Source organism: Rossellomorea sp. FS2 (genome assembly GCF_047915635.1).
Lineage (GTDB): Bacteria > Bacillota > Bacilli > Bacillales > Bacillaceae_B > Rossellomorea > Rossellomorea marisflavi_A.
The window spans coordinates 630716-684560 of the sequence record NZ_JBLRVS010000004.1; the positions used below are offsets into that span (position 1 = coordinate 630716).

A 53845-nucleotide genomic window follows, 5' to 3' on the forward strand; every position below is an offset into this window, starting at 1 on the left:
GCTTCGCATTCGGATCGGTTGGGATATGAGGGTTATTGTTGTTTCTCCTGCGCCTCCAGTCAATGAATAACGCGAACAATAAAACCCCTACAATCAGTATGACAAACCACCACATATCGGTTTCCTCCTTCGTCGAGTGGAATCCATCTTTACTATATATACGAACGTGCTCGAGAATGGTTTCAAATTTCTACCATTCCATTCATATATGGAGGACGCATATCAATCTTATTCTCTATCCAACGCCTCCAAATCAACAAGCAGATCCGACAAAAGCATTCCGTTTTTATCCATTTTGTAATAAAGGACTTTCGTATCTTTCGGTATTTCAAAGCTCTTTAGAAAGATGATGTGACCATCAGGCTTAATATTCGCATTGTTCCACCGTTCCTTTTTAACAAATGTCGTTTGGACGGCTTCGTATTCTTCTCCGTTTTCATCGATTACAATCTGACCTCTGAGGGCAAATGGTGTATCTGTATTCGATCCCTCTTCTGTGTTTTCATTGGGGAGCATTTTCACTTCCCCCTGAAGCGTAATGATCTCATTGTCGGGGTTCTCCGGAGCAATCTTCTCTACAGGTTCTGCCTGGTCCACTACAATAGAATATTCAAAGGATTCTTTTGCTTCACCCAATGTTACTTTATTCGCCCCGTTTTCCAAGGCAGCCAATGCTTCTTGCGATTCGTTCCCTTCTTTCTCTTTGCTCTTTTCTTCCTGTTTGCCTGTCGTTTTTTCATCCGTACCCGAACCGGACATCCCCACAACTAGATAGCTGATTCCTGCAATGACAATGAGTGCCCCGACCAATGAAAGGATGAGTTTCTTCATAAGGCCTCACCTGCCTTCCCTGTAATCATCCGGATATCCTTCTCATTTACTTTGAATTCTCTTATCAACAGTTCTACCACATTCATGATCCTCACACATACTCCCCCTTTTTTATGTTCCACCTTTACTCCCATCACTCTGTTGCTTCCTCACTCATCCCCTTCAAATCAATCAATAAGTAAGGTCGCGGCTTCCCGCTTGTGGCCCTCCTCATGTAGAGTGGCGTTGCGTCTTTTGGCACTTCAAAGCTTAGTTGAAGAATGACATGGCCACCTTTTAGAAGTTTGATATTATTCCATTTCTCCCTTTCAAGGACGCTTGTTTGAACAGGCGTGTAGACATTGTTCTTATCATCCATAAGATCAAGTCCTTCCAGGGTGAACTCTGTGTCATCAATTGAATATTCATCATCCTTACGTGCATCCAGATAAAACTCCCCCTGCAATGTAATGATTTGGTTATCGGGGTTCTCAGGGCTAATGGGCTCCTCTGCTTCAGCTTCTTTAAATAAAATCCTTAAGGACTGATCCTCCGTCACTTCATCACCGAGCTCTGCGACCATCCAAGCTTTATTCTCGATTGACTGCGAATCACGGTCTTCCTCACTGTCTTTGTCCTCAGGTTTTTCTTTTTTCTCCTCTTGCTTGAACACACTTTGTGTCTCTCCATCCGTCCCCTTTACCGTAGAAGGATCCTCTTTTTCCGATGCTGACTCTTTGACCTGAGGTACGGCATTGGCGAGCACCGCGATCATGCCGGCAAACAGGATGATGCCTCCTGTCACAAGGACGACTTTGAACCCTTTTTCCGTTTTCTCTGAAGTATCGGCACTTCCCCCCAGCGCCTGGTATGGCATGACCTTGACTGCCGCTGCTGCCGGAAATAAGGCCCCGAGCATACCCGTTGCGATCGGGATGAGTATGCAGGCCAGAATGAACGGTAGATGCTCCATCGGGAATTCTCCGTAAATCCTCCAGATGGCCGTAATGGCGATCACCAGGCCGAGGATGCCGGCTGCAAGGCCGCTGAGGAGTCCTTCATACAGGACAAGCCTGCGTACCTTCCCGTTCTGCCACCCGACGGATTTCAGTAGGGCAATCTCGGGCTTCCTCTCAGACACGTTCTGCCAGATGATCTCCGTCGTCGTCAGAATGGCAATGAGAAGGGCGACTCCCATGGCGATATAATGCATGGCTCCGACTTCCATGGCGACGTATTCCCCGAGCCATGTGGCAAACATGACCCCCTTCAACCTGAAGGTGATGAACAGGAAGAGGATGAAGAGACCCGTCGGAAGGGCGATGGAGACGATGGACAACACGCTTCGTTTCCACATCCCCATAAAGTGGTTCACACTCATCGTGAAGATGGACGCTGAAGGCAGTAAACGGCGGCCCACTGCTGTGATTTCACCGCTCCTCATGGCCTCATATGGTTTGATCTTCCGCACCAAGATGGCCGGTATGACCGTACCTAAAAGGTAGATCAAGAGACCGAAGAAGCCGATCAGAATAAATCGCATGAGCGAGGTGGATACGCTCGAGCTTATATAGAAATAACCAAGGATGACCCAGCTCACGAGCGAGACGAAGCTTCCGAGAAGTATGGCTTCCATGAACAGGAGCTTCGATAGCTGACTCGGTCTCCACCCCACGGAAAGGAGAACGGCGAATTCCTTCTTCCTCGTGAACATCATGATCAGATTAGACGAGAAGACATAGACGATGGCGACTAGGATCACACTGGCAATGATGGCGCTCAGTCCGACCTTCGCTTCCTTGAAGATCGTCATGGAGGATCCGATCTTGATCCACGGCTGTTCCACCCATCCGATTCCTTCCTTCCCTTTCAAACCGGGGACATGGGTCAGAGCCGGTTGAGGGGAGGAACCGAGGGTGATGTCAGTGATCAGACCCGTTTCCTTCTCGATTTGATCGGCCACGGCTTGAAGGCGTTTCTCGCTCTCATCATTCATGGTTTCGACGCCTTTCACTTTGACCCGGATCGAGGAAACGGGCTCTTCCCCCAGCACCTTCTCCGCGGCCTCCAGGGTCGTCAGCATCATCGGCGGCTTTGTGAGGAATCCATATGGGTTGTTCGTCGGCATCATCTCAACTGGCGGATTGACTGGATTCTGATCCTCATCCATCACTAAGTTTGATTTTGCCGGGAAATACGTTTCCATCGGAAGCTCTGTTAATGGATCTTTCGAAATTTCAAGCTTGGTAGGGTCATAGACACCTTTAATATCGAGCCTTAGGCGTTTCCCATCTTGCAATCTTTCTCCAAAGAGATTGACTTGACGGTACGCTTCCCGCTCCAACAATTGCACGTCATCGGGGATCAGATAAGGCTTTACCTCATAAGCAAACGGCCATCTTTCCGGGAACGGGCTGGACACCGGACGATACTCGACCGGTGACGCTTTGAATAGGACAATCGGGTCCAGGGCTAATCGCGAACCATTGGCCGAAGGATCCACAATATTTTTGATGTATTTTTCATGTGCTTCCTTGGAGGTGAACGAGTAGGATTCGATTTCTTCTCCTTCTTGCTTATCCAGATACTGTTCTCCACCTTTTTCCTTAATGCTTTCCATCGTCTTATCTCGTTCTTCTACAGGAAATGGAATGTCCAGTTTGGTAATGTTATAAAACTGCTTACTTTCGACAAAGTCCACATTGCTCAATAGGACCGGGATATTGGTTTCAACCATCTCTTCGAATTGGGACTGGGTCGCTTTATCGTTTTCCTCAAAGTATCGGCTGTTGTACCCTTCGACCACAGCTCCCTCAAGACCCACAAGGGCATTCTCAGCCTCAGGGTCGACCCCGGCCAGCATGACCTCCGAAATGACTGAAAGGGGAACATCACCTTCATAATTAAATGTCCCATGTTCCCCCATTCCTTCATCTGCCCAGCCGACCGAATAGTAACTATTGAATCCATTTTTTTGAGTCTCGTTGCCGTTCGTCAGCTCCTCCATATACTCTACGCGATAGATCCCGGGATCCTGAAAGGTCACTCTTTCTAAAGTCGTTTCATTATCCACAAACCCGATCATGGCAATCGGTGCCGCCACCTCGACATCGCCGATCCCTTTCACTGTCTCCAGCTGTTCCATGGTGATCCCGCCGGATAAGCCGCTCTGATAGTTCGGTTCGAGAAGATTCAACTCTTCTGTCACGCTGCGGGAATCGGCGGGTCGGACGACGATATGGTATGAGGACTTCCAGCGCTGCTGCAGTTCATCCACGACCGTTCCCGAATTGGACTGGGTCACCCCGACCAGATAGCTGAGCCCCGTGCTGACGATGAGCGCCCCGACCAACAGCAGGATGAATCGCCCCTTATTCCGCCACCAGCTGTTCCAGATGAACCTCATCATAGAGCCATGCCTGCCCTGTCCGAAATCACCCGGGCATCCTTCATCTCGATGATGCGATCCGCTTTCGCCGCAAGGGCGGGATCATGTGTGACGAAGATGACGCCGCAGCCCGTTTCCCGGTTAAGGGCTGAGAGGGTTTCGAAAATCACCTCTCCCGTTTCCGAATCGAGATTCCCCGTCGGCTCATCGGCAAGGAGCCACTTCGGTTCATGAATTAGTGCCCTGGCAATGGCAACGCGCTGCTGCTGACCACCCGAGAGCTGGGATGGGAGGGAATTCACCTTATCTTTCAGCCCTACTTTTTCAAGGACCGCCATCGCCTTTTCTTTTTTATTGTAAGAGACCTTCCGGGCAAACAATGGGGCCATGACATTTTCGAGTGATGTAAGGGTCGGGAGGAGATGGAACTGCTGAAAGATGAAACCGATCGTTTCAAAACGGAAATCGGCAAGCTCATTTTTCTTCATCTTCCGGACATCTTTCTCCCCGATCATGACGGTTCCTGAAGTCGGTGCATCCAGCGTCCCGATCAGGCTGAGAAGGGTAGATTTCCCGGAACCCGAGGTACCGACAATCGATACGAACTCTCCATCATGAAACGTCAAATTCACCCCGTCCAACGCCTTGGTCCCGATTCCATCCCCCTTGAATTCCTTCGTCACCGATTCACATACAATCCCATTTCCCACAAATAATCCCCCTTATGTATTTATCTGTAAATTTAGTATATTCTAACTATAGCAAATTAGGAGAGATATGTGGGAGTTTTTTGGAAAATACAAAAAAACCCTCTTAGATTCCTAAGAGAGCACGGAAGGTACCCAACCAATTAAAATGCAGGAGGCGTTACAGAGAAAAGGATACTTACCTCCTCTTGAGAGGTATTTCGGTACATATGCTCGGCAAAAGGAGGGATTTTCACGCTGTCCCCTGCCTGAAGGATATGCGTGGTTCCTTCCAGCGTCAGCTCGATCGGTCCATGCATGACAAACGCAACTTCTTCTCCCCTATGGGAAAGCGGTGAGTCGGAAGATGCTGCCCCTGCGGATAGCCTCATGATGGCCGTGACCAATGTGCTGGTGAAGTCCGGCGACACCAGTTCGTAGTGGATCCCGTCGATCATCATCTGCTTCCGTTCTTCCTTCCTGACAATCAGCTCGCTTGCATCGTGTTGCTCCATGAGGAAGGTGAAAACCGGTGTATCGAGGGCTTTTGCGATGGACTTCAGCGACTGGATGGAAGGCGTCGCCTTCCCCTTTTCAATCTGATTCAGCATGGATGTCGTGAGCCCTGCATCCTGAGCGAGCTGAGTTTGCGTCCTGCCCGCTTCTTTTCTGAGCTGGGTGATCTTCTTCGCTAATTCGTCTTGTTCCATGTTGACACCTCTTTAAATTAAATTTAATTATTTTAAATTATAATTGTCTATTTATGCATTACGTGTTAAATTTAATTTAACATTTTTTAACTAAAGTAGCCACTAAGGAGGGAGAACCATGATCACATTCCTATTGATGACCCTGTTCGTCGTCATCAGTCCAGGCGTCGACACGGCCCTGATCACGAAAAGGACCATTGCCGGAAGTAAAAAAGACGGCATCTGGATGGCCGTCGGTATTTCACTCGGTTCCCTCGGTCATACGATCGCCGTCACTTGCGGATTATCGGCCCTCCTCTTCCAATCAGCCTGGGCGTTCCAGATGTTGAAATGGGTGGGCGCCCTCTATTTGATCTACTTGGGGATCCAATCCCTATGGGTGAGGAAGCATACGGAGGAAGGGGCACAGGTGGAAGCAAAGCGCTCTCCCCTTATTCAAGGGCTACTCTCCAATCTCCTGAACCCGAAAGTCCTGATCTTCTTTCTCACGTTCCTGCCCCAATTCGTGACAGACACCGACCGAGCGATGGCATCGTTTCTCCTTATGGGGCTCACCTATACACTGCTCTCCTTGATCTGGTTCATCCTTTACGTCATCTGCCTTCATTACATCCGTGAATGGCTCCTTTCCCCAATCGTCCAAAGGTGGATGGAGGGTGCGACCGGTGTGGTGCTGATCCTGTTCGGCATCAAGCTGTTATTTACCCAGGGAGGATGAGCCCACTCATCGCACTTCAAGTTTCAGCACCTGGATCTTGGCCGCTCGTCCTTTTCTCCGCCTTGCCGACTTCCGGAAACTCTCCTATAATGAATATACTAAAAATTTACAATCGGAGGTCCTCATGAAGATTCGTTTACTGGAAGAGAAAGACAACAAGGCGATGGCAGCGATCATCCGCGACATCCTCGAAGCCAATCATCTCGACATCCCTGGAACAGCTTACTTCGATCCTTATCTGGACGACCTATCAAGCTACTATAGTGAACAGCCCGATGCCTGTTACTGGGTCGCGGTGAACGAGCAGGACCAGATCCTGGGAGGGGTCGGCATCGCCCCGTTTGATAGGGAACAGCGAATCTGTGAGCTGCAGAAACTTTATGTGTCACCGGAAGCCAGGGGACTCGGGGTTGCCAAATCGCTCATGAACACAGCCCTTGAATTCGCCTCAGACCACTATGATCACTGCTATCTCGAAACAATGGAACAGCTGAAGGCAGCCAACTCCCTGTACGATCGATTGGGCTTCACCAAGCGGACAAAACCCTTGGATGGATCCGAGCATGGAACCATGGATACGTGGTACATCAAACAGCTCTGACTTATTTGTAGAAAATGACCGATCGAACAATCTCAAAAAAGTACTCTTTCCACGATTTCTTTGGCAATCCGATCCTCTCCTTTATCGTTAATAGGAATAGTATAAAGGTGTGCCTGGGACAATCCCATTAAGATTGGAACGCATTTCTCTAAAAGACGTTAAGCAACGAATAAAATATCAATGGAAACATTCAGATCACGACCATCCCAACAGCGATTGGCTCTCTCCCATCGAACATGATCGTCTGTCACGGCACTTGAATCCATTAGCATCAAGGAGTTTTTATGAAACAGATCCTCAGTATCGCCATCATCCTATGTTGCTTCCTACCTCTTCACACGGAAGCAGCCGGACCATCCACTTTGTTCGTCTCTCCTGATGGAGATGACAGCGATCCCGGCACAAAGGAACAGCCCTTCAAGACGTTGAAAAAAGCAAGCGAACTGGCCGTTCCGGGTACCACAGTCTACCTGAGGGAAGGCACGTATCCGGAACGGCTGGACATCAAGCACTCCGGGACAAAGCAAGAACCGATCCGCTTCACCCACTATGAAGATGAGGTCCCGGTAATCAGCGGGGAGACTGCATCTGCAGATGGCGGCCTCATCACCATCCGCGATAAAAGCTATATCACGATCCAGGGACTCGATGTGGGTGGCCTCTCCACCGATCAAGAGGAGCCCACCCTGTCAGGTATTTTAGTAGAAGGAAACGGGACAGGCATCCGGATCCTTGATAATCGGATCCACGACATCACCACCACCCATCCGAACGGCAACGCCCATGGCATCGCCTTCTATGGCACAAAGGCACCTGAACCGCTCCAGGATATCGAGATCTCCGGCAATACCCTCGAAGACCTGACCCTCGGATTCAGTGAAGCGATGACGTTGAACGGCAATGTGACGGATTTCCTCATCAATGGGAATACGATCCGGAATGTAGATAACATCGGCATCGATGTCATCGGCTTTGAAGGGATCGCCCCGGTTGAGGAATACGATCAGGCGCGCGAAGGCATCATCCGTGACAATCATGTGTATAACGTCAGCAGTCATTCCAACCCTGCCTACCATGAAGAATACTCCGCCGGAGGCATCTATGTGGACGGAGGGAGGGATGTGGTCATCGAGCACAACATCTCCCATCATAACGACCTCGGAATCGAGATTGCCAGTGAGCATCCCGGCAAACAAACGACGCGGGTCCAGATTGCCTGGAACCAAGTTTACAGGAACCGCTACACGGGTATTTCAATCGGGGGTTACGATTTGAAACGGGGCGGCACCACGCACACCCGCATTTCCCATAATCTCCTTTACGGGAATGACACCATGGGCATGGACGGGGGACAGCTGCTCATGCAGTATCATGCCACTCAGAATCTGGTGGAAAACAACATCATGATCCCCACCGATACCGGCTTGTTCCTGGTTAGCCTCCACCCGTCCAACCGGGACAACCAGCTGATCGGGAATGTGTACGGGAACGACAGCAGTGAGTCCGACCGCTGGATCTGGAATGGACAAGACATCACCCATCCGCCCTTCATCCCCGGTGTGATCCACAACTAAAATCGAAAGGGGCCATTGCCCATGAAAACCGAAAAAGAAAAGATGCTTGCAGGAGAGAACTACAATCCCGCCGATCCCGAGCTCGTGGCAGGAAGAACCCATGCCCGTGAAAAGATCCATGACTTCAATCATTCACCGGTCGCAGACCTCGACAAGCGCACATCCATCATCCGCGAACTATTCGGTGAAACCGGAGACCAGTTCTTCATCGAACCTAGCTTCCGCTGTGACTATGGCTCCAATATTTACGTCGGGGAGAACTTCTACGCGAACTTTGACTGCGTCCTCCTTGATGTATGCGATATCCGCATAGGTGACAACTGCTTCATTGCCCCTGGCGTACACATCTACACCGCCACCCACCCGATTGACCCCCATGAGCGGAACAGCGGCATCGAGTCAGGCAAACCCGTCACCATTGGTGACAACGTCTGGATCGGCGGCCGTGCCATAATCAACCCCGGTGTCACGATCGGCGACAATGTTGTCATCGGATCAGGGACAGTGGTGACAAAGGATATCCCTGATAACGTCGTAGTCGGTGGGAATCCTGCCAAGGTCATCAAGTGGGTCAACAATAAAGGGTGACCTCCCCCATGGACCAACCAATCTCTAATGAAGGAAAAAGACCAAAAGACACCCCGATGCCTTTTGGTCTTTTTGTTAGATCAAGTGCTTAGCGCAATTGTATAGGGAACAGTCCCACCGATCCTCGTGATGATGCAACACCGTGATGGATGTATTCTCCATATTCGTCTGTTGGAATGCATCGGGCATCAATCGCTTGAGCGTCAAACCAATCAAGGCCCCGTGGCTCACCACCAACACCCTCTTGCCTTCATGTTTCTGCACCACTTCTTCCAAAAACCTTACGCCCCTGCCCGCTACGTCTTCATGCTTCTCCATCCCAAGAGCCCTGGTGCGCCATTCCTTTCCCCACTTTTCGAGGCGCTCTTCTTCCTTCATGCCTTCCGCTTCCCCGCAGTTCACTTCCCTGATCATTTCATCCGTATGATGAAGGGACAGCCCGATTTTACTTCCTATGATTTCGGCTGTTTCAGTTGCCCGGCATAGATCACTCGCGATGATGAGATCCCACGGCTCCTCGCCGGCTAGCCTCTCACCCAATTTATCCGCCTGTTCCCTGCCTGTTTCATTCAGAGGTATGTCGCTGATTCCCTGAGCCTTCCCCAATAGGTTCCACTCTGTGATGCCATGTCTGATGAGTCCGACTGTTGTCATGATGGTCTCCTCCCACGCAAGAAATTCGTTCTATCTAACCTACTTCTACTCCAAACGTGGATTCACCTTCATTTCTCCCCACTCCACCATCCAATTCATGGTAAAATAGGAAACACTACATCTTAAAGGAGCGACCCATGCAAACATCACTGATCATACTACTCATCAATCTCGTCACCTTGATGATTGTGACATCCAAACAAAAGAAAGGCCGGATCACCCTGACCGCAAAAAAAAACATCATCGGACTCGGCATGACGGTTCTTGTAATCAATGTCATGCTGACGTGGATGATGTAATAGAAGGAAGGAGCAACCATGAACCCAACCGATGATCTATACAAACTGGACCTCTCCTACCTCGGGGCCTTCTCGACCCGCCTCGACACTACGTGGGGAGCTCTCTTTTATAACGAAAATCAGCCCCGCTACTACGATGCCAATCATGCACACGTCATCCGGGAGTGCCATGATCCGCAAGCAATGGTTGCGGAAGTGGTCTCTTTTTATCAGAAAAAGAACCTCGTCCCGCGACTCTACATCCATGAGCTCCACCTTCAACAACAGCTGCTGTCTGAACTAGAAAAGAATCAGTTCCAGTACGAAGAATTCGTCAGCCCCGTCCAGCTATGGAACAACCAGGTGGCGAGGGTGGCCGACAAACAAGGGGTGACAATTGAAGAAGTGACCGGGGAAAATGTCCAAGAAGCCATCGATGTTGAAAGCACCATCAAGGAATTCGGCAGCAAGGACACCATCACAAAGGTCTTCATGGAGCAATTTGCCCACCCTTCGTTCAGCTACTATCTCCTCAGACTCAATGGGGAGGCGTGTTCCACTGCCTGTCTGTTTCAAGACGGTCTGGATGCCCGCCTTGAAAGCGTCGCGACCCTTGAATCTCACCGGGGAAAGGGATTAATCGGTCACCTCATCCGCTTCATCCAGGAAGAATCCTTGCGGAGAGGATTCGCCAACCTATGGGTCCTGCCGATCAATGAAGCCGTGGAGAAGGTGTATGCGCGCTACGGGTTTACGACCGTCGAAAGGATGCGGAGCGGGCATGCCTTTCTTTCCGGCAAGAGCATCAAGGATATACGGGAAGGTCATTCATGATCTGAATCTCGGAAACGTCGACAACAAAACGGGACAGCGGCATACATACCACTGTCCCGTTTTGTTAATATCACTTTCCCTTCTTCCTATACTCTTCCTGCAGAAGCCCATAAAGAGCACAATCTTTATACTGATTTTTAGCATTGCGGATCATATGTTTAATCGTACCTTCTTGCTCCATTCCATTCTTGAGCATAATCTTCCCTGAAGCAGGGTTATCCACATTATGTGCGGCTGAGATCTTATGAACGTTCATCCTTCTAAAACCAAAATCAATGACCGCTTTAAGGGCTTCAGTCCCGTACCCCTTGTTCCACCATTTGTAACCGATAGAATAGCCGACCTCACAATTATCCGTCAGACCATCAAAATGAAAAAGATCGATCGCTCCTATCAATTCACCGCTCGTTTTCAGTTCCATCCCCCAATAACAGAACTCCTGTGACTTATAGTTCTTCACGATTTCTTTTACCCTCTCAATTGTCTCCGATACAGACTTATGGGCACCTTTTATGAGATTGTCCATTACCCGATCATCGCTAAGCCAATGATCGAATACACACTGAGCGTCCGAGAGCTCGAGCTTCCTTAAAATCATTCGTTCCGTTTCCAGTACCGGCGTACCGAGATAATGTATCATCCGTCCCCCACCTCAACCCTATCAAGCTACTATTTATTTCTTCACATTCAAGCGTTTCTCCTTCTTCGATTAGGATATGGGTGAACGGCCGTGCCCATATCGATGCGGTCTTTCAAATAAATCTCATCAAATACTCTCTGAATATTTTCTCCATTACCTTGGGAGTGTTCTCGATATAAACCGTCATCTGCTCATTGTTGGACTCGAATGTATCCTCGCTGCTCTCTTTCATCGCAAAATCAGATATGCCTTTTATGATCATGCACTCCACTTGATTCTTCTTACAGATGTACGCAATGGCCCCTGCTTCTGTATCAGCGATCGTGATGTTATGTTCCTTAAGCTCTATATAATCCTTCCACATCACCACGGCCTTATCTGCCGTGCCGATCGTTCCCGTATTAAAATCATTCCCGTAAGGTGATAGATCGATATGGACGATGAAGGATTGTTTGATAAAAGGCTCTATCTCTTTAACGGTGCAGTCATATTGCACGGCTTGATCCGGTACAACAATATCCAAAGGACGGAACCGTTCATCTATCCCTGCACATGTGCCGGCGACGATCACTTTCGTTAGCCCAAAGGTAGACATCATATACTGATTCGCACCGACCCCGTTTACTTTCCTGACGCCGGTGCTGTAGAAAACAAGCTCTCGCCCATTGATTGTCCTCATGAAATACTCACCGTAGGGATAGGCAAAACGTTCGCCATCTTTGACGCTAAAGTAACTCAGCGTCGCGTCGAACTCCCACTTCGTCGCGATACTTATACCGATCATGGTTGAAACCCCCTTTTCCAGTGACCTTATTTTACCATAAAATGTTATTCCCTTGCGCAAATCTCAACATAAAAACAGCACTCCGAGTCCGTTCCTCAAGGTGCTGTTTCATTGAATTGCTATAAAAGGCGACCCACCATCAACCCGATGTAGGCACTCAGGATCCCCCCGACATAGCAGCAGCTATTATAGTAGATAAATGCCCGCTTCTCCTTCTTGAGATGAAGCTGAACCCCTTCAAGTTTGAACGTAGAAAAGGTCGTGAACGCCCCCATCATCCCTGTCCCGAAGAACAGCATCAGGGTGTGCCCCGCCGTGCTTCCTGTGAGGAATCCGAGGATGAACGAGCCAAGGATATTGACCGTCAGGGTGGAAACGGGCACGGTGGATGAGCTTTTTTTATTGATGGCCTGCGTAGTCGCAAACCGGGCAATGGCTCCGATAAAGCCGCCTGCACCGACGAGTAGAAGGGATAAGAGGCTCATTGCGCACCTTCTTTCTCCGTCAAACGGAAGCCGATCCTGCTCATGAACAGTCCGCCGAAGATACTGAGGGCAATATAGAGGAAGGCCAGTCCCGTCCGTCCGCCTTCAAAAAGGGCGAGGGTTTCCACACTCAACGTGGAAAACGTAGTGAAGGAGCCGATCATCCCCGTGCCGATGGCCGTCTTCACCATGGGGGACAAGGACCACCTCTCCACGAGCACTGTCGTAAAGATCGCCAGCAGGAAACTCCCGATCAAATTGGTGACCAACGTGGCAACCGGAAATACGCTGCCACTATACACATATATGCCCACGAGATACCGAAGAACCGCCCCGACGGCACCTGCCGCACCGACCCATAGATAGATCATGATGAAAAACTCCTTTTGAACGAATAAATATCCCATCCATCTTACATCAATTCCAAGCCTAAAGAAAGAGCGCGCAAACGCCATTCACCCTTTGACGGGAAGAAAGATCTCCACGTCTTCTCCATCCTCGAGGGCATGGTACACTTCGATGATATCAGCGGAAAGATTCCGTTCAAATCCATGTTCCCCTCCCCAGGCCACAGCCTTTTCATGAAGATCGTCCACTTTTTCAATTGGGGCCCTGCCGCTTACGTACTTCCCTCCCGCTTCCACATAGACCATCCCCGAGGGAGCATCCTGTCTTTCCTCCACCATCAGCCCTACCACATAGCGTCCGGTGCGGTGCCCCTCACCCCGCTTTGCTTCAAATAGGGCGATTTCGATTCCCGTTGAATGCTTGACCTCCGCCGCCCTTTCCATCATGGTCTTAGCCAAGGCAGGAACCGATTCACCGAAATCACTGAATTCTCCTCTTGCCTCCATTCCCACCATCCTGAACGACTTTTCCACTGCTTCAAACGTCATGATCCTTCCTCCTAAATGTCTATGTCTGAAATCAAATCATCCCTATATCATTCTCGAAGACTGCCAGTAATTCCTACACCGACATACTAGCAGACGTAAAAAAACACCTTAGCGATGAAGGTGTTTTGCTAAAGGAGCTATGCTTTTACTGACGTTCCCAATGTCCGGGACGCCTCAGTCGTTCGGGGAGCTTGGTATCCTTATCGCCTTTTGCCGAATTCACCTGGGACTGAGTCAAGAAAAGCGCACCGGTTAAGTCCGCACCGCTCAAATCGGCGTCGCGCAGGTCGGCCCCGATGAAATCGGCTTTCCTTGCGTCTGCCCCCTTCAAGTTGGCCGCAATCATAAGCGTCCCCCTGAAATCCTGGCCACGGAGATTCTGCCCTTTCAGGTTCACCCCGATATAATCAGGCTTTCGTTTCTTGGCAGGGACTCCTTCTCTATACACCCGACTTGTTTCCTTCAGGTACTCGTTGACCTTGAATCGGTGCGAAACGACATCGATTCCAAGGATCGCCTCCGGTGTCTGTTCCGTCAATTCCACGGTCTCATCAAAGAGTGTCTGAAGCTTATCCCGAAAAGGCTCGGTCTCTTTTAAACAAAGCGCCTGATCAAGATACGAGAGCATTTCATGAAGTTGCTGGACAATGGGAAACACGGCGAACATCTCCTCTGCACGCTTCGGATCCTCCTGCCATCCCCGTCCCCCATAAATCCCCTGCGACACATGCTGTCCCGCTCCAAAGCACTCATATGTCACGCATCCCTTGAACCCTTCATCCAAGAGGCGATCATGGATCGAGCACAGATGATTGGAACACAGATTCCTGCATGGCACACCACCGTCCTTATCCAGCGGAAAATCCGCCGACTTCCCATACGGCAACGCCACACAGCAGAGACCGAAGCAGCTCGCGCAGTCCGATGATAGATTCCTAATCATGAACGTCACTTCCCATTACCTTTTTCCACTATTATACTCCTTTGTACGGGCGGTCTCTTCTTCTTTTTTTCTTTTTGAACCAGAGTGTCGAGAGGACATATCCGCTTAGCATCAACAGTGCAATGGAACAAACTCTCAACACGATGGATAGAAAAGTTCCCGACTCCAGTTGATCTCGGGCCATTCTGATGTAGTAATAGAGGGCGCTGGCAGCAGCAAGATAAACAAGAGAATAAAAGAATCTCACTCTTCCACCCATCTGTGCCCTTCCCTTTTGATAAACGCAAGCTCCCGTTCGTAGTGATCATAATGACCTTCATCGATCATCCGCTGGAACGCCTCATCCCCTTCTGCTGCCTTCCGCTTCATCGTTGATTGAAGAGCCTGGACGCGGCGCTTGACCACATCAACAATCCCTTCCTTCAGGTGCTCCATCCCATAGGCTTTGAAAAAGAGATCGATCCGTTCCTTTCTTAAGTGAGCATCCCTGCCGGCTTCGTAGTAGACCGCTTCCCCGTTCTCATCAAGATGCCCCACCCCAAGAGGCACGCACGTATAGAGGGCATATGCCACATCCCATACCCTCGGACCTGGCGCCGCCACATCAAAATCGATGATCCCCGCAACCTGCTTGTTATGAAAAATAATATTGTATATTGCGAAGTCATTATGACAAATGAACTCGTATGGACCCGGCGTATCATCGAGGGGCTCCCATTCTTCCTCGAACGGGAAATCACTTACCGCGTCGTGGTAGCCACGAAGCATTTTCGCGATGTCGATCAACACTTCATCCGACCACATATACGATTTGAGGGGATAATTCCCGGCTTCCCCATTCAGGTAAGAAAGCATCTCTCTCCCCTTTTCATCAATCCCCATGAACCTCGGAGCATGGGAAAATCCTTTCTCTTCCAGGTGTTTCAACAGCTTATGTATCCTTTCGCTCTCAGGCTTTATTTCACGGCGGACCGTGTTTTCGACTCGGTACACCTGCGACACATTCCCCCCGGATAGCTTTTCTTCCTGTTGGCTCATTCCATATCCCCCTTTGCTAAATCATATAAATGATGATCAAAAGCACCACGACTCCGATGCCCAGTGAATAGCCCGGAACCTTCTGTTTATCACGTGTTTGGCGATTAACGATCGACACGATCCAAAAATAAAAAAGCCAGATAAAATAGACAATCATCCCATACATGATCCAGCGCTGTTCGTCCACCCATTCAAACAGGCTTCCGCTCATGCCAAGCATGAGGTAGACGGTGATGGAGACGATACCGATGATGATCAGCAGGATCGGTGCACTCTTCCAGAATCGTGCCTGGAACAGATCCGGTTTCTTCTGAAGCTGCAGCATCAGCAGAAGGTACGCACACCCCGTGACGCCCAGGATGAATAGCGCCCCGAGGAGCATGAGGATGAACGCCATCCCATCATTCCCCGGTGCGACGCTGATCGGGACATCTGCAACATCGACAAAGAACAGAAGAATGATGAGGGAGAGGATCGTCAGTACTTGATACATGGTCCATTTCATTGATTTGATAGAATCACTCCTTGGTGTAAAAGCGTTGATTTGCTGGTGGAATAGCGGGAACGGTTGGGTGGTGATGAAGAAATCGTTCGCCACTGCGTGGATTCCCTTTCTTTTTTATACGAATTCAATCGAAAAAAGATTCATCCAGCGAGAGAGTCAACACCTACTATTGTATATTACTTCCATTCTATTAAATACGTATGGGAGTTGGTAGAATCATAGGAAACTTGGTAGTAACGGGACGGAGTCGGTAATGATGCAAAAAAGTTGGTCATACGTCTCCTATGTTCGTAATAGGACTTTCGTCAAATCACAGAGTTGGTAATAAAAATTCGATTCCCGGTAGAAAATTTCAAAAAGTCGGTAGTATTTTTTCAATTTTCGGTAATAATGCCGGCTATAAATGTGACGAAGACGTCCAATTTGATGATGAATGGGGTTATCCACAGGATATGAAGGGAAATCCCATCCCCTTTACACTCCTTCCTGTGCAGCGACCACCTTTTCCCTTCGCCAGCACGTCGCCATTAATAAAGCGAATGCTATTCCCGAGATTCCGAGACTGATTGAAACGACGACCACCTTGATCCCCAACGTTTCACTCAAGACGCCTGCTAGGACCGTAAACAGGATCAAGCCGATGCTCTTCACGACCCCGAGCGTAGAGGCTACACGTCCCATCCGTTCAGCAGGGACGCTCTGTTGAAAGAAGGTCTGAAATCCGGTATTGGAGAAGGCTGAAAAGAATCCGAGTATGATGAACCCTATCGCGGCGGCCGCGAAACTGCTTGCGAATGCATAGATTACATAGCCGATGCTGAACAAGAAGGAGCCGTAGCCGATCAAGTGGGGAATCTTTAGCCGCTTTGCTACCCCTGCCATCAGCAATGATCCCGAGAGATATCCCGCACCCGTGATGCTCATCAGGAGGCTGAAATCCCGTTCGGTTAGCCCGATGATTTTCTGGGTGAAGACGACTTCTTGGGAATCGAGGGCCATACCGAGGATGACGGTTCCCTGGAACAAGAGGAACACTATGAGGAAGTGGCGGTTTGCTTGTAGGAATGACCACACCATCTTCCAGTCTTGGCGGATGGATTTCTCTTCTTTCTCACGATGTAAAGGTGCATGGAGACTGGGTAAAAACGACAATAACGCTGCTGATAGAAGGAACGATGCCGCATTGGCCCAGATCGCCGTATTATAGGACCAGTGAGAGACAAGGAAGCCCGCGATGGCAGGTCCGATGACTAGAGATCCCGTTATAAGGATGGAGCTGATGGAGTTATAGCGAAGCAGTCTTTCCCTCGGTACAAGGAGAACCGTGTAGGCACCGGATGCCGGATTGAAGAATGAAGAGGAGAGACTGATCAAGAAGAGAATGCTATAGATCAACCAGAGGTCGGATAGGAAAGGGATCAGTACAACAAGTAGAGCCCGAATCAGATCCGCTCCGATCATAACCATTTTTTTGTTCACACGATCGATCACACTTCCCGCCCAGGGACCTGTCAGAATCCCGGCAATCGGTCCAATGAGCCACAGGCCCGCTACGGCCGCCACGGAATTCGTCTTGGCGTATATCAGCAAATTCAGGGCAACCAAATACACAAACTCCCCTACGTATGAGATTCCGACGGCTCCCAGCAAGATGCCCGGTGCTTTCCACTCGGCCCACTTCACGCTCATTCGGATTCCACCTCCTCAAAGGTACATTCCACTTTGTATTCGTCTCTTTCGTCGTCTCTTGAGGAAACCTGGCTTTCCCATCGGACAAACAACTGTTCAAGCTCAAGGAGGAATTGCTCTTTTTCGTCCTTATTCAGGCTCAGATTAGTCCCTATGGACCCACTCGCCTTTCTTCCATCACTTTCATGATGCTTCACTTCAAATCTCGTGGAACGAGCACGGTAGTATTTCTCCACCACCCCACCCTTTTTCTGCTCCCGGACAAGATCCACAATGCCCCCTTTGTGAAGAAGCTGAACATGATAATGGATGCTGCCTGCGGATTTCCCCAGCCGTGTGGCTACTTCCTTCGCAGTCAACTCCTCTTCCTTCAACAGGTGGAGGATTTTGATCCTCGTTGCATTGGCAATCAACTTCTGCTTATCAGCGGAAATGTAGAACGGTTCTTCTTTCATCAAAAACAGCTCCTGACAATCTAATATTTTAGAACAATCTAATTATTTAGATTATCTACCGTTTTCACTTTTAAGTCAACAAAAAAAGCAGAAAAAGGAAAATCCCCTTCCTACTTTCTCACTTCTCCCTCAACCTCACAATCTCATCTTCTCCCATTCCAGCCACCTTCTCGATCCCGCCGTCTTCCATCCTGCCCATGAGCACCACACCTTTTGCATACGATTCGTCCTTGTAATACAGCGTGACGTCTCCCCACGGAGCGTAGTAGGCAAAGTCACCGGCTGAAGGAGTGTCTCCTTCTGGGGCTCCTTCGGTCGTCAGCTTTTTCGGCGGATAGCTGAGCTTCTCGAATCCGCCGAAGTCTTTGAAGCTGAGCTCCAGTGGCAGCTGATTTATAAAGTCCCTGCTCGTGGGGTTGTCGTACATAGTGATCTCGACGTCCTCTCCCCCAATTTCGGCCATTATGATCATCTCTTCAGTCGGTTTCACAACCTTCTCCTCCTTTTCAGTCACGGTCTTGGTTCGTTCACGAGGTTCGGGCGCATCCAATCCGCAGGCAGATGCGATCAGTACCGCAACGGTCACACCGATTCCGAATAACTTCCCTTTCATTCGCTCTCTTCCTCGATCGTCTTCACTACTTTTGCCGGCACGCCTGCCACAACGGTTCCTTCCGGGACATCCTTCGTGACAACGGCTCCTGCTGCGACGACGGCGCGGTCACCGATGGTCACGCCCGGCAGGATTGTCGCACCCGATCCGATCCACACACTTTTTCCAATGGTGACAGGGGATGCATACGTGGTATTCCTCGTTTTCATGTCGAGACCGTGATTCAGCGTGGCGATGTTGACATTCATACCAATCAGGCTGCCGTCGCCGATGTGGATGCCGCCGCGGTCCTGGAACGAACAGCCTGTGTTGAAGAACACGTCCTTCCCGATCGAGATGTTCTTGCCGAAGTCTGTGTAGAACGGCGGGAAGCACATAAACGAATCGTCTACTTCACGACCGGTAAGTTCACGGAAGATCTCGACGATTTCTTCTTTGGAATGATAGCTCGTATTCAGCTTCATCGTCATCCGCTGAGCTTCAAAACTGCAGTCCGTCAGCATGCCGTGAAGTTCCTTGTCCTCGCCCGCAATCGGGTGTCCCGCCCTGCAGTATTCAATGAATTCGTCCATATTCATATGATGACCACCTTTCAAACCTATTCTTCCTTTATGGTAAGATGGTATGATTAAAATAACAAATACCTATAGCAAATACACTCATATAGTTTAAACGTATAGGAGGAAACGTTTATGGATATCCGAATACTCCGCTACTTCCTCGCTGTTGCCCGGGAGGAAAGCATATCCCATGCCGCGAAGGCCCTGCATGTATCGCAGCCGACCCTTTCCCGCCAGCTGGCCGACTTGGAAACCGAGCTCGGGACCACGCTGTTCATCAGGGGCAACCGGCGGATCTCCCTAACGGAAGAGGGCCATTTTTTAGTGAAAAAGGCAAAAGAAATCGTCGCCCTCGTCGAGAAGACCGAGGCGAACTTCAAGCAGCCGATCGGCTCCGTCACAGGCGAGATCACCATCGGCGCAGGGGAAACCGAGGCCATGGGGCTCATCGGGCGGTCCCTTCATGCCCTCTTGACCGAACATCCGGGCATCCGGTTCCACCTTTACAGCGGGAATGCCGATGATCTCATGGAAAAACTCGACTCTGGCGTCCTGGACTTCGGCTTGGTCATCGAGCCGACCAACAAGGAGAAATATGAGTATCTCCACCTTCCCGCCGTCGATACGTGGGGTGTGCTCATGCGAAGGGACAGCCCCCTTGCCGCCCTCGACACCATCACACCAGAGGACCTTGCCGATCGCCCCCTCATCCTTTCACGGCAGACGACCGTCGACAATGAGCTCACCGGGTGGTTCGGTCGTGACATCGGGGACCTGACAATCGTCGGTACCTATAATCTCCTCTACAACGCGTCCCTCATGGTGAAAGAAGGACTCGGCTACGCCATCTGTCTGGAGAAGATCATCCCGACGCCGGAGGATGGGGAGCTTTTGTTCAGGCCCCTTAACCCCGGACTCCATGCCGGCTTGAATCTCATCTGGAAGAAGCACGGGATGCATTCTGCCGCGGCCAACGCCTTCCTCGATCACACCCGCAGGACGATCCACGCAAAAAAAGAAGACCCCGAAGGCTGAACCTCCGGGGTCTATCACAATTAAATCGTGCTCGTATCAATAACGAATCGGTATTTCACATCAGAAGCCAATACGCGCTTGTACGCTTCATCAATCTGATCCGCCGAGATGAGCTCGATCTTCGGTGCAATGTTGTGTTCTGCACAGAAATTGAGCATCTCTTGTGTTTCTTGAATGCCGCCGATCATGGAACCGGCGAAAGAACGACGGTGGCCGATGAGGGACATGACGTTCAGTGACATCGGTTCTCCCGGTGCGCCCACATTGACGAGCGTCCCGTCAAGCGTCAGGAGGGAGAAGTATGCATCGATGTCGATGTTGGCGCTGACCGTGTTGATGATCAGGTCGAAGCGGCCTTTCAGCTTCTCGAATGTTTCCGGATCCTTCGTCGCATAGTACTCCTTGGCACCGAAGGCGAGTCCATCCTCCTCTTTGTTCAGTGTTTGGGAAAGGACGGTTACTTCTGCTCCCATGGCGTTGGCGATCTTGACGGCCATATGACCGAGTCCACCCATCCCGACGATGGCGACTTTCTTGCCAGGGCCGGCATTCCAGTGGTGGAGCGGTGAATACGTGGTGATTCCTGCGCATAGAAGCGGTGCCGCCGCATCAAGCTCGATGCCATCCGGGATGTGCAAGGCGAAATCTTCCGTCACGACGATATGTGTGGAATATCCGCCTTGTGTCGGCTCGCCGTATTTATCAACGCCCGCATAGGTCGGCACATTGCCTTCCAAGCAGTATTGCTCCTCACCAGCCTTACAGTTGACGCATTCGCCGCAAGAGTCAACCATGCAGCCGACGCCTGCGCGGTCGCCCACCTTGAACTTCGACACACCAGAGCCGACTTCCGTGATGATCCCGGCGATCTCATGCCCCGGAACGAGTGGATAACTCACTTCTCCCCACTCACCGTGGGCTGTATGGATATCAGAGTGACAGATCCCTGCGAATTTGATTTCGATCAGTACATCCTTTTCATCCAGTTCACGTCGTTTGATTTCTGCTGAGCGGAAAGCCTTATCCGGCCCGTCCACTGCGCGTGCTTTTGCCATAACCATAGTAGTTCCTCCTCGAATTCTGATTGTCCCAAGTCAGGGTGTCTTGCTCCTACTGCTATCCCCGTTTTCCTCTTAGGCGAAACCATCGTACCCCCTCTAGTTCACTCTAGGTCAAGCACGATGCTCTCTTTTGACAACCAGTGACCACAGTGGTATCTTTCCAATCAGATAAAGACGAAAAGGGGAACCCTCATGAAAACCTACTCCATCAGCGAAGTCGCCAAGGAACTGAACCTCACCATCTATACCCTCCGCTATTATGACAAAGAAGGACTCATGCCCTTCGTGGAACGCAGTCCAAGCGGCGTCCGCCTCTTCAAGGACTCCGACATCAGCACGCTCCGCATCATCGAATGCCTGAAATCCACCGGCATGCCCATCAAGGATATCAAAACCTTCATCGACTGGTGCACAGAAGGCGACTCCACCCTCCAGGAACGTCACGACCTCTTCATGGAACGGAAGGCCACCGTGGAAAAGCAGATGGCGGATCTCATGAAGACGATGGAAGTAATCGACCACAAATGCAGCTACTATAAGGAAGCGCTGGCTGCGGGGACGGAAGAGATCCATCGTGACAGGAAAATTGAGATACAATAGAAAAACGCCCTGAGCCGGCCACGTTTGCTATCTTACGCATTAAACGATTATATAAATCCAAAAGAGTGCTGAATCGTAACGATTTTGCACTTTTTTTTAGCTGTTTATTTTGAGTTGCGAAATGCTCCCCCAGATCATTTGTTAGATTTTTCTCTTCAATCATTGGTGGTTTCTGAAACAATAATACATCCCTTCTACTGATTTAAATCGAATATAATACTCATTTAAATTGAATCAAACTAGCAAGATCAAATATTTACCCTTAACGTGTAATAATACCTTGCATTATTAAGTAATATAATTTATAAATAATATAAGGGAGGTGGATTAATTTGGAAGTAAGTAAGGAAGTTCTAAAAGGACATATCGATACGCTGATATTGTCTTTATTACACACCAGGGATATGTATGGATATGAATTGGCTAAACTCGTCCGAGAGAAAAGCGAAGAACAATTTGAATTAAAAGAAGGAACACTTTATTTATCCTTAAAGCGCTTGGAAAAGAATAAGTGGATCTCGTCATACTGGGGGACCGAGCAGGGACCAGGAGGAAGAAGAAAATATTATACACTCACTCCATTAGGTGAAGAAGGTTATGAAGGGAAACGTGCAGAATGGAGGTTCATAAAAAAAATCATCGATACATTTATAGAAGGGGGAGAAAAATATGAAACAAATTGAAGCGTTTGTTGATGAGGTGTATCACAGTGCCTCTGGAAATAAAAAAGAAATTGAAGAATTGAAAGCTGAAATGAAAAATCACTTGTTAGAGGCATTTCATGAGCTGAAATTGGAAGGAAAGTCTGAATCAGAAGCGCTTGATATTGCCATTGAACGTTTCGGAGGTGAAAACGAAATAAGGTCCGTTGTAGCACAGTTGTTTCAAGCACAAAAAGTCTTTGCAAAACGTGTGCTTTATACCGCTTTGGCTTTTCTAGTCCTTACTTCTATTGTGTGTGGGGTTTTGGGGGCAATTGACAACGCAGATATGAACGAAAATATGACTGTTGCCAGAGAAATAATCAATAGATTAGAAGGTCAAGAGGCCATTTCTGAGGATATGAAAAAAGGAATATTCTCCTTGGTGCAGGATGAAAACCAGATCTTAAATCTTCAAATTTATCGAATGCAAGATGTTGAAAAAATATCTGCAACGGGTTCTGCATCATACCACCCGAACGATGCTGCACCACTGTATGAATATGGAGTATTCAACGATCCGAATAAACCCAGCTGGATGTTAATTAATTCGAGCTACCCTTTAAATGATTCTGATTGGTATGTACAAATGGAGTCCATCAAACTCTTTGGTTTTATCCCTTTCATCCTTAGTGCAGGCATTGCCATTTATGCAACTTTATTTACCATATGGGCAACGATTAACGCATACCATCACAGACGATTAAATGCTGGTTGGGTCATTGCTTTTGCTTTATTGAATGTCGTCGGCTATTTTATTTATGTCTTAATGGGAAGGAAAACACAACAAGCAGGACTCTTACGTTAAAGGCGCCATAATGGAATACATGCTTATAAATAAAACGGTCAGAGGAGCATCAGCCACTGACCATTTTTCATGCAAATAGGACCCCTTTTAAGAATCGAATAGTTTACATATTTACTTAATAAATAGATGTTTGTCCTTCAGAACAAGGCGGATCCGGGCGTTTTTTCACACTTAATTCGAATCCACCGTCAGCCGGTGCTGGTTGCAATGCACGCATTTGAACAGGTACCCTTGTAACGCTCCGTCATTGGTCAGCCATTCCTTCAGCTTCTCCTTCGGCATATGATAAGTAGCCATGATCTCGTTCAAGTCGCCGGCAAGTTCTTCCTCCAGGTGCTCGATTTCCTTCCACCCGACATACTCAACAATCGCACAGAAGTCCCCGCAGTGACTGAGCCAATGCTCCTGCTGCCAACCCAAGTACCCCGGCGTCCGGTAAACAAGTTCGTCTATGTACGCTTCTTTCTCCACTTCCTCACAGCTCGCATCGTCCTGAAAAGAGCCTTCATACTTATCGGCGGCCGAACCGTCCGCGATACACCACGGGCAGATCCCCTCCACATCCTCGACGGAATAGAACGGTCCCTTATACACATAGTCCCGCTCCTTGTTGCAGACCGGGCAATCGGTCTTTTCCTTCTTGATGACCTCCAGCTTGATCGGATCCGGATTATACGTAAATGTTGGCAGTGTCATACGACGATCCCCTCCTATATTCAATGATCCCTAAGGCAGAAAAAAATCAAGCATGGCCGTGATGATGATTGCCTGCGCACACGTGATCATCACTTCATCCTTCCAGTGCGTCTTGCCGAATCGACTGAGAAGACGCGCAATGACAAAAGCAAAAAACCAGATAGCCAGAAATGTATAAAGCCAAGCCAAACCTAACACCTCAACCCATTTTTCTCCATCTTATCACATCCCCCTTATGCAGAGAATGATAGTTGACTAGAAAACAGTTGACGAATGGAAATCGGCGCCATACAATTATACCTAGATGAACTATGCATAGATAATCTAGGTATGAGAGGATGAATACGGTGAAAGTAAACAAAGAATTGGTGAAAGGAAGTACCTCCACGCTCATTCTCAGCCTGCTGAATGACCGTCCCATGTACGGATATGAATTGATCAAGGTCATGGAGGAGCGCTCGAACGGGATATTCAGCCTGAAGGAAGGAACCCTCTATCCCCTCCTTCATTCATTGGAGGAGCAGGGTGTGATCGAAGCCTATTGGGGACAGGGAGATACAGGAAGGAAGCGTAAGTACTACCGCATCACCAAAAGCGGCCAGGCCTTCATGGTCGAGAAAAAAGAAGAGTGGTCCACCTTTAAAGGTGCGGTGGATGACATCCTGGGATGGGAGAGGGTTTCATGGGAATGAACGAACCATTCAAAGACTATATCAGTGCCGTGTGCAGACGTATCCGCAACAAAGATGTTCATGAGGAAGTGGCCCTTGAGCTAGAGGATCACCTCCATACACTGAAGGAACACGCCATGAAGGAAGGACGTTCAGAAAAGGACGCCGTGGATTATGCCATCAGTCAGATGGGAGACCCCGCCACTGTTGGGAAACAGCTTCATCAAACCCATCGGCCGACATTTGACGTGGCGATCCTCATCCCCGTTGCCGTGATTTCCGTTTTTGGTCTCATTTCCATGTATTTCATCCAGTTTCAATCCAACATCACGGGGATCGGCGACATTTTTCAAAGCAGCCTGATTTATTACCTGGCCGGCTTGATCTTGATGATTGCATGCTTTTTCTATGACTATAGGAAACTATCGCGTTATTCCGGGATCATCTATGGTGGTACGGTCGCCCTCCTTCTCCTGACCCAGTGGGTCGGGGTCCGGGTAGACGGCATTTCCTATCTTGATATCGGATTCGCCACCCTGCATATTTCCGGCATTGCCCCCTTCCTCTTGGTCGTGGCATTTGCAGGGATGTTTTATGAATGGAACTGGCATGCACCGAAAAAAGCCATGATCGGGATCGGTCTCCTGGCTTTCCCCATCCTGCTCCTTGCATCCGATGGCTTCGCTGCCTATGCTCTTGGACTCGCAGTGGCGCTCGTCCTAATGACAGCAACCAGGGCAAAGCTTCATCAGATCCTCCTGTTCGGGATCAGTGCCATCGCGCTCCCCGCCCTATTCAAACCTGACTTCTTCTCACCAGTCAGTGCCGGAGACGGGGCAGGAATCAGGGCTTTATTCCAAAGAGCAGGGTGGTTCGGTGCCGACCCGTCCGTGCTCAATTTGAACGAAATGCATACCGACTACATCCTTGCGTATATGGTCCATTCCTTTGGATGGGTGTCGGCCATCGTGACCTTGATGTTCACGATTGTCTTCACCATCCGATTGATCCAAACGGCGAAGACCACCGCCCACTCATTCGGACGGGTGCTGACAATCGGAGTGGCCGTTGTGTTTGGCATTCAGTTTGCGGCTGCAATCCTCACCAATACCGGCGTCCTTCCACCTTTCGGCATCACGATGCCCTTCATGAGTTTCGGAGGCACACATGTATTGATCGATATGATGGCAGCCGGTCTCGTCTTGAGCGTTTATCGCCGCAGGCGCCTGGCTCCTATTCCAGCTGGTGGTACGTTGAAGTCATCATGACGGAAGCTGATCAGGGATTTCCTGATCAGTTTTTTTATGTTTATTTATATCGTATCATACGATACAATTGAAGAAACCGAACCAAGGAGCGAATCCATGACAATCGTGACCCAACTCAATCAACACTGGACCGACCTTTATTTCCACCTTCATATCCAGCATCAAGAAAAGATCTCCCACCAGGTCATCCGCATTATGCAGCTCGTGGAAAAGCGGGAGGAAGTCGGTGTAAAGGATGTGGCGGACCTACTCTCTGTTACCCATCACACGGCGTCCGAGCATGTGAAGCGGATCATCGAGAAGGGATACCTCCTTAAAAAAAGGCATCCCGATGATGAGCGCAAGGTGATCTTGGAACTCACCGATAGCGGGCGTGCTGTGCTTTTCCGCAATACCAGTCTTGATGAAGACAAACTGCAGGCTGCCCTGGATCTCATGACTCCTGAGGAAAGAGCAACCGTATCGGAAGCATTCCGGCTGCTGAGCGAGAAGGCAAAATCATGTACGTCTTCCTGAAGATCCTCGTATCCGCCCTCGTCATCGGTGCCGTGACCGAGATTGCGAGGCGCTTCCCTACCTATGGTGGCATCATTGCGGCCCTGCCCCTGGTCAGTCTCCTCAGCATCATCTGGCTCCATGTACAGGGCGAGGCATCGGAGCGCATCAGCACATTTGCCCTCGGGGTCCTGTGGGGATTCCCCGCAACGGCCTTCCTGCTATTCATCGTGTATCTGTCGTTGCAGCACTCCCTCCATCTCTACGCGGCCATCGGACTTGGACTCGCAGGGTGGGCGCTGTTTCTCGTCTTACAAGATGTCGTCATCAAACAGGCAAAAATCTTTTTCTTATCATAGGAGGAATGAAGAATGAATGAGCGTTATCCCATCGGGGAGTTTGAAACACCCGACCCTCTATCAGCCGATCAGATTCACCAATGGATCGAAGAGATCCGCACGTTTCCTGCAAGACTCCTGGAAACCGTCAGATCTCTAAGCGAGCTTGACCTGGATAAGGTTTACCGTGAAGGCGGCTGGACCATCCGCCAGGTCGTCCACCATGTTGCCGACAGTCATATGAACGCCTACATACGCTTCAAACTCGCCCTGACGGAAGAGAACCCGACCATCCGTCCCTATGCCGAGGATAAATGGGCCGAGCTCCCTGATTCCCTCTCTCCCATCGCATCATCCTTGACGATCATCTCTTCCCTGCACGAACGATGGGTCATTCTTTTAGAAAGCTTGACGGAAGAACTGCTCGCGCGGACCTTCGTCCACCCTGACTCTGGGAGCGTGGCCCTTGCCGAAAACATCGGGATCTATGCCTGGCACGGGAATCATCACCTGGCTCATATCCAGCATGCGCTGCAAAACTAAAATAAGCCTTGGCCTTCCTCTTAAGGGAAGGTCAAGGCTTTTCCTAAAACAACTCATACATTCCATGATAAAAGTACGCAAACTCCTCATCCGACACCCGGTATCGCTTATATCCTTCATAAAAGGCATCCTTCTCTTTCCCCGTGAACTTCCCAATCGCCAGCGATTCATCATAACGTGGATCTCCCACCGTCATCCCGGACACATCGATGAAGCATCTCACCTCCCCGTCCACCACGAGCACATTATCGGGATTGCAGTCCCCGTGGATCATCGTGGGTTTGACCGAAGCCGGCCTCTCCGCCTTCAACTGTTCCAAAAGCTCTATATCCCCGTCCGTCTCACCTGCCCTGACATACGGCTCCGCCTCTGCCCATACCCGCTCTAACCAATTGCCTTCTCCTAATCCTTCCAACAGCTCTCCTTCATGGAATCGATGAAGGAAATCTCCGAAACTCCTGATGAGCGCAAGGCGTTCCTCGCCATCGTCGACTCCCTTTAACGCCGATGTAAGGGAGAGCCCCTCTATATATTCCATTAGAAGATAGCTGTCTCGAGCACTCTCCCAAAATCCCATGAATCCAGGCACCGCAACAGTTCCCTGAACGCGTTGTAGCGCCTGTGCCTCTTTCTTTAACCAGTCACGGTAGCGTGGGTGGGACGCCTTCTTCAGAATGAACGTCCCCTCCTTGGTTTCAACCCGGCTCACTTCAGACGTGCACCCCTGTTCTTCAAGGAGTTTATGCTGCCGGATCCGGCCTGCCAACCTTTCAATCTTCTCGATCATCTCACGTCCACCTTTCTTAAAATGGGAAAATGCATTGTTACTCAAACTTCTCCGCGTACTTCCCTTTTTCGAGGATCTCGTCCGTGGTCATGGACGTCCATTCCGGTATAGAAACATCGGGATTCTTTTGTAAAAAAGCATCCATGATTTGAAGGCCGACCCGGTAGTTGGACCACATCGGGAGTTTCTTATCCCGACTGCCGATAAAAATCTCCTCGTAGAGGTCTTGATCAAAGGTATTGGGATTCTCAGAAATCATGTCCCACACCATTTTCTCCTTATTGGGATGTAACGTGTCCACCCACGGGTTCTCCACATCGGGATATACCTGCTTAGCAAATGCATCTGCCTTTCCTTCAATGACGACACCATCCAAAACGGAGTATGCCTCTTCATCATGGGTCTCGAAATTGACGAGATGATGATACTCATGGGCAATCGTATATTCAAGATTTTCCACGTTGAAAGCAGGATCGATCAGGATGAGGATGGCATGCTCACCGTACACCACACCATATACACCGTTCATAAGATTTGCGTTAGATTTGAATTCAGGACTGGACGGGACCACGTAAATGGTTTTATCCCCACCGGGAAGAACGTCGATAGACTTCTCTATGGCTTGCTTTATGCTCGAGTGGATCGTGTCCTGTTTCCCCTTGAATGCCTGCAGGTTTTCCTCCATTGTATCTAGGTCTCGCGGAGCCTGCAAAAATTCAAAACCAATCATCTTCATTATAGTCGGATCATCCGCCTCACCGTGCTCAACCATTGCTTTCTTGACCTTCTGTATGTAAAGCGTCTCGTTATCCTCATCAGGATTGTCACGAACACTTTCGATATAATCTGCCATCTCATTGTAGTAATAGTGAACCTTTATTTCTTGTTCTTTGTATGTAATCGTTTCTTTGCTCTTAAACGCTTCTTCTTTTTCATCTGAACAGCCCATGAGTGCTAGGAGCAGGGTACATATAGCAATCGTCCAATAGATTTTCTTCATTCCGCTCCCCCTTCTCCATATTCAAGGTATCGAATGACCCTTGTAATATACGACTTGATGGGAGAAGAAGTATCTATCTGTAAGCAAGGGAGGTCATCGGGCTTTTTACTGTTCAACACCGTTTTCCGGAATGCTTCTTCGGATTTTACCTCTTTAATTTGGCTCGGCATCCGATCCCTTTCCCTCAAACGCTCATTGATCAGGGTAAAATCATGCACCACACACTCAATATATTTATATGGAATTCCGTATTTTTCAGCAAGGAGCGTCCCCTTCTCTACCATCTCATCATAGAGGCAAGGGCTATCAAAGATCACACTATGTCCTTGCTCAAGCAGCGACTCACTGATGGACCAGTCCAAGTGATATGACACTTTTCCTGCCATATCATGGGTAAGTCCATTCCCCACCTTTTCCATTAGGGCTGATTTCGTGACGTCATGATCCACGATGACCGCTCCCGTTCTTTTTCCTATCTCACGGGCAAGGGTTGATTTTCCCGACCCCGGAAATCCTGACATTTGAATAAACATACTCACGCTCACCTCAGATCCTATTTATAGAAAAACTCCCTACTCAAGATCATTGCCTACCAACTGTCTCAACCTCTCCGTCCATTTCCCATCAAGTGAATAAACAGCGCTTGAATCATCCACCTTCTTCACATGACTTTTCGCCCCTTTTTCTCCCAACCAGAGAAGAAGCTTTTGCTGTTCAACGTTCTCAGCATCCACCTCCATGATGAAATCCGGATCTTCGAGATCGGCCACCTCCTCATCTTTCACAGCACCAGCGAACACCTCTTGGACCGCTTGGATCATGAGCGCATCGTCCTCATTAAGCCTGGAATCGCCTCCAGACTTGGAAAGATGGAATCCTTCCCACTCTTCGAAATCAATCAGCCCGTTCTCCATGACCGACGCCGGAGGATCGTACAGAACAGGGGCGGCCGATTCCTTCTGACAACTGGCGAGTATAATACTCATCGAGACTGCAAACAGGATCTTGTTCATAACGGCACCTCCACTTTCTTATACGTACACAAGAGGATTAAGTTTCCATTTATTGATAAAATTAAAACCAGACCCAATAGATCCGGTTTACTTGTTTCATTTATATAGGTCCTGACCAGGTCGTAACAGCGGGATTCCGTCAGATTCGCTAATATGGACGCTCTGATGTGGTCCCCCTAAATCCCTCGAAGGCCGTGGTACACTATTAAAAACTCCAGGAGGTGGCATATGAATCAGCAAAAAATCGATATCGACAAACACAGGGATGTCATCATTTCTTTCCGCAGGGATTCCTTCAAGGTCAGCTTCGGTACGGATCAAGACTTTGACGAGGAAGAATATGTACGGTGGGTCCAGGACCAATCAGCCTTATTCCCGGATGGCTTCATTCTCCTCATGGAAAAGGGCGTACCGATCGGTCAGCTTGAATTGACGGTGAAAGACTATGAAGATAGCAAAATCGGGTATGTGAACCTCTACTACCTGATTCCTGAGCGACGTGGATCAGGGATGGGAAATAAGCTTCACCAGTACGCCCTTCAGTTCTTTCGGACTCAGGGTGTATCCGAATATCACCTTCGCGTTTCACCAAGCAACCATCAGGCGCTGAGTTTTTACAAGAGAATAGGAATGAGGGAATTCAAGAAGGAGTTCGGAGGTACGGTCATCAGGATGAGAGGAGTTGTCAGTGAACAACCGCGAACGATAAAAAAAGGAGATAATTCCCCTTGGAAATTCCAGAAACAGGATGGACATATCAAACTCATTCTATCCCATACCATTTTTCAATTTAATCCAGCACTTCAATCTTGGAACATTTTGCTTTAGCAGGTGCTGACTCCATAACTATCCCGCACCACACCCCGACCTTGGTTCCGGATTCAATTCCCTCTGCCATTGAATCATCTTGAAACTGTAAATAAGTAAATGAACGATTGTCTTGATCGAATTCCTTAAAGGAATGATCAATATCTTCTTCATCAAAGTCTTCAATCGGAACCAAGATGCTTTCTTCTTCAAGATAGATTCCCTCCATGGTAGGAGGTCCCTCCCCATTGTGCACAAATTCAGGCTGCCCTTCATGAATCATCTCCTCACAACCCGTAACCAACAAGAACAGCCCCACCGGCAGGAGGAACTTCATGAAGCGTTTCATCACACCCATCTCCTTTCATACAGTTGACAACATACAATCTCTGCTTCACTATGTGAATGATACATATTGAACTGAGGAGGCTTCCCCTTGAAAAACATGATACTGATTGACATTGAAACGGGAAGTGCCGCTCCTGATTCCGGAATCTTTCAAGTCGCCGCGCTTGTTGTGGAGGACGGGGTCATCATTGATAAGCATTACTTTTTTGAAATAAAGGACGAGACCATGACTGCCTTCGGTTTTGGCGCTGGATATGTGAAAATCTCAAATCACATAAAGATGAAACAAACCTTCCGTGAGCTACTCGAAGACTACCCATACCCGGTTGTTTCGTTCAATGCAACCTTGGACCGAGCCACTCTTTTACACGACGGATGGCTGGATGAAGGCAGGGAATGCTTCAGTGCACAGGTCGCCATCAAGCACACCTATCCCCATCTGCTCTCCTATACCCTGAGTTACCTCTCACATTATTTCAAAGTAGGGTTGCCCGTTGACCACAAAGCCTATTTGAATGCGCTACTCCTGCTTGAAGTGATCAGCGGGGCCTCACCGCTGGAGTGGAATCCTGTTCACTTAGCCAAGGCGGAACGCGATCGCAGGATTTTCCAAGGAAAGTCCATCGTGTTCACCGGAGCCAGTGCCCAGCCCCGGGTGCGAATGAGCAAAGCCGCGAGAAGTTGCGGGGCCACCGTTAGCAATACCATCACATCCAAAACAGACTTCCTCATCGTCGGTAAACGCCCGGGAAGCAAGCTGGAGCGCGCCCGGAACCTTGGGGTCCCCATCATGTCGGATGAGTGGTTTTTGGAGACCGTATCGATCGAACCTGCAAAAGAATCATCTCCTTACAAAAAACTTAATGATGTGGCTGGAAAGACTGTCTACCTCGCCCCCATGCCTTCCGCGTATAAGAGCAAGGTGAAAACCATTCTGAACACAATGGATGTTTCATGGGTGAGGGACTCGGAAGACTTGAAACCAGAGGTTGTCATCCATCGAGACGGATCAAGGTCCATGGAAGGATTGGAGATGACTCTATCCCTTTCGGAGTTGAATCGGATGCTTCTGGAGAAATAAAATCCTATGTGTAGAAAAAAGCATAGATGACTACCCACCCACGCTCTTGCTCTTCTCTTTTTTCTCTTTTCTCTCCTGCACCAGCCCATCGAAGTATTTCGTGAACTCCGACTCGGCCGAATAGGACAGACACAGGTATTGCTTCGCCCTGGTCATGCCGATGTAGAGGAGGGATACTTCGCGCTCTACGTCGTCTTCCAGTGCAAATGGCATGTTGTCGACGTTCAGGATGAAAACCGCTTGGAAGTCCAAGCCTTTGCTGCTGTCGATGGTGCTGATTTTGACGCGGCCATCGTCCATGTCGAAGCTCCGTTTTGATTCGCTGTTTTCCGTCAGCCAGAAGTGGTCGATTCCTTCTTTGGAAAGCTCGTGCTTGAGGATATCGATGTAGCTGGTCTTATGGGACTTCTTCACGCGATAAAGGATGAGCATCTCCGAGTAGGGCACATGCTTTTCCTTGTTCAGCCTGTTGATCAGTTTGGCAACGGAGCGTGCTTCTTGGTCGAACGTAGCAGCCTTGATGATCATCTGTTCGACACCTTTTCGCTTCGTGCTCTGGGGAGCGATGATCTCGCCTTCGAATCCGCGGTCCACGACCTTGTTCTTCAATGCTGAATGGGTCTTATAGAAATCCCACGCGAACTTCACGACCTGGGCCGTATTGCGGTAATTGATGCTCAACACCTTCGAACGCCCCTGGAAGCTCAGTCCCATATCCTGCAGATAGCTCCGCTTCCGTTTATAGATTGACTGCGCCCTGTCCTCTACAAGAAGGAGGGATTGGGTCTCGGGATTTAGGAGATTCGCTACAAGCTCGAACCACGATGATTCAAAGTCTTGCCCCTCATCGATCAGGATCGCATCATAGCCGGGAAGGATCGCCTCGCCTTTCTTGATCTTATCAAGTACGGCCGGAATGGTTTTCTCCGTAATCTTCAGGTCATGCTTCAACCACGCGTGGAAATTCCGGACCGTCACATGATGGGTCCTGCCTTTCCCCTCGTCTTCTGCTAAGTCGAACAGATCGTCTGGTTCATTCATCATATGGGTCACAATCTGCTCAATATTCCTTGAAAGGGAAATGTTATAGCAGAGGATGAGGATCTTCCAATCTGGATGCTCTTTTGCAAGAAGCTTCGCACGACTTGCCAGGATCAGCGTTTTCCCACTTCCGGCCACCCCACGGATCAGGCGGTTCTTATCGCCGAGCTGCTTCGCAAGGTTCTCCTGATGAAGGTCCATCGCCTTCACATCATGAAGAGACAGCAGTAGCTGATCCTGATACGGAACGGGCTTTTTGAACTCGGCACTGATCCTCACCTCTGGGAAGAGATGATACCGGATTGCATCCATCTCTTCTTTTGTAAGGGGTTCCTTCAACCGGTATGGGATCGTGAACATATTCATGATCTTCTCCATCAGGATTTCTTCGGAGAATCCTTCTTTATCCGGGTCGATTTCATCGCGCGTCAGGCAGAAGGACGGCTCGACGACGGCATACAGCCCGTCCTGTATGAAATCCTTCTGATGAAGGCGTGTGAAGACCGCTCCGAAGCCATACGGGAATTTCAACTGGAACTGATATTTCCCCTCCAACTGGACGAGGTTCTTATCTTTCTTCAGTACGTCCGAGATCTTGAATGCATACTCTCGCGCTTGCTTCAACGGATTCTTCACCGTACGTTGTTCCCCCGACGAGGTATGTAGCGTCCACTCATCATGGTTCAATTGCAATAGCGTACTCTTCGTGTAATCCTTCACCTCAAGCACCACAAACCCCAGATCAGGTCCGATGACCACGAAATCCGGACGCTTCCCGTGGATCTCAGGCTCATAGTACACAATATAATCATCAGGTAAATACGTCTTCAAGGTACGAAAAAGAAGCCTCTCACCGGCCGTGGCCGTCGTTCGGATCGTTTCTGGTATCGTGTATGCCATAAAAAACACTCCAACTTTTTGATAATTTCCATTATACTACAAAACAGGGTCGCCATTAACAACTCACCAGAAAATTCGACATTATTTTAGAAATAATCCGTCTTTTTTCGCTAAGGAGGTAAGAAACAATAAAGAAGTTCATCAAAAAACACCCCGTCGGCTTCACCATCACGATTTCCACCATCGTGTTCACGGCTGCAGTGAGCTGGGGAATCATCGCCCTCATGCATTGTGCTTTCTTTGACATAGACCGACTGGAGCCAGGGGAACTCATTACAGAAGAAACGTCACCGGACGGACGTTATACCGTACAAACCTTCCGGAACAATGGCGGCGCGACCGTCGACTATGCTGTGCTTGGCGTACTGACATCCAACGAGAAAGATCGTGGAGTGAAGAATATCTATTGGCAGTACCATGAAGAAGAGGGCGAGGTCAGTTGGGTAGACGATGATACGGTGCAAATTAACGATCAAGTCCTTCATGTACCGGATGAGGTGTATGACTACAGGCGGGAATGATTCCCCCTGACAAACCAAAACAACCCCACTTACGATAACGCAAGTGGGGTTCTTCTAGTTCTACTGCTCTACTCTATTATGCGATGGGACCGTATGCTACTCCTTGAAAGGTAATGGGACCTACCACATTCAAATCAGCTGCACCAGATGGAGATTCAATTGTTAGATTGTATACACTAAATTGATCGGCGGTGTTAAAGTCTGTGGTTTCAAAAGAAGCAGTATAGAAACTCTCAAAAAATCCTTCGAGTCCTAATTGGGTACTAAATATTTCTGTACCTATGGTAAAGGAATTTGTGCTTTTGTAAATCCGTATAATAACTGGCTCTACAGAAGTAGTACTCTGAAGGCCAATCGTACCTGAAAGGACGACGCGATTTGTAGGGGTTAGGGGAGTCAGGAACATTCCCAGGTCTGACTGAAAGAATGTACCACCTGCAATCGAGTATTTATTGGTTGCTGGTGTGATTCCGACGGGAGTTGGGGGAATGGGAGTTGGGGTGGTAGGACCATTGCGCGGTACGCTCGCTTTCATATCTAAAACTTGTTCGGCCATATCGTTCACCTCCTTAAAATAGAATGGATATAATAGCTGAACATCTTGAAAAGTAAATCTATCATTTCAGCTATCATACTTTTACTATATTCTTTTTTCATAGAACGGATTGTATGCTTGTCCTGTCGCATCAACAGAATAGACATAGGGGTATCTAGAGATTCACTATTAAAACCAGAACACTATCATCTACAAAATGTTCTGGTTGTTATATAGTAAATTGTTTTTACTTTTTCTGTGTCTTCTTCAGTCCTTACACAATGACCCCTCCCTATCAAACCAGCTGCGAAAACACTCTCCCACACACTTCCATGATCCCTTTCCCGTATTCACCTTCTGTTATGAAGTCATGCTTCCTTTTCGCTTCTTCCGTGGCATTTCCTAGAAGATAACCGTGCTCTACAGTCTTCACCATTTCCAGGTCGTTGCCGCTGTCACCGAAGGCTAGGGTGCGGCTACTGGGGACGTTGTAATGTTTCTTCATGAAGCTGACCGCGGCCTTCTTGCCCGTCCCTTTGGGAATGAAGTCGACGTCGTACGCATTTTCCGGGTCTCCTGCCTTCGGGTTGCAACGGTTGATGTTGATTCCTACACCGTGATTGAACGCGAGCTGACGGATGATGCCGAGGTGATAATCGACACCTGTGTCCGAAGCGGGATAGTAATAGTAGTTCATCTTATAAGTCCCCTGCCCGAACTGGGTTTGAGGGGTCAGTTTGATAGAGTAGATGTTCTTTAAGTCATCCAGGATCTCCTGTACGACTCCATGGGAGAAGCCTGACCGGGCAATCCTCTTCTCCCATTCCGGAATGGGACGGTAGCATTGGCTTGCATTCACTTCCCACATTTCCGTCCCGAGGTTGCTTGAGATGAAGTGGGGAAGATACCGCATCCTCGCCTTCTTCATCTTCTCCTCGACCTGGGTGAGACTGCTGCCTGTCACCCATCCGATCTTCACATGTTGCTCAGACGCAAGCCATTGAAGATACTCCTCCAGTTCATGGACCATCATGAGCTGCTCCTCTGTGCATGCATGAGGGAAATACGTTTCATCAAAATCAAAAAATGCGATGTACCTGGTCTCGCCTGTCGAATGGTAAACATCTTGCGGCATATGGACACCTCCTAGTAAGATAAATTCAACGTACTCTCTGGGAACGTTCCCATGTCAATACATAACTTGGAGGGAGATTGACCGATGCCGACCATTCTTGATATCGCCCGTGTAAGCGGAGTGTCCAAATCGACCGTTTCACGGGTCCTGAATCACCATCCCCATGTCTCGGAAGACAGTCGGAGGAAGGTGGAAGAAGCCATCAAGGAACTTTCCTACGTCCGAAATCTCCGTGGCGTCCAGCTCCGTTTGCAACGAAATCACACGATCGGGATTGTCGTGCCTCTCCTGGATCATCCCTACTTCAGCCGCCTTGCGGGTATCCTTACAAAAACCTGCCGGGACGCCGGGTATAAGATGGTCATCCACCAGACCTTCTTTTCCCAGGATGCTGAATCAGAGATCTATGATGCCTTGATTCATAAAGAGGTCGATGCCTTGATCCTCACCCACTCCACCTTCGCGGAAGATGAGATCAAGTCGAGGGTTCAGGATCAGATCGTCGTCGTGTGCAATGAACAGTTCGATGGGGCACACTTTGATACCGTCGGCGTGGATGAAGAGGAAGCGACGTTCATCGCCACCGATCACCTTCTTCATCGGGGGGCTTTCCCCCTCATCTTCTGCGGAGACGATATGGACTCCCCTCTCCAACAGAAGCGTTGGGAGGGTTTTAAGCGGGCACACGCCCATCACGGACTTGAGTGCGCTGACACTTGTTGTCATAACAAGGTCATCACCATTGAAGACGGGGTGGCATTGGGAGAGGAACGTTTCCTCACCACTTCGCCACCAAAAGGGATCGTGGCAGGCAGTGATTTTGTAGCCGCAGGGCTACTCGCTGCTGCGAATGCAGTAGGTCTGTCGGTGCCGAAGGACGTGAAGATCATCGGGTTTGATGATCATCCCATCTGCTTGACGACCTCCCCGACCCTTTCTTCCATCTCGTATGCTCTGGACGAAATCGCGCTAGATCTCATGGGCAGGCTGACACAGCGCCTTCAAGGAAAGAATCCCGAGCCCCTTTTGATCAAACGAAAACCGGGGTTGGTGAGACGAGGTTCCTCTTAATGGTTTTATTTTACATAAAATCCAGTTTGGACTATACTTTGTAGGGAGTAAGGTCATAGGAGGGATCATGTGAAATCCGCCATCATCGATAACCGCGGGGAGGAACATGAATGGTTGTTTATTTTTGTGACCATCACATCGTTCTTGACATTCCGCAAGATTCCTAGATTGGAAGCCTTTCATAAGAAACTAAGGGGAACATTCAAGCCTTATTGAAGATCCATTACAGCACGGAGGTTCATCATGTCCGACAAAGACTCATTCAAAAACGAATCACTGCCAACCAAGATATTCATCATCATATCTGTCAGTCTGATCATTCTCGCGGCCATCGGATTCGTCGTCGCCCTGATTTTCTTCGGATTCGTCGGTCTCTTCCGGATTATCGGCATCGAGTACAGCTCTTACTGGTCCCTGCTTTGGTTCGCCTTGTTTTATTTTATCTGCGGATTCATCGGAGATTTTATCGTGAAGCTGCTGTTCGGCCTCATGAGGGCGTCGGGACGCTGGTCATGGAATGCATTGAAGGGAGGCTATTTCTTCTTCTCCTTCCTGATTAACTGGGGCATCATTTCCATCCTAGTGGCTCTCATGTCGTCCATTGACATACAGCCCCTGACTCAGATCGGAATCGCCTTATTCCTCGCCCTGTTGGATCTTGTGTTCGACCCGCCGAAGGAAAAGAAGGCAGACATGGAAGAAGGAGGCGAATGATCGCCTCCCTCCAAGCTAACAAATGCTAACCTCGCTCTTTTTCACCTTACCGGTCGCATCGTGGATATAGTCCGTCCCCGCCTCACAGTTCTCCGTGTTCTCCCACTCCACAATGTATTCCCTCCAGTTGTGCTGAACAGAAATAATCTCGACTTCACCAATGGAATTTTCATGTTCCTTCATAACAATGGATCGAACTTCCTTCTCGGATATGTTCGGTTGAATGGAATTGCATCCGCCAAGCACCAGTATCAGCGATAAAGCCCCCACGATTTTCTTCATACCCATCAGCCTCCTGTCCCTATAGACGATGCGACGCTAAAGGAAGTTTCAAGCAGTGGATGCTCCCTTATTAAAATTGTATATTTTTCCATAAAGATGAAACTTCCCTCGTGATCATACGTTTATATATAAAAGGGGGAATGACCAATGAATAAAACCGCTATTTGGGCAACCTGTACAGCCATCATCATGGGCCTGATCGTTTGGACTGCCAGCAGGCTCGTACCGTTTTCCTACAATGAATACAGCTTCTTCATCGGACTTGGCGCCTCAATCCTTTTGTTCTTTTTCAGCAGCAGTGGCGGAGTTTTCTCAAGAGCTGCGACCATGGATGCGAGTGAAGCCGTTTGGAAGGTGCAGAAGGTGGAGAAATCGAAGGTCAAGGTCGGCGGGGTCTTTTATGGCGCGGTGCTATATACGGTGGTCAGTTTGGTTATTATGATGGCTGTTTATTTCTAAGCCTTTGCACGAAGACTTATTGAAGTATTGCTTCCATCCCACTCTGGATTAGTCCCAGTGAAGATAGAATATGTATCTTAAAGGAGCGAACACTATGTTTCTATTCATATGGGGCGGCCTTCTGGTTCTCCTCGTGATCCTCATCAGCCTTCTTCCCAAGGGCCGATATCTCTGGGTGATTCCTCCTGCCGCTTACCTCACCGTGGTGACCATCGCTCTTCTAGGTAAAAGCAGCGATCCCGGGTATGATGTATGGGGGTTCAAATTTGCGATTGCACAATTCATCGCCATCCCCCTTTTCGTCATAACAGCAGGTGTCATCTTTTTCAGATTGCATTGGAAGAAACAACAATTTTGAACCTAAGAAGAGGCGAATTCCCAATTATTTAGGATTCTCCTCTTCATCCTATACATCACCCAGACGCTAGACGACGACATTCGTTACTCAAACTTAACCGACTCAACAATCTTGTCCATATCCCCTTGCACCATCTGTAAATACTGTTCACCGAGCTCCCAGTATTCTTCTTCATGCGTCTGACCCGGCGGTTCATAAGGGATGGAATACACTAAAACCAGATTATTCCCTGCCGCCATGAACGCTTCAGTCCCCAATGACCCTTCATAGTAGTCTTCCATTTCTTCTTGGGTCACACCCTCCAGTACACCGATTGTCACCAGTCTGCCGATGAACTTCCCTTCATCCACCATGCTTAATTGAATTACCTTTGAAGGCTGATAAGGCTCAAATAAGTCGGACGAATCAGGTATTTGAAGCATATAATGATTTTTCCAAGACGGTGGAAAAGCAAACGAAAATCCGAAGTCCTTATCGTGGTAGGTTAATGATTTTGCAGGCTTCACCTGTTCACCAAAGCTGTAGGCCCGGTAATTATTGACCTCATCGTGATTCTTTTTTGGGTAATCTTCCAACTCACTCCATTTGAGCTCGATTCCCACAATTCCTTCAGCGTTAGGGAAAATACTATAATACTGATGGTAGAATGTAATGGAATCCTCTTGAAGTGTGAATGCGTTTCTTTCCATTTCCTCTAGTGATGTTTCTTCCGCTACGCCTGCTGCATAATCACCTACAGCATCATGCCGGTATTGAGCGAAACGTTCATCCGTCATTAGCTTATCCCTCAATGCCTCTGCAATGATATCCAGAGAGGTTTCATGTTCTTTCAATACTTCCTCAAGGGTAAGCACGCGCTCCTTTTTCAAATCGAAGTTAATGGGGACAGAGCCCATTACACCCTGACCACCAGTGTTTAAATAATCTCTAAAGTAAATAGAGACGACTTCGTCCGTGATTATCGGCTCTTCCATAGTCCTATTAAAGAAATACTTCGTGAAATTCTCATCCTCAAATCCATCACTTGAAAGCTCTTGGCGAAGCTTCTCAAGGCTGTCGATCTGTCCTTCAAACGTACTCTCCATCTCTTCTTCGATCAATCGATCCAATTTCTCATATCCGAAATAAGGATATTCCACAGTCACTTCCCATTCCCCGTCCTTATCTTCAAGCACCACTTTTTCATATGTACTAAGCTCTTTTACCTGCTTTCCCTGAGGCTCTTCCTTTTCAGATCCCTCTTTCACTTTCTTTCCTTCAGCCTGGACCACTTCTCCCTTATCTGTCACTGCTTCAGCTTTTCCAGTCCCGTCCGCGCACGCCCCAAGTACAGCAACGGTTAACGTCAATGGAACGGCGATCATCCATATCTTCATCCGATTTTCCTCCGATACTCTTCTTCTGTTTTTCTACCAAGTATTTCATCGGCCTAATTTCAGTATTCTTTAGTCGAGTATAGGAATAAAGTCACAAACATACTGGTTTCTGCTCCTTTAATCAGAATGAACGTGCATACCGAAATTCGTAAGCTGCCCCCATTCTTAATCTTGAATGTTGGTTTCATATGGTAGTCCCTTCATCTGTTCACTTTAGAAACTAAGCCGCTTCTCAGAAAAATACATGTGTAAATGGAAAGTTATTACTGATACGATAAATCTATCAAATAATCCTAGGAGACTACCCATGCATTTCATTTTTGATTTAGACGGAACCATCTGCTTTAAAGGAAAACCCATCTCACCGGCCATCACCCGTGCACTCCAGCAGCTTGAAGAAGCCGGCCACCGGATTGTATTCGCCTCGGCCAGACCCATCCGGGATATGCTCCCTGTCCTGCCAAAGCCGTTCCATAACGGTACGCTGATCGGCGGGAACGGGGCACTAATCTCCGAAAACGGGACCATCACGTTTTCTCAGGCTTTTTCACCGGCCATTGTCGAGTCTCTGATGAGCACCCTTCATGAGCATCAAGCCACCTACCTGATTGACGGGGAGTGGGATTATTCGTATACGGGCAGAGCCGATCACCCGATCCTGACCAACCTGGATCCACATCGCCTTGCCAAGAATATTCCCATCAGTGAGCATCCCTCCATCGTGAAGCTGCTCATCCTTAGCGCAGTTGAAAAAGAAAGCCTTCTGGAAAAGCTCGGAGAAATGGATATCATCCTCCACCTCCATGCACAGGAGGACGTGATTGACTGCAGCCCAAAAGGCATCCAAAAGCGTGCAGCACTCTCTCACCTGAATATCACCGATTACATCGCCTTCGGTAATGACGCCAATGATATTACCATGTTCGAAGGGGCCAGGCACGCCGTCATGATCGGCGACCATCAGGCGTTACGCCCGCATTGTACTGAAAGCATTCCATTCTCTACCGAAATAGAAGGAATGATCATTGCAAAATTGATGGAATTGGACGATGCCTTCACATCTGAACGTATAACAACCTAATCGTTTACAGCAGGGGTTCCCTTCACCCCCTATAACGTAAAAAGGCCTCGACTGGTTCAAGTCGGAGACCATTTCATTCCTATTTGGAGGATTCATACTATGACAATTCTACTTTATCAATATGACGCGTTTACAAAGGAAATAAACAAAGGGAATCCTGCAGGGATTGTTTTGAACGCAGATACCATTCCAGAAACAGATATGCAGAATCTCGCTTACAAGCTAGGCTTTAATGAAACCACATTTGTAGGTCATTCTTCTATAGCGGACTTTAAATTGAGATACTTCACCCCTGGCCAAGAAATGGATCTTTGTGGACACGGTACGATTGCAGCAGTTCAAGCCCTGGAAGATAAGGATCTTTTGAATCAAAAAGAAAAGATAACCATAGAGACCAGAGCGGGTGTACTTCCCATTTGGTTAGCACGAAGGGAGACCCTTTATATCACGATGCAGCAGAACACTGCTGAATTTATTGAATTCACTGGGGATCGCAGCAGGCTTTCCCAAGCTTTAGGTATCGAAGCAGACGAGCTTTCTGATGATCTTCCAATCGTATTCGGCAGCACGGGTAATTGGACTTTGATCGTTCCTGTTAAATCGTTGGAGTCCTTCTTGCGCATGAAGCCGGACAATGAACGTTTCCCTTCCATATTGACCCAAATGCCTAAAGCATCCATTCATCCAATCTGTTCTCAAACATTTAATCCGAATGCTGATCTTCACGGAAGGCACTTTTCTTCACCTTATTCAGGGACAGAGGAAGATCCTGTGACCGGAACGGCATCAGGCGTCATGGGAGCCTATTACGCAACGTACATACACGAGGGATTAACCGAATGTTCTATAAGCGTGGAACAGGGAAATGAAATAGGGAAATCCGGAATGGTCGGTGTCACCATCAAACAGAATGGACCCATTCAAGATGTATTTATCTGTGGCACTGCCGTTCTCGTGAAAGAAATAGGCGAAAACGCCCCTAATAAAGAACCTCAGGGTTAACAACGCGAGGACTAGTTGTGTACTAAAAAAGGTTCCTCTGTTTGATCTGAGATTGACTGACTGTTACGTCTCACGTCCGATTTACGACCATATGAGGATTCGATTCCTTCAAAGCCTGCAGGAAGCCCTCCTGATCCTTCGGGGAAACCGTCAGGAACTTCGATGCCGAATGGGTGATCCCCATCCGGTCCACTGAAAGTGCCGGCCCTACAAACGGACTTTTTATGAAATCAACTCTCTCAATTTTGCGGATAGGAACCTTGAAGGTAATCGGTCCATAATGAACCACCAGATCCTCTCCATCCACACGATAGCCCGTGCGGAACCAGATAAGAAGATTCACGACACCAAGCACTAGTGGAACAACAAAGATTCCGACCCACTCCCCGGATAATATCGGCAGTCCGAAACATAGGAACAGGATGACAAGATGAAGGAATCCCATCCAGCCGTCTTTTTTTGAAGAAAAATACACGGAATCACTCCTTGATCTACTATTGGAATCGGGGTCGTCTAAAAAGAGAACTGAACCGCGTTCCGCTCAACCAAACGTCCATATGTGCTTTTCCAGCGTTATCCCATGTGCTACGATTACGATAGATTCATCACTCAAACCCACTAGGAGGTTCCCATGAAAAAAGCCACCCCGTTCCTTATGTTCCAAAACGCCGACGCCGAAGAAGCGATGACGTTCTACACGTCCCTCATTGAAGATTCAGAGATCACAAGCATCAACCGCTACGGAGCTGATGGGCCCGGTGAGGAGGGGACCGTCATGACGGCCACTTTCACCATCAAGGGTCAGGAGTTCATGTGCATAGACAGTCATATCAAGCATGGATTCACCTTCACCCCTGCCTTCTCCATCTTCCTGGAGTGCAGCAGTGAAGAAGAGATCGATCACGTTTACGATAAGCTTCTCGACGGCGGAAGTGCCCTCATGCCTCTTGGTGGTTATGGGTTCAGCCAGAAGTTCGGCTGGGTCAATGATCGATTCGGGGTATCATGGCAGATGACGCTGATATAAAAATGAGCCGGCATCCCGATGCCGGCTTTACTGCTTGAGTACATTCGGTCACCGCTTCTTGAACCGCCTGTTAATCCACCTAAACAGAAAGCCGAAACTTTTAAAGAAAAGCCAGAATGGAACATATATCAAGAAGATAAACAATCCGTTCTTCTCCAGCATCAACAATAAGTGATCAACATTCGATTTCTTTTGATTGTAATAAGCATCCAGTTCCTTGTACTCTTTCCGCAAATCGTTTATGATCTCACGCCTCTTTCACATTATTGTTTTTTCCCTTCCACGACTTCTCCATCATAAGCCGCTTGATAAATCCTGTGGATATCCGCTTCCTCCAGCACCATCGGACTCCTGGCTAACAGTCTCTTCTGTTTCACACCGTCCTTCGTCAGCTCTTCAAGGGCTGATTCGGGGATATCGAACTGGGATAATCGCTGTGGGATACCGACATCCCTGACGATCCTAACCAATTCTTCCACGCATTTTCTTGAGGCTTCTTCCTTAGACAAGTCATTGGACCTGCCTTCGATCGCTTCCAATACGTCTGCCATCCTCCCTTCACAGCTCTTCCGGATATACCCCATCACATAAGGAAGGAGGACGGCATTGGATTCTCCGTGGGAAATGTGGAACTGACCACCAAGGGGATAGGCGAGAGCATGGACACCTGCTACGCCTGCATTGAAGAAGGCAAGACCCGCGATATAGCTTCCGTAGCTCATATCAATGCGTGCCTGCCGATCGCAACCATCCCTCACAGCCGTACGAATGGATCCTGCAATCAACTTGATTGCGTGCAGGGCCAGGGCGTCCGTTGTCGGGCTTGCATTGATCGAGACATATGCCTCGACAGCATGGGTCAGGGCATCGATCCCTGTGGCCGCCGTCACCTTTGGTGGTACCGTCAGCGTGAGTTCGGGATCAATGATGGCAACGTCTGCCAATAGGTTGTCATGGGTCACGACATCCTTCGTGGAATCTAAAGAGAGGACGGCAATGTTGGTCACTTCCGAACCGGTTCCCGCTGTGGTCGGGATGAGGATCTTCGGAAGTCCCTTCACTTGGATTTCCTTCGTGCCTGATAGATTCAGATAATCCTCTACACGCCCTTCCTGCTGAGACAGGACAGCGGTCATCTTGGCCAGGTCGAGAGCACTCCCGCCTCCCATGCCGATCACCAGGTCGAAACCTCCTTCCCTCGTGAATGCCACCAGTTGTTCCCCTACAGAAAGCGGGGGTTCAGGTACCACTTCTGTATACATGGTGATGTCGAATCCCTCTTCCTCAAGGGGTACCGTGACGTTCCGGGTCAACCCGATTTCGACCAGTTGCGGATCCGTGACAATGAGGATCCTCTTTGCCTCCGCCTTCCTCACTTCAGGAAGTAGGTTCTCCAACGATCCCCACCCTGTATAGCTAAGTGGCGCAAATACTAGTTTTGAACTACTCATCTTTCTCTCCTCCTTGTTGGTCATTATCCCCTTCCCATTGACCTGTACCGAACCGCTTCCACTGGATACCTCCCAATCCCCACTTTCAAGATAGGCAAGGCAATCCCGTATCCAATCAAGAATCCAACCGTGTATAAGAGCAGATCGGAGAGATCAAACTGTCCGACATTCAGAATGTGCTGCATCCACTCCAACGTCCAGGCAACCCCCTGGAACAATAAGAATCGCCCCTTAAATCCCTTCAACACATTGGAAACTGTGAGAAGAAAATACATAGGAACAAAGATGATCAGGTTGATCACCATGACCCATTGTGAGGCCCGGTCCCCTTGTATGTCCGACAAGAAAGCAATGGGATTCCATGACACATCACCCGTCCCGATGCTATACTGCCCATCCGGCCTCAACAGACCGAAGATCAGGACCGTAAAGTAGGCCAGCAACAGTGCGTATCGATCCCATTTCGTAGCCATGCCCAAGACCAACTTCAGAAGAACATAGATTGTCAGCACGACAATCGCCATGGAGAGAATCGTCTTCTCAATATTCTCCATATTGGGAAAGAACCGGGGCAGCATATTCAAGAAATACTCCATGTAGATCCAGATCCCTGCTACTAAACTAAAAACCAACACCACTAAACTTTTCAACTTCCCATGCATACAGCCACCCTATTCTTCTTTACTATTTCTTTCATCATACCATTTTTGTATAAAAATGGTACAAGCGAGATCCTTCATAGGGATGTTCTTTTTTGTCGCTAGGGTAAAAGGAGGATTATCTTACCTTTTCCATTAACTCCCCTACCCCCTTGTCCCTGAATCTGATACTCTCTACCAACCCTTGATCGTTTACAGTGATATCGCCTGATAGATCTACCGTTCCTCTTTCATCACCGTCTCTACTATAGACGACCTTCACTGTAAACGTAAATGAACCCTGCACTGTTTCATTTTCCTTCACGACAATTTTCTCAGCTTTCAATTTACATCCGCTTGAGTAGGCGTAATAAGGGAAAGTGATTTTCCCTTCATTTACATATTGCTCTATGGTATCAGGGGACATATAGGGTCGAAAGAGATCCTTGTAATACGAGAGGAACAGGTCAAAATACTCATCGCTATTTCCTTCTTCAATATACCTATCCTCTTGCTCCATCAGGCTTGCCAGCTCATCATCCGGTCCTGTGAAGATTTTCTCCAGCACCTCTTTGACCTCTCCTTCCTGGGACGCGGTTTGATCTGTCATCACGGTGTTCAGCAGAAGGTATCCCCCTACGAGGATAAACAGTGCTGCTAGGAGTGCAGTCAGCAATGTAGGGACCAAGCGTTGCTTCTTCCTGCCCTTTTTCTGCATACTTTCCACCAACCTTTCGTAAACATCTTCCTGCTCATCCGGCTTCATGGAGACATGTTCATAGGACGGAAATCGAATGTTTTCATTCCCTTCACTCACGATGGTACCCCTCCTTTTCCAACTGAGCTTTCATTGCCTGCAACGCCCTTGAGAGCGTCGTCTTCACCTTGCTCTCCTTCCACCCGAGCACATCTGCTGTCTCACGGATTGACAGGCCCTTGATCTTCCTCAGTAGAAGAACCTCCCGATACGAGCGCTTCAACCGGCTCATTGCATCGTATACCATGCGTTCTTCCTCCCCAGCTTCCACAACGTCCTCTGGAGTGGCACCACCCATCCCTGTGAACATCTCCGTCACATAGTGAAGGGGCTTCCTCTTCCGTATGAAATCAATCGTGGCATTCCGGGCGATTCGATACAGCCAATTCTTATCGCTCATTTCCCCCTGAAACCCCTCCAGTCGATGGAAGGCCTTCAGAAACGTATCATGTGTCAGATCCTTTGCCTGCTCACGATCCCCGATCATCAGCACGATATAACGGAAGATCGCGTCGCTATATTCCACGTACCATTCGCGTATTTTCTGTTTCCTGTACCCCTCATCCAACAAGGTCACCTCGTTTCTTTCTTAGACCATTTATCGTAAAGACGGGCGATAATGGAAAAAGTTTCATTTTTAATTAAAAAAGCCATTCCGATTTGGAATGACAATTCTCCTAAAATGAAACATCGAGCTTTTCTTTCAGTTCCTCCAACACCTCGGGCTGCTTCTGTTTTGAAATCATCGTGGATCCCGGATCCTCTACTTCAGTAAAGTTGAAAAGGATCGTGCCGTCTTCAAGGATGGCAAAGGCGTATTTCCCCTTGCCGGACTCTTTTTGATCAGGTCCAAGGAAAACAAACGTGTAGGAGCTTTTGGATTTCAGCTTCTTCATAAACGAATCCTGACTGATTTCCTCTACCTCCAGCCCTTCCACTTGTGTCAAAACCTTTTCTAGCGTATCTTTCTCTGTTATCATTTTTGTTTGTTCTTCAGTTGAGGTATTGTTTTCAACCTTCTGGACAATCAACGTATTAGCGAATTGTTTATCCTTGAATGCAATGGTTTCTTCTTTTGCCGAGCAGCCTGCCAGTATGATGACGGTAACCAATATGCTCATCAGCCATTTTTTCATGATATTCCCTCCCCATGACCATCCACTCCCCTAGAAAAGTAGTCGTGTCGTTACCAGTAAAGACGGATGATCACATCCTAAAGTTTCATCTGCTTGGTAAATAAGTTTGGTAAGTGAGATAAAGGCGTAAATAGGAAGTGTAATGAATTGCAAAAAGAAAAACCGGCACATCCATGCCGGCTCACACAACCTTATTCAGACTCCAATTCACTTTCCACAACCCACTTATGATTCTTCACCATATCCCCGCCATCTGTCGGCTGGTAGTCAACCGTGTACACCGTCGTTCTTTCCGCAGACACGATCGTGGCTTTGGCATTCTTCATGCCTTTCATATGATCGGCTTCCAGGGTGACCTCGGTGCCGGGTTTGAGTTCTTCATCCCCTGCGTCTTTGATTTCTTCCTGGATCACCCATTTGTGATCCGTCACTTCTTCTCCTCCATCGGTCGGCTTATAGTCGACGACGTAGGCAGTGGTATCATAGGCACCGGTGACCATGCCTTCTGCCCCGTCCATGCCCTTCATATGATCCGCCTTGATGGTGACTTTGCTTCCGGTCTCGAATTCAGGGTTTGCCGCTTCTTCAAGTCCTTCAGGCATCTCGGCCGAACCTGAATGGTTCATATCCGCATGCTCGTCATGGGATTCCTTTTTGTCCGACTGACTGTCCGGGCTATTGCCGCATCCCGCGAGTGCCAAGAGAGCCGCGGCTCCGATTACCAGTATGTATTTCTTCATGATCATCCCTCTTTCTAAAAGGTTTTCACCTACAGTGTTACCCTTTAGAGGAAAAAATCATCATGATTTCCGGAAAATGATTCAATGGTCCAACCCTTTTTCCATTCGTTGTGCTACCAAAGCATCCCCTTCCCGACCGGTCCGCCGTAACTCACTGGCGACGGATCGACGCCTTTCCTCCGGATGATGCTGGCTGAATTTCGCTTTTCCTTCCATCCTGGAAATCGGGATCCTGAAGGCTACGATCCCTCTCTGCAGTCCATTGAGCTTGTCTGAGGCAACCTGATCCAGGGAATACGCGCTTTCTGTCCCTTCATACTGATCGACCAGTCGCTGCAGCGAGTCCAGTATTTCCTCGCTGTCTTCCATGATCTCCAGCTTGCCGTATACGTGGGCGGCCTCGTAGTTCCAGGTCGGCACCTCCTGATCGGATTCATACCAGGTCGGCGAGATGTAAGCATGTGCCCCCTGGAAGACGGCCAATACTTCCTGTCCTTGCCCATCCTTCCACTGACCATTCGGTCTCGCCATATGTCCGTAGAGTACACGATCTCTCCGGTCCACCATCAATGGGAGATGAGTCGCCCAAGGGGAGCCTTGATGCTGGGAGAAGAGGATGGCGAAGCCGTTTTCCTCTATTAGCTGAAAGATTTTTTCTTCCTCATTCAATCGAAAGTGCTTGGGGATATACATCTTCTTTCTCCTCTCATGCTCGCACGGATGCCCGTTTGTTTCTTTTACTGTACTGGTCCTGGCTTGTCTTTTCAATCAAAATCAGATGTAATACCGACGTTACGCACCAACAGCCCCCTGTGCCATTCGCTCATATGCCCGCATGAAGCTCTTATGTGAAAGATCACCAAGCGTCCCTTCATCGTTCTGGAACAAGCGTTGGAAGGTGAACGCCTTCGCTTCCTCCAACGTGATGCCTCTGCTGTTCATGATCAGCGATATATACGCAATGAAATAGTCTTCACTAAGGTCCCCGCCGTGGTTAATGGTCATGGTCAACCGCTCCTTTCATTTGATAAAGTCAACTATATTTATATGATATAATCAATAATTGATTTAGTCAAATTATTATTCCCTCGAAAAAAGGGACGGCACCCGCCCCTTTCACCTACAACCTCTTCACCATCCAATCCTCGTCATAATAGCACCCATCAAACTTCAATCCGTGCTTCTCGACGCCGAATACGGTAAATCCAAGGCTCGTATACAGGCGCTTCGCAGGTTCATTATCGGAAACGACGGTGAGGTTGATCTGTTCCAGCCCGTCGAACCCTTTTATATGCTGCAATAGTTCTTCTAAAAGCGATCTTCCCACAGCCTTCCCGCGCATGTCCGGTGAGACGAACATGCCGAAGATGTTTCCCTTGTGGGCCATTTTTGGACTTGTTTCCCTGACGAAGGTGGCCATGCCGACAAGATCACCGTCCACCCAGGCGCCCATGGTGAATTTGCCTTCCGATGGTGTCAATCGCTCTTGTACAAAAGAGAGGGGAAAGGCAGCCTCCCGTTCATAGGTTGAGCCGAATGCTTCGGGATTGGTTTGAAGTGCCTGCAGGCGCAGCTCCTGGTACGCTTCTGCATCGTGTTCATTCAATATGGAGATGGTCATATGCTGTTCCTTCTTTCTTCTAGGATCATCTATCACCTATTCGCTGATCACCCGCCATTTCCTCCTGAATACGAAAAAAAAGCTCCATTCCAGCGATTGGAATAGAGCTTTGCTTCATCATTCATTCAGTAGATCACAACATCCCCGTCCACCTTCAAGCCGACGGTGTCCCCTACTTTGACCTGAGGTCTTCCGAGGACACGGATGGAAGCTGAAGTCGCCTGGCCGTTCTCATCGATGAGAAGTTCGATCAGGGAATCGTGTCCGAAGTAGGTCGTCTTCATGACCTTCGCTTGGATTCCGCTTTCGATCGGTCCTACGCTGAGCTGTTCCGGACGAATCATGACCGTGACTTGTTCGGCGCAACCGGAAGGCTTATGACATGGCAGCATGCCGAGCGGACAGTCGACGCATTCTCCGCTGATCCGTCCATTGAGGAGCACGGCTTCCCCAACGAAGGTGGCCACCTTCAAGTCTTTCGGTTTCGTATAGACGTCATCCGGATTGGCGATCTGGACGAGCTCGCCGTCCCTCATGACGGCGATGACATCAGCCATGGAGAACGCTTCTTCCTGGTCATGCGTCACCATGATCGACGTTGCATTCGACTGTTCAAGTGCGTGCTTGATATCATCCCTTAGCTTGGCGCGAAGCCCCGTGTCCAGTGCGCTGAACGGTTCGTCCAGTAAGATCAGGCTCGGACCGGGAGCGAGGGCGCGTGCCAGGGCGACACGCTGCTGTTGCCCGCCGGACAGTTCATGGGGCATGCGTTTTTCAAACCCTTGCATGCCGACAAGCTCGAGCATATCCAGTACACGACCCGTTCGCTTCATTTTGCGTGGCAGTCCGAAGGCGACATTCTGTTCCACCGTCAAATGCGGGAAGAGTGCGCCTTCCTGTGGTACATAGCCGATCTTGCGCTTTTCCGGGGAGAGATAGAGGCGTTCGCCGAAGGCCTTCACGCCGGAGATCTCGATTTCACCCGATGCGGGGATTTCAAATCCTGCAATACTCCGGAGAAGCGTCGTCTTTCCGCACCCGGATGGGCCGAGGACGGCAAGCATCTGTCCCTTCTGCAAGTCGAAGGAGACATTCTCCAATACTTTCACTCCATCAAAGTTCTTTGATAACTCTTTAATCGCTAAGGCCTTCATACTCTTTCACTCCTCTTACTGGAAAATGATCGCATGGTCAGGATATAGACCGGCACGCCTGAGATCAGGATCAGCAGGGCGGCATAAGGGGCGGCCGCGGCAAACTCGGAGTTCGCCGTGTGCTGCCACACCCTGATCGCGAGCGTATCGACACCCGTCGGACGGAGCAGCAGCGTCGCCGTCAATTCATTCATGATCTTCAAACAAACAAGGGCCATCGCCGCCCCGATCCCCGGTATGATCAGGGGCAGGGTCACGGTGAAGAAAACACTCATCGGCTTTCTGCCCAGTGACCGTGCGACTTCCTCGACCCGCTCAGGCGCCTGCTCGTACGATGCCCTAATCGATGACTGGGCAAGGGGGACGAACAGGATCACATACGCGATGATCAACAGGACCGAGGTCTGATAAATCCCGCTCATATAGCGGATCGCGAAGAACACGAGGGTCAAACCGATAACAAGACCAGGCAGGCTGTGGACCACATACGGGACCCGCTCGGCCATGACAGACAGCGGCCCGCGGTGTCGGAGCGACAGCATGACGAGGGGCAGGGCGATGATCACCGTCACCACGGCTCCACCCAACCCGTAGGACAAGGTTGTGAACAGATTGCCCACCAATTCAGCAGGTTCAAAGCTTGCCGAGCTTCCGTTCAATAGCCAATACCCGAGACGTCCGAGTGGAATCCCGACGGCGAGTACCGTCAACACAAGGAACCCTAGTTGGACGAATGGTGCTGCCAACCCGAGTCTAACCTGCTCTCTCGCACGTGAGACGCCTCTTCCGACAGACGTATATTTAGCCTTCCCACGGACGTAGAGCTCCACTCCGATGAACACGAGGCAGAGGAACAGGAGGACCGTCGTCAACATCGCAGCAGATGCTCCGTTGAAGGCCATCGTGTACTGATCATAGATCGCCGTCGTGAACGTATCGAACCGGAGCAGGGACAGGGCCCCGAACTCCGCAAGCGTATGGAGGGCAATGAGGAGCGCGCCACCGAACAGGGCAGGTCGCATCTGCGGGAACGTGACGAGCCAGAAGGTTTTCCACGGTCCGTACCCTGCTGAGAATGCCACTTCCTCCAGGGAAGGATTCATCCCCCTCAGTGCCGCAGCCACCGGCAAGTGGACAAGGGGATAGCTGTATAGCGTCAAGACCAGGAAGGCACCGAAGAATCCTTCAAAGATCGGACTCAGGGATACCCAGCTGTAACTTGATACGAAGGCGGGGACAGCGAATGGAATCGTCACGAGGACGTTCCATACGCGTCTTCCCCATAGGTTCGTCCGCTCCGTGCACCAGGCCGTGGCGACACCGATGACCATGGAGGCCACCGTCACCGACACGTCCAGGAGGAGCGTATTTTTCAGAAGCTCATACACGCGGTCGCGGAAGATCAGATTGATCGACGTCTCCCATCCTGCTTCATACGCGCGGAGGATAATGTAGAGGATGGGAAGGCACGCGACAAAAATAAAGATAAAAACAGGTAAAAGGAGCAACAGCGACGTTTTTTTTCGCTGCGGCTCCTTCTTCCTCCATATGCCGGTCAAGGGCATTAGAGCAACCCTACTTCTTGTAGAAGTTCCAATGCCTGCTCACCATCAGAATATTCACCGAGGTCAAGTGCTTCTTTCGGCGGATTCAATTCTGAGAAAGGTTTCATGTCCTTTGTGTCCACGCTAGAGTTCAATGGATACTGTGAACTTGTATCCGTCAATACCTGCTGTCCTTTTTCTTCCGTTGCAAATTCCATGAATTTCTGTGCTTCTTCTTTATGAGAGCTTGACTTGACGATCCCTGCTCCGGATAGGGAGATCATATCCCCGATATCCCCGTTACCGAAGTAATAAAGCTTGGAGTTCATCTTGTCTGCGCCTTTTTCTTTGGCTTCGTTATCCCAGTAGTAGTTGTTGATGAGGGCTGCGCCTACATCACCTTTTTCTACTGCATCAAGTGCGATTTTGTTGTTCTTATATTGCTTGCCGTATTTCTTCAAGCCTTCCAACCATTGTTTCGTTTCGTCTTCACCATAAAGCATGATCATGGCGGAGATTTGGTTGGTGAACGCACCGCTAGTCGGTACGTAGGCTACTTTATCTTTCCATTCAGGCTTGGCGAAGTCGAATACCGTCTTAG

The 53845-nt window shown here is 49.0% G+C and carries 72 protein-coding genes (2 of these 72 cut by a window edge); 26 read left to right on the plus strand and 46 right to left on the minus strand.

The window, feature by feature from the left end:
* The 6 genes from ACNA6I_RS14200 to ACNA6I_RS14225 form a co-directional block, all read right to left on the minus strand.
* A protein-coding gene (locus tag ACNA6I_RS14200) for a hypothetical protein (RefSeq protein ID WP_162838961.1) crosses the window boundary here: on the minus strand, nucleotides 1–115 show its 5' portion. The gene continues 59 nt to the left of window position 1, outside the view; 115 of the gene's 174 nt are visible here — the first part of the coding sequence; the start codon lies at nucleotides 113–115; the stop codon falls past the left edge of the window.
* Between the two features lie 113 nt (nucleotides 116–228).
* A complete protein-coding gene (locus ACNA6I_RS14205) occupies nucleotides 229–831 on the minus strand; it encodes a hypothetical protein (protein WP_416313617.1) in 603 nt (200 codons plus the stop codon).
* Nucleotides 828–968 (minus strand): hypothetical protein, encoded by a 141-nt coding sequence (locus tag ACNA6I_RS14210; RefSeq protein ID WP_416313618.1) that lies wholly within the window; start codon nucleotides 966–968, stop codon nucleotides 828–830. Before ACNA6I_RS14210 ends, ACNA6I_RS14205 begins: the two co-directional genes overlap by 4 nt.
* The gene (locus ACNA6I_RS14215; protein ID WP_416313619.1) at nucleotides 965–4219 is read right to left on the minus strand and encodes an FtsX-like permease family protein; all 3255 of its coding nucleotides are present in this window, start codon (nucleotides 4217–4219) and stop codon (nucleotides 965–967) included. The genes ACNA6I_RS14210 and ACNA6I_RS14215 overlap by 4 nt, the downstream gene beginning before the upstream one ends.
* Entirely contained in the window at nucleotides 4216–4908 is a 693-nt protein-coding gene (locus ACNA6I_RS14220) for an ABC transporter ATP-binding protein (protein ID WP_416313620.1), read from the minus strand. The genes ACNA6I_RS14215 and ACNA6I_RS14220 overlap by 4 nt, the downstream gene beginning before the upstream one ends.
* Before the next feature lie 140 nt (nucleotides 4909–5048).
* Complete coding sequence (locus ACNA6I_RS14225; protein WP_159129256.1) at nucleotides 5049–5594, minus strand: helix-turn-helix domain-containing protein; 546 nt, start codon at nucleotides 5592–5594, stop codon at nucleotides 5049–5051.
* 118 nt (nucleotides 5595–5712) lie between these two features.
* Here ACNA6I_RS14225 and ACNA6I_RS14230 point away from each other — a divergent pair, with 118 nt between their 5' ends.
* The 4 genes from ACNA6I_RS14230 (at nucleotide 5713) to ACNA6I_RS14245 (ending at nucleotide 9075) form a co-directional block, all read left to right on the plus strand.
* On the plus strand, nucleotides 5713–6312 hold the full coding sequence (locus ACNA6I_RS14230) for a LysE family translocator (RefSeq protein ID WP_416313621.1): 600 nt from the start codon (nucleotides 5713–5715) through the stop codon (nucleotides 6310–6312).
* 124 nt (nucleotides 6313–6436) lie between these two features.
* Complete coding sequence (locus ACNA6I_RS14235) at nucleotides 6437–6913, plus strand: GNAT family N-acetyltransferase (RefSeq protein ID WP_416313622.1); 477 nt, start codon at nucleotides 6437–6439, stop codon at nucleotides 6911–6913.
* Between the two features lie 284 nt (nucleotides 6914–7197).
* The gene (locus ACNA6I_RS14240; RefSeq protein ID WP_416313623.1) at nucleotides 7198–8487 is read left to right on the plus strand and encodes a right-handed parallel beta-helix repeat-containing protein; all 1290 of its coding nucleotides are present in this window, start codon (nucleotides 7198–7200) and stop codon (nucleotides 8485–8487) included.
* Nucleotides 8488–8508: 21 nt separating this feature from the next.
* Entirely contained in the window at nucleotides 8509–9075 is a 567-nt protein-coding gene (locus tag ACNA6I_RS14245) for a maltose acetyltransferase domain-containing protein (protein ID WP_063190999.1), read from the plus strand.
* A 75-nt stretch (nucleotides 9076–9150) separates the two neighbouring features.
* Here ACNA6I_RS14245 and ACNA6I_RS14250 read toward each other — a convergent pair whose 3' ends face one another.
* On the minus strand, nucleotides 9151–9729 hold the full coding sequence (locus tag ACNA6I_RS14250; RefSeq protein WP_416313624.1) for a histidine phosphatase family protein: 579 nt from the start codon (nucleotides 9727–9729) through the stop codon (nucleotides 9151–9153).
* A gap of 137 nt (nucleotides 9730–9866) precedes the next feature.
* On the opposite strand from ACNA6I_RS14250, the gene ACNA6I_RS14255 reads away from it, so the two are divergent.
* Both ACNA6I_RS14255 and ACNA6I_RS14260 read left to right on the plus strand, forming a co-directional pair.
* Nucleotides 9867–10028 (plus strand): hypothetical protein, encoded by a 162-nt coding sequence (locus ACNA6I_RS14255; RefSeq protein WP_416313625.1) that lies wholly within the window; start codon nucleotides 9867–9869, stop codon nucleotides 10026–10028.
* 18 nt (nucleotides 10029–10046) lie between these two features.
* Nucleotides 10047–10841 (plus strand): GNAT family N-acetyltransferase, encoded by a 795-nt coding sequence (locus ACNA6I_RS14260; protein WP_416313626.1) that lies wholly within the window; start codon nucleotides 10047–10049, stop codon nucleotides 10839–10841.
* Between the two features lie 70 nt (nucleotides 10842–10911).
* On the opposite strand, the gene ACNA6I_RS14265 is transcribed toward ACNA6I_RS14260, so the two are convergent.
* From ACNA6I_RS14265 to ACNA6I_RS14325, 13 genes are all read right to left on the minus strand, one after another.
* Nucleotides 10912–11481: a GNAT family N-acetyltransferase gene (locus ACNA6I_RS14265; RefSeq protein WP_416313627.1), complete on the minus strand. Its 570-nt coding sequence runs from the start codon at nucleotides 11479–11481 to the stop codon at nucleotides 10912–10914.
* 112 nt (nucleotides 11482–11593) lie between these two features.
* Nucleotides 11594–12265: a permease gene (locus ACNA6I_RS14270; RefSeq protein WP_048005549.1), complete on the minus strand. Its 672-nt coding sequence runs from the start codon at nucleotides 12263–12265 to the stop codon at nucleotides 11594–11596.
* Between the two features lie 119 nt (nucleotides 12266–12384).
* A complete protein-coding gene (locus ACNA6I_RS14275; RefSeq protein WP_048005550.1) occupies nucleotides 12385–12750 on the minus strand; it encodes a fluoride efflux transporter FluC in 366 nt (121 codons plus the stop codon).
* Nucleotides 12747–13121, minus strand: a complete 375-nt coding sequence (locus tag ACNA6I_RS14280; RefSeq protein WP_252265838.1) for a fluoride efflux transporter FluC — start codon at nucleotides 13119–13121, stop codon at nucleotides 12747–12749. The genes ACNA6I_RS14275 and ACNA6I_RS14280 overlap by 4 nt, the downstream gene beginning before the upstream one ends.
* Nucleotides 13122–13205: 84 nt before the next feature.
* On the minus strand, nucleotides 13206–13646 hold the full coding sequence (locus tag ACNA6I_RS14285) for a GyrI-like domain-containing protein (protein WP_416313628.1): 441 nt from the start codon (nucleotides 13644–13646) through the stop codon (nucleotides 13206–13208).
* 145 nt (nucleotides 13647–13791) lie between these two features.
* Nucleotides 13792–14589 carry a pentapeptide repeat-containing protein gene (locus tag ACNA6I_RS14290; protein WP_416313629.1) on the minus strand — a complete coding sequence of 266 codons (798 nt, stop codon included), beginning with the start codon at nucleotides 14587–14589 and terminating at the stop codon, nucleotides 13792–13794.
* 31 nt (nucleotides 14590–14620) lie between these two features.
* Nucleotides 14621–14848 (minus strand): hypothetical protein, encoded by a 228-nt coding sequence (locus tag ACNA6I_RS14295; protein ID WP_148796909.1) that lies wholly within the window; start codon nucleotides 14846–14848, stop codon nucleotides 14621–14623.
* Nucleotides 14833–15627 carry an aminoglycoside phosphotransferase family protein gene (locus tag ACNA6I_RS14300; RefSeq protein ID WP_416313630.1) on the minus strand — a complete coding sequence of 265 codons (795 nt, stop codon included), beginning with the start codon at nucleotides 15625–15627 and terminating at the stop codon, nucleotides 14833–14835. The genes ACNA6I_RS14295 and ACNA6I_RS14300 overlap by 16 nt, the downstream gene beginning before the upstream one ends.
* 16 nt (nucleotides 15628–15643) lie before the next feature.
* Entirely contained in the window at nucleotides 15644–16132 is a 489-nt protein-coding gene (locus ACNA6I_RS14305) for a hypothetical protein (RefSeq protein WP_416313631.1), read from the minus strand.
* Nucleotides 16133–16606: 474 nt separating this feature from the next.
* Nucleotides 16607–17821 carry an MFS transporter gene (locus tag ACNA6I_RS14310; protein ID WP_048005555.1) on the minus strand — a complete coding sequence of 405 codons (1215 nt, stop codon included), beginning with the start codon at nucleotides 17819–17821 and terminating at the stop codon, nucleotides 16607–16609.
* On the minus strand, nucleotides 17818–18276 hold the full coding sequence (locus ACNA6I_RS14315; protein WP_048016018.1) for an ArsR/SmtB family transcription factor: 459 nt from the start codon (nucleotides 18274–18276) through the stop codon (nucleotides 17818–17820). The genes ACNA6I_RS14310 and ACNA6I_RS14315 overlap by 4 nt, the downstream gene beginning before the upstream one ends.
* 118 nt (nucleotides 18277–18394) lie before the next feature.
* Nucleotides 18395–18889 (minus strand): cyclophilin-like fold protein, encoded by a 495-nt coding sequence (locus tag ACNA6I_RS14320; protein WP_416313632.1) that lies wholly within the window; start codon nucleotides 18887–18889, stop codon nucleotides 18395–18397.
* Nucleotides 18886–19467: a DapH/DapD/GlmU-related protein gene (locus ACNA6I_RS14325; RefSeq protein WP_048005557.1), complete on the minus strand. Its 582-nt coding sequence runs from the start codon at nucleotides 19465–19467 to the stop codon at nucleotides 18886–18888. The genes ACNA6I_RS14320 and ACNA6I_RS14325 overlap by 4 nt, the downstream gene beginning before the upstream one ends.
* A 114-nt stretch (nucleotides 19468–19581) precedes the next feature.
* On the opposite strand from ACNA6I_RS14325, the gene ACNA6I_RS14330 reads away from it, so the two are divergent.
* Nucleotides 19582–20484 (plus strand): LysR family transcriptional regulator, encoded by a 903-nt coding sequence (locus ACNA6I_RS14330; RefSeq protein WP_416313633.1) that lies wholly within the window; start codon nucleotides 19582–19584, stop codon nucleotides 20482–20484.
* Between the two features lie 20 nt (nucleotides 20485–20504).
* On the opposite strand, the gene ACNA6I_RS14335 is transcribed toward ACNA6I_RS14330, so the two are convergent.
* Nucleotides 20505–21545, minus strand: a complete 1041-nt coding sequence (locus tag ACNA6I_RS14335) for an NAD(P)-dependent alcohol dehydrogenase (RefSeq protein WP_048005559.1) — start codon at nucleotides 21543–21545, stop codon at nucleotides 20505–20507.
* A gap of 192 nt (nucleotides 21546–21737) precedes the next feature.
* Between ACNA6I_RS14335 and ACNA6I_RS14340 the strand changes: the two genes are divergently transcribed.
* From ACNA6I_RS14340 to ACNA6I_RS14350, 3 genes are all read left to right on the plus strand, one after another.
* Nucleotides 21738–22145: a MerR family transcriptional regulator gene (locus ACNA6I_RS14340; protein WP_048016020.1), complete on the plus strand. Its 408-nt coding sequence runs from the start codon at nucleotides 21738–21740 to the stop codon at nucleotides 22143–22145.
* A 332-nt stretch (nucleotides 22146–22477) separates the two neighbouring features.
* Nucleotides 22478–22828: a PadR family transcriptional regulator gene (locus ACNA6I_RS14345; protein ID WP_416313634.1), complete on the plus strand. Its 351-nt coding sequence runs from the start codon at nucleotides 22478–22480 to the stop codon at nucleotides 22826–22828.
* Nucleotides 22815–23654 (plus strand): permease prefix domain 1-containing protein, encoded by an 840-nt coding sequence (locus ACNA6I_RS14350; protein WP_416313635.1) that lies wholly within the window; start codon nucleotides 22815–22817, stop codon nucleotides 23652–23654. Before ACNA6I_RS14345 ends, ACNA6I_RS14350 begins: the two co-directional genes overlap by 14 nt.
* Before the next feature lie 171 nt (nucleotides 23655–23825).
* Here ACNA6I_RS14350 and ACNA6I_RS14355 read toward each other — a convergent pair whose 3' ends face one another.
* Together ACNA6I_RS14355 and ACNA6I_RS14360 are read right to left on the minus strand one after the other, a co-directional pair.
* Nucleotides 23826–24350: a CbrC family protein gene (locus tag ACNA6I_RS14355; RefSeq protein WP_367259096.1), complete on the minus strand. Its 525-nt coding sequence runs from the start codon at nucleotides 24348–24350 to the stop codon at nucleotides 23826–23828.
* 30 nt (nucleotides 24351–24380) lie between these two features.
* Entirely contained in the window at nucleotides 24381–24548 is a 168-nt protein-coding gene (locus tag ACNA6I_RS14360; RefSeq protein WP_416313636.1) for a hypothetical protein, read from the minus strand.
* A gap of 149 nt (nucleotides 24549–24697) precedes the next feature.
* On the opposite strand from ACNA6I_RS14360, the gene ACNA6I_RS14365 reads away from it, so the two are divergent.
* Genes ACNA6I_RS14365 through ACNA6I_RS14385 form a run of 5 tightly spaced genes read left to right on the plus strand, consistent with a single transcriptional unit; the run spans nucleotide 24698 to nucleotide 27665 of the window.
* Nucleotides 24698–25042, plus strand: a complete 345-nt coding sequence (locus ACNA6I_RS14365; protein WP_048005562.1) for a PadR family transcriptional regulator — start codon at nucleotides 24698–24700, stop codon at nucleotides 25040–25042.
* Entirely contained in the window at nucleotides 25033–26289 is a 1257-nt protein-coding gene (locus ACNA6I_RS14370) for an FtsW/RodA/SpoVE family cell cycle protein (RefSeq protein ID WP_416313637.1), read from the plus strand. The genes ACNA6I_RS14365 and ACNA6I_RS14370 overlap by 10 nt, the downstream gene beginning before the upstream one ends.
* A gap of 36 nt (nucleotides 26290–26325) precedes the next feature.
* Nucleotides 26326–26805 (plus strand): MarR family winged helix-turn-helix transcriptional regulator, encoded by a 480-nt coding sequence (locus tag ACNA6I_RS14375; RefSeq protein ID WP_416313638.1) that lies wholly within the window; start codon nucleotides 26326–26328, stop codon nucleotides 26803–26805.
* A complete protein-coding gene (locus tag ACNA6I_RS14380; RefSeq protein WP_056533354.1) occupies nucleotides 26790–27143 on the plus strand; it encodes a DUF3147 family protein in 354 nt (117 codons plus the stop codon). Before ACNA6I_RS14375 ends, ACNA6I_RS14380 begins: the two co-directional genes overlap by 16 nt.
* A 12-nt stretch (nucleotides 27144–27155) precedes the next feature.
* Nucleotides 27156–27665 (plus strand): YfiT family bacillithiol transferase, encoded by a 510-nt coding sequence (locus tag ACNA6I_RS14385; protein ID WP_416313639.1) that lies wholly within the window; start codon nucleotides 27156–27158, stop codon nucleotides 27663–27665.
* A gap of 43 nt (nucleotides 27666–27708) precedes the next feature.
* On the opposite strand, the gene ACNA6I_RS14390 is transcribed toward ACNA6I_RS14385, so the two are convergent.
* Genes ACNA6I_RS14390 through ACNA6I_RS14405 form a run of 4 tightly spaced genes read right to left on the minus strand, consistent with a single transcriptional unit; the run spans nucleotide 27709 to nucleotide 30465 of the window.
* Nucleotides 27709–28452: an aminoglycoside phosphotransferase family protein gene (locus tag ACNA6I_RS14390; RefSeq protein WP_416313640.1), complete on the minus strand. Its 744-nt coding sequence runs from the start codon at nucleotides 28450–28452 to the stop codon at nucleotides 27709–27711.
* 37 nt (nucleotides 28453–28489) lie between these two features.
* Nucleotides 28490–29452, minus strand: a complete 963-nt coding sequence (locus tag ACNA6I_RS14395) for a DUF2268 domain-containing protein (protein ID WP_416313641.1) — start codon at nucleotides 29450–29452, stop codon at nucleotides 28490–28492.
* On the minus strand, nucleotides 29449–29985 hold the full coding sequence (locus ACNA6I_RS14400; protein WP_053428602.1) for an AAA family ATPase: 537 nt from the start codon (nucleotides 29983–29985) through the stop codon (nucleotides 29449–29451). Before ACNA6I_RS14400 ends, ACNA6I_RS14395 begins: the two co-directional genes overlap by 4 nt.
* Nucleotides 29986–30024: 39 nt before the next feature.
* A complete protein-coding gene (locus ACNA6I_RS14405) occupies nucleotides 30025–30465 on the minus strand; it encodes a hypothetical protein (protein WP_159644719.1) in 441 nt (146 codons plus the stop codon).
* Between the two features lie 228 nt (nucleotides 30466–30693).
* Between ACNA6I_RS14405 and ACNA6I_RS14410 the strand changes: the two genes are divergently transcribed.
* Nucleotides 30694–31293: a GNAT family N-acetyltransferase gene (locus tag ACNA6I_RS14410; RefSeq protein ID WP_416313642.1), complete on the plus strand. Its 600-nt coding sequence runs from the start codon at nucleotides 30694–30696 to the stop codon at nucleotides 31291–31293.
* On the opposite strand, the gene ACNA6I_RS14415 is transcribed toward ACNA6I_RS14410, so the two are convergent.
* Nucleotides 31256–31621 (minus strand): DUF3221 domain-containing protein, encoded by a 366-nt coding sequence (locus ACNA6I_RS14415; RefSeq protein WP_416313643.1) that lies wholly within the window; start codon nucleotides 31619–31621, stop codon nucleotides 31256–31258. The two genes, ACNA6I_RS14410 and ACNA6I_RS14415, sit on opposite strands and share 38 nt — an antisense overlap.
* 96 nt (nucleotides 31622–31717) lie before the next feature.
* Between ACNA6I_RS14415 and ACNA6I_RS14420 the strand changes: the two genes are divergently transcribed.
* On the plus strand, nucleotides 31718–32701 hold the full coding sequence (locus ACNA6I_RS14420; protein ID WP_416313775.1) for a BRCT domain-containing protein: 984 nt from the start codon (nucleotides 31718–31720) through the stop codon (nucleotides 32699–32701).
* Between the two features lie 30 nt (nucleotides 32702–32731).
* Here the strand turns inward: ACNA6I_RS14420 and ACNA6I_RS14425 are convergent, their stop codons facing one another.
* A complete protein-coding gene (locus ACNA6I_RS14425; protein WP_416313644.1) occupies nucleotides 32732–34642 on the minus strand; it encodes a 3'-5' exonuclease in 1911 nt (636 codons plus the stop codon).
* Between the two features lie 185 nt (nucleotides 34643–34827).
* On the opposite strand from ACNA6I_RS14425, the gene ACNA6I_RS14430 reads away from it, so the two are divergent.
* Nucleotides 34828–35163: a DUF5412 family protein gene (locus ACNA6I_RS14430; RefSeq protein WP_416313645.1), complete on the plus strand. Its 336-nt coding sequence runs from the start codon at nucleotides 34828–34830 to the stop codon at nucleotides 35161–35163.
* Between the two features lie 76 nt (nucleotides 35164–35239).
* Here ACNA6I_RS14430 and ACNA6I_RS14435 read toward each other — a convergent pair whose 3' ends face one another.
* Together ACNA6I_RS14435 and ACNA6I_RS14440 are read right to left on the minus strand one after the other, a co-directional pair.
* The gene (locus tag ACNA6I_RS14435) at nucleotides 35240–35719 is read right to left on the minus strand and encodes a hypothetical protein (RefSeq protein WP_416313646.1); all 480 of its coding nucleotides are present in this window, start codon (nucleotides 35717–35719) and stop codon (nucleotides 35240–35242) included.
* A 274-nt stretch (nucleotides 35720–35993) separates the two neighbouring features.
* Nucleotides 35994–36833 (minus strand): HAD-IIB family hydrolase, encoded by an 840-nt coding sequence (locus ACNA6I_RS14440; protein WP_416313647.1) that lies wholly within the window; start codon nucleotides 36831–36833, stop codon nucleotides 35994–35996.
* An 84-nt stretch (nucleotides 36834–36917) separates the two neighbouring features.
* Between ACNA6I_RS14440 and ACNA6I_RS14445 the strand changes: the two genes are divergently transcribed.
* From ACNA6I_RS14445 to ACNA6I_RS14455, 3 genes are all read left to right on the plus strand, one after another.
* Nucleotides 36918–37904, plus strand: a complete 987-nt coding sequence (locus tag ACNA6I_RS14445) for a LacI family DNA-binding transcriptional regulator (protein ID WP_416313648.1) — start codon at nucleotides 36918–36920, stop codon at nucleotides 37902–37904.
* A gap of 69 nt (nucleotides 37905–37973) precedes the next feature.
* The gene (locus ACNA6I_RS14450; protein ID WP_197082206.1) at nucleotides 37974–38120 is read left to right on the plus strand and encodes a hypothetical protein; all 147 of its coding nucleotides are present in this window, start codon (nucleotides 37974–37976) and stop codon (nucleotides 38118–38120) included.
* Between the two features lie 27 nt (nucleotides 38121–38147).
* Nucleotides 38148–38618, plus strand: a complete 471-nt coding sequence (locus ACNA6I_RS14455) for a YrvL family regulatory protein (protein WP_367259089.1) — start codon at nucleotides 38148–38150, stop codon at nucleotides 38616–38618.
* A 15-nt stretch (nucleotides 38619–38633) separates the two neighbouring features.
* Here ACNA6I_RS14455 and ACNA6I_RS14460 read toward each other — a convergent pair whose 3' ends face one another.
* Nucleotides 38634–38900: a hypothetical protein gene (locus ACNA6I_RS14460; RefSeq protein ID WP_048005577.1), complete on the minus strand. Its 267-nt coding sequence runs from the start codon at nucleotides 38898–38900 to the stop codon at nucleotides 38634–38636.
* A 147-nt stretch (nucleotides 38901–39047) separates the two neighbouring features.
* Between ACNA6I_RS14460 and ACNA6I_RS14465 the strand changes: the two genes are divergently transcribed.
* Both ACNA6I_RS14465 and ACNA6I_RS14470 read left to right on the plus strand, forming a co-directional pair.
* Nucleotides 39048–39359, plus strand: coding sequence for a hypothetical protein (locus tag ACNA6I_RS14465; protein ID WP_048005578.1), 312 nt, complete (start codon nucleotides 39048–39050; stop codon nucleotides 39357–39359).
* A gap of 94 nt (nucleotides 39360–39453) precedes the next feature.
* Nucleotides 39454–39717 (plus strand): DUF4017 family protein, encoded by a 264-nt coding sequence (locus ACNA6I_RS14470; protein ID WP_416313649.1) that lies wholly within the window; start codon nucleotides 39454–39456, stop codon nucleotides 39715–39717.
* Nucleotides 39718–39800: 83 nt separating this feature from the next.
* Here the strand turns inward: ACNA6I_RS14470 and ACNA6I_RS14475 are convergent, their stop codons facing one another.
* Complete coding sequence (locus tag ACNA6I_RS14475) at nucleotides 39801–41093, minus strand: hypothetical protein (RefSeq protein ID WP_416313650.1); 1293 nt, start codon at nucleotides 41091–41093, stop codon at nucleotides 39801–39803.
* Nucleotides 41094–41400: 307 nt separating this feature from the next.
* On the opposite strand from ACNA6I_RS14475, the gene ACNA6I_RS14480 reads away from it, so the two are divergent.
* Both ACNA6I_RS14480 and ACNA6I_RS14485 read left to right on the plus strand, forming a co-directional pair.
* Nucleotides 41401–42174: an HAD-IIB family hydrolase gene (locus ACNA6I_RS14480; protein ID WP_416313651.1), complete on the plus strand. Its 774-nt coding sequence runs from the start codon at nucleotides 41401–41403 to the stop codon at nucleotides 42172–42174.
* Nucleotides 42175–42273: 99 nt separating this feature from the next.
* Nucleotides 42274–43176: a PhzF family phenazine biosynthesis protein gene (locus tag ACNA6I_RS14485; RefSeq protein WP_416313652.1), complete on the plus strand. Its 903-nt coding sequence runs from the start codon at nucleotides 42274–42276 to the stop codon at nucleotides 43174–43176.
* A gap of 70 nt (nucleotides 43177–43246) precedes the next feature.
* Here the strand turns inward: ACNA6I_RS14485 and ACNA6I_RS14490 are convergent, their stop codons facing one another.
* A complete protein-coding gene (locus tag ACNA6I_RS14490; RefSeq protein WP_416313653.1) occupies nucleotides 43247–43651 on the minus strand; it encodes a PH domain-containing protein in 405 nt (134 codons plus the stop codon).
* 156 nt (nucleotides 43652–43807) lie between these two features.
* On the opposite strand from ACNA6I_RS14490, the gene ACNA6I_RS14495 reads away from it, so the two are divergent.
* Nucleotides 43808–44203, plus strand: a complete 396-nt coding sequence (locus ACNA6I_RS14495) for a VOC family protein (RefSeq protein ID WP_416313654.1) — start codon at nucleotides 43808–43810, stop codon at nucleotides 44201–44203.
* 263 nt (nucleotides 44204–44466) lie between these two features.
* On the opposite strand, the gene ACNA6I_RS14500 is transcribed toward ACNA6I_RS14495, so the two are convergent.
* The 12 genes from ACNA6I_RS14500 to ACNA6I_RS14555 all read right to left on the minus strand — a co-directional run.
* The gene (locus ACNA6I_RS14500; RefSeq protein ID WP_416313655.1) at nucleotides 44467–45654 is read right to left on the minus strand and encodes an iron-containing alcohol dehydrogenase; all 1188 of its coding nucleotides are present in this window, start codon (nucleotides 45652–45654) and stop codon (nucleotides 44467–44469) included.
* Between the two features lie 23 nt (nucleotides 45655–45677).
* Nucleotides 45678–46316, minus strand: a complete 639-nt coding sequence (locus tag ACNA6I_RS14505; protein WP_048012334.1) for a VanZ family protein — start codon at nucleotides 46314–46316, stop codon at nucleotides 45678–45680.
* Between the two features lie 115 nt (nucleotides 46317–46431).
* Nucleotides 46432–47109: a hypothetical protein gene (locus ACNA6I_RS14510; RefSeq protein WP_148796937.1), complete on the minus strand. Its 678-nt coding sequence runs from the start codon at nucleotides 47107–47109 to the stop codon at nucleotides 46432–46434.
* Nucleotides 47102–47626: an RNA polymerase sigma factor gene (locus tag ACNA6I_RS14515; RefSeq protein ID WP_262370580.1), complete on the minus strand. Its 525-nt coding sequence runs from the start codon at nucleotides 47624–47626 to the stop codon at nucleotides 47102–47104. Before ACNA6I_RS14515 ends, ACNA6I_RS14510 begins: the two co-directional genes overlap by 8 nt.
* A gap of 100 nt (nucleotides 47627–47726) precedes the next feature.
* On the minus strand, nucleotides 47727–48185 hold the full coding sequence (locus tag ACNA6I_RS14520) for a hypothetical protein (protein WP_048005588.1): 459 nt from the start codon (nucleotides 48183–48185) through the stop codon (nucleotides 47727–47729).
* 191 nt (nucleotides 48186–48376) lie between these two features.
* Entirely contained in the window at nucleotides 48377–48925 is a 549-nt protein-coding gene (locus ACNA6I_RS14525; RefSeq protein ID WP_063191019.1) for a YdhK family protein, read from the minus strand.
* 81 nt (nucleotides 48926–49006) lie between these two features.
* Complete coding sequence (locus ACNA6I_RS14530; RefSeq protein WP_416313656.1) at nucleotides 49007–49618, minus strand: FMN-binding negative transcriptional regulator; 612 nt, start codon at nucleotides 49616–49618, stop codon at nucleotides 49007–49009.
* Between the two features lie 99 nt (nucleotides 49619–49717).
* Nucleotides 49718–49930 (minus strand): hypothetical protein, encoded by a 213-nt coding sequence (locus tag ACNA6I_RS14535; RefSeq protein ID WP_416313657.1) that lies wholly within the window; start codon nucleotides 49928–49930, stop codon nucleotides 49718–49720.
* A 115-nt stretch (nucleotides 49931–50045) separates the two neighbouring features.
* Nucleotides 50046–50546: a GNAT family N-acetyltransferase gene (locus ACNA6I_RS14540; protein WP_048016036.1), complete on the minus strand. Its 501-nt coding sequence runs from the start codon at nucleotides 50544–50546 to the stop codon at nucleotides 50046–50048.
* Between the two features lie 125 nt (nucleotides 50547–50671).
* Nucleotides 50672–51700, minus strand: a complete 1029-nt coding sequence (locus ACNA6I_RS14545) for an ABC transporter ATP-binding protein (RefSeq protein ID WP_048005593.1) — start codon at nucleotides 51698–51700, stop codon at nucleotides 50672–50674.
* Complete coding sequence (locus tag ACNA6I_RS14550; protein WP_416313658.1) at nucleotides 51697–53259, minus strand: ABC transporter permease; 1563 nt, start codon at nucleotides 53257–53259, stop codon at nucleotides 51697–51699. Before ACNA6I_RS14550 ends, ACNA6I_RS14545 begins: the two co-directional genes overlap by 4 nt.
* Nucleotides 53260–53264: 5 nt before the next feature.
* On the minus strand, nucleotides 53265–53845 hold the 3' portion of the coding sequence (locus ACNA6I_RS14555) for an extracellular solute-binding protein (RefSeq protein WP_231579088.1). 469 nt of this gene lie beyond the right edge of the window; 581 of the gene's 1050 nt are visible here — the last part of the coding sequence; the start codon falls outside the window, past its right edge; it ends in the stop codon at nucleotides 53265–53267.

Coding starts and splice junctions, on each gene's coding strand:
- ACNA6I_RS14465 (WP_048005578.1), top strand. CDS start 39,048: ATGAATAAAACCGCTATTTGGGCAACCTGTACAGCCATCATCATGGGC.
- ACNA6I_RS14410 (WP_416313642.1), top strand. CDS start 30,694: ATGAATCAGCAAAAAATCGATATCGACAAACACAGGGATGTCATCATT.
- ACNA6I_RS14245 (WP_063190999.1), top strand. CDS start 8,509: ATGAAAACCGAAAAAGAAAAGATGCTTGCAGGAGAGAACTACAATCCC.
- ACNA6I_RS14370 (WP_416313637.1), top strand. CDS start 25,033: ATGGGAATGAACGAACCATTCAAAGACTATATCAGTGCCGTGTGCAGA.
- ACNA6I_RS14495 (WP_416313654.1), top strand. CDS start 43,808: ATGAAAAAAGCCACCCCGTTCCTTATGTTCCAAAACGCCGACGCCGAA.
- ACNA6I_RS14460 (WP_048005577.1), bottom strand. CDS start 38,900: ATGAAGAAAATCGTGGGGGCTTTATCGCTGATACTGGTGCTTGGCGGA.
- ACNA6I_RS14385 (WP_416313639.1), top strand. CDS start 27,156: ATGAATGAGCGTTATCCCATCGGGGAGTTTGAAACACCCGACCCTCTA.
- ACNA6I_RS14215 (WP_416313619.1), bottom strand. CDS start 4,219: ATGATGAGGTTCATCTGGAACAGCTGGTGGCGGAATAAGGGGCGATTC.
- ACNA6I_RS14480 (WP_416313651.1), top strand. CDS start 41,401: ATGCATTTCATTTTTGATTTAGACGGAACCATCTGCTTTAAAGGAAAA.
- ACNA6I_RS14350 (WP_416313635.1), top strand. CDS start 22,815: ATGAAACAAATTGAAGCGTTTGTTGATGAGGTGTATCACAGTGCCTCT.
- ACNA6I_RS14275 (WP_048005550.1), bottom strand. CDS start 12,750: ATGAGCCTCTTATCCCTTCTACTCGTCGGTGCAGGCGGCTTTATCGGA.
- ACNA6I_RS14235 (WP_416313622.1), top strand. CDS start 6,437: ATGAAGATTCGTTTACTGGAAGAGAAAGACAACAAGGCGATGGCAGCG.
- ACNA6I_RS14395 (WP_416313641.1), bottom strand. CDS start 29,452: ATGAAGAAAATCTATTGGACGATTGCTATATGTACCCTGCTCCTAGCA.
- ACNA6I_RS14280 (WP_252265838.1), bottom strand. CDS start 13,121: ATGATCTATCTATGGGTCGGTGCGGCAGGTGCCGTCGGGGCGGTTCTT.
- ACNA6I_RS14455 (WP_367259089.1), top strand. CDS start 38,148: ATGTCCGACAAAGACTCATTCAAAAACGAATCACTGCCAACCAAGATA.
- ACNA6I_RS14535 (WP_416313657.1), bottom strand. CDS start 49,930: ATGACCATTAACCACGGCGGGGACCTTAGTGAAGACTATTTCATTGCG.
- ACNA6I_RS14545 (WP_048005593.1), bottom strand. CDS start 51,700: ATGAAGGCCTTAGCGATTAAAGAGTTATCAAAGAACTTTGATGGAGTG.
- ACNA6I_RS14255 (WP_416313625.1), top strand. CDS start 9,867: ATGCAAACATCACTGATCATACTACTCATCAATCTCGTCACCTTGATG.
- ACNA6I_RS14355 (WP_367259096.1), bottom strand. CDS start 24,350: ATGACACTGCCAACATTTACGTATAATCCGGATCCGATCAAGCTGGAG.
- ACNA6I_RS14530 (WP_416313656.1), bottom strand. CDS start 49,618: ATGTATATCCCCAAGCACTTTCGATTGAATGAGGAAGAAAAAATCTTT.
- ACNA6I_RS14295 (WP_148796909.1), bottom strand. CDS start 14,848: ATGGGTGGAAGAGTGAGATTCTTTTATTCTCTTGTTTATCTTGCTGCT.
- ACNA6I_RS14475 (WP_416313650.1), bottom strand. CDS start 41,093: ATGAAGATATGGATGATCGCCGTTCCATTGACGTTAACCGTTGCTGTA.
- ACNA6I_RS14375 (WP_416313638.1), top strand. CDS start 26,326: ATGTTTATTTATATCGTATCATACGATACAATTGAAGAAACCGAACCA.
- ACNA6I_RS14525 (WP_063191019.1), bottom strand. CDS start 48,925: ATGAAGAAATACATACTGGTAATCGGAGCCGCGGCTCTCTTGGCACTC.
- ACNA6I_RS14400 (WP_053428602.1), bottom strand. CDS start 29,985: ATGTTTATTCAAATGTCAGGATTTCCGGGGTCGGGAAAATCAACCCTT.
- ACNA6I_RS14250 (WP_416313624.1), bottom strand. CDS start 9,729: ATGACAACAGTCGGACTCATCAGACATGGCATCACAGAGTGGAACCTA.
- ACNA6I_RS14260 (WP_416313626.1), top strand. CDS start 10,047: ATGAACCCAACCGATGATCTATACAAACTGGACCTCTCCTACCTCGGG.
- ACNA6I_RS14270 (WP_048005549.1), bottom strand. CDS start 12,265: ATGATCGGTATAAGTATCGCGACGAAGTGGGAGTTCGACGCGACGCTG.
- ACNA6I_RS14485 (WP_416313652.1), top strand. CDS start 42,274: ATGACAATTCTACTTTATCAATATGACGCGTTTACAAAGGAAATAAAC.
- ACNA6I_RS14425 (WP_416313644.1), bottom strand. CDS start 34,642: ATGGCATACACGATACCAGAAACGATCCGAACGACGGCCACGGCCGGT.
- ACNA6I_RS14540 (WP_048016036.1), bottom strand. CDS start 50,546: ATGACCATCTCCATATTGAATGAACACGATGCAGAAGCGTACCAGGAG.
- ACNA6I_RS14300 (WP_416313630.1), bottom strand. CDS start 15,627: ATGAGCCAACAGGAAGAAAAGCTATCCGGGGGGAATGTGTCGCAGGTG.
- ACNA6I_RS14330 (WP_416313633.1), top strand. CDS start 19,582: ATGGATATCCGAATACTCCGCTACTTCCTCGCTGTTGCCCGGGAGGAA.
- ACNA6I_RS14340 (WP_048016020.1), top strand. CDS start 21,738: ATGAAAACCTACTCCATCAGCGAAGTCGCCAAGGAACTGAACCTCACC.
- ACNA6I_RS14305 (WP_416313631.1), bottom strand. CDS start 16,132: ATGAAATGGACCATGTATCAAGTACTGACGATCCTCTCCCTCATCATT.
- ACNA6I_RS14445 (WP_416313648.1), top strand. CDS start 36,918: ATGCCGACCATTCTTGATATCGCCCGTGTAAGCGGAGTGTCCAAATCG.
- ACNA6I_RS14285 (WP_416313628.1), bottom strand. CDS start 13,646: ATGACGTTTGAAGCAGTGGAAAAGTCGTTCAGGATGGTGGGAATGGAG.
- ACNA6I_RS14290 (WP_416313629.1), bottom strand. CDS start 14,589: ATGATTAGGAATCTATCATCGGACTGCGCGAGCTGCTTCGGTCTCTGC.
- ACNA6I_RS14390 (WP_416313640.1), bottom strand. CDS start 28,452: ATGATCGAGAAGATTGAAAGGTTGGCAGGCCGGATCCGGCAGCATAAA.
- ACNA6I_RS14320 (WP_416313632.1), bottom strand. CDS start 18,889: ATGAAAGGGAAGTTATTCGGAATCGGTGTGACCGTTGCGGTACTGATC.
- ACNA6I_RS14230 (WP_416313621.1), top strand. CDS start 5,713: ATGATCACATTCCTATTGATGACCCTGTTCGTCGTCATCAGTCCAGGC.
- ACNA6I_RS14380 (WP_056533354.1), top strand. CDS start 26,790: ATGTACGTCTTCCTGAAGATCCTCGTATCCGCCCTCGTCATCGGTGCC.
- ACNA6I_RS14225 (WP_159129256.1), bottom strand. CDS start 5,594: ATGGAACAAGACGAATTAGCGAAGAAGATCACCCAGCTCAGAAAAGAA.
- ACNA6I_RS14325 (WP_048005557.1), bottom strand. CDS start 19,467: ATGAATATGGACGAATTCATTGAATACTGCAGGGCGGGACACCCGATT.
- ACNA6I_RS14265 (WP_416313627.1), bottom strand. CDS start 11,481: ATGATACATTATCTCGGTACGCCGGTACTGGAAACGGAACGAATGATT.
- ACNA6I_RS14500 (WP_416313655.1), bottom strand. CDS start 45,654: ATGAGTAGTTCAAAACTAGTATTTGCGCCACTTAGCTATACAGGGTGG.
- ACNA6I_RS14405 (WP_159644719.1), bottom strand. CDS start 30,465: ATGAACAAGATCCTGTTTGCAGTCTCGATGAGTATTATACTCGCCAGT.
- ACNA6I_RS14315 (WP_048016018.1), bottom strand. CDS start 18,276: ATGAAAGAAGAACCGTTCTACATTTCCGCTGATAAGCAGAAGTTGATT.
- ACNA6I_RS14505 (WP_048012334.1), bottom strand. CDS start 46,316: ATGCATGGGAAGTTGAAAAGTTTAGTGGTGTTGGTTTTTAGTTTAGTA.
- ACNA6I_RS14205 (WP_416313617.1), bottom strand. CDS start 831: ATGAAGAAACTCATCCTTTCATTGGTCGGGGCACTCATTGTCATTGCA.
- ACNA6I_RS14520 (WP_048005588.1), bottom strand. CDS start 48,185: ATGAAAAAATGGCTGATGAGCATATTGGTTACCGTCATCATACTGGCA.
- ACNA6I_RS14420 (WP_416313775.1), top strand. CDS start 31,718: ATGATACTGATTGACATTGAAACGGGAAGTGCCGCTCCTGATTCCGGA.
- ACNA6I_RS14240 (WP_416313623.1), top strand. CDS start 7,198: ATGAAACAGATCCTCAGTATCGCCATCATCCTATGTTGCTTCCTACCT.
- ACNA6I_RS14415 (WP_416313643.1), bottom strand. CDS start 31,621: ATGAAACGCTTCATGAAGTTCCTCCTGCCGGTGGGGCTGTTCTTGTTG.
- ACNA6I_RS14435 (WP_416313646.1), bottom strand. CDS start 35,719: ATGGCCGAACAAGTTTTAGATATGAAAGCGAGCGTACCGCGCAATGGT.
- ACNA6I_RS14335 (WP_048005559.1), bottom strand. CDS start 21,545: ATGGTTATGGCAAAAGCACGCGCAGTGGACGGGCCGGATAAGGCTTTC.
- ACNA6I_RS14440 (WP_416313647.1), bottom strand. CDS start 36,833: ATGCCGCAAGATGTTTACCATTCGACAGGCGAGACCAGGTACATCGCA.
- ACNA6I_RS14310 (WP_048005555.1), bottom strand. CDS start 17,821: ATGAGCGTGAAGTGGGCCGAGTGGAAAGCACCGGGCATCTTGCTGGGA.
- ACNA6I_RS14470 (WP_416313649.1), top strand. CDS start 39,454: ATGTTTCTATTCATATGGGGCGGCCTTCTGGTTCTCCTCGTGATCCTC.